General features: G+C 39.3%; 45 protein-coding genes (1 of these 45 running past the window's edge). 26 read left to right on the forward strand and 19 right to left on the reverse strand.

All coding sequences use genetic code 11. From position 1 onward, the window contains the following. The first annotated feature begins 434 nt into the window (after nt 1-434). The 5 genes from DC53_RS15160 (at nt 435) to DC53_RS15140 (ending at nt 7,626) form a co-directional block, all read left to right on the forward strand. Nucleotides 435-1,229 (forward strand): VOC family protein, encoded by a 795-nt coding sequence (locus DC53_RS15160; protein WP_033028809.1) that lies wholly within the window; start codon nt 435-437, stop codon nt 1,227-1,229. Between the two features lie 86 nt (nt 1,230-1,315). After that, on the forward strand, nt 1,316-1,681 hold the full coding sequence (locus DC53_RS15155) for a hypothetical protein (protein ID WP_002959878.1): 366 nt from the start codon (nt 1,316-1,318) through the stop codon (nt 1,679-1,681). After that, nucleotides 1,678-4,011, forward strand: coding sequence for a fatty acid cis/trans isomerase (locus DC53_RS15150; protein WP_033028810.1), 2,334 nt, complete (start codon nt 1,678-1,680; stop codon nt 4,009-4,011). Before DC53_RS15155 ends, DC53_RS15150 begins: the two co-directional genes overlap by 4 nt. A 132-nt stretch (nt 4,012-4,143) precedes the next feature. Then, nucleotides 4,144-5,871, forward strand: a complete 1,728-nt coding sequence (locus tag DC53_RS15145; protein WP_033028811.1) for a response regulator — start codon at nt 4,144-4,146, stop codon at nt 5,869-5,871. Nucleotides 5,872-6,216: 345 nt separating this feature from the next. Continuing rightward, nucleotides 6,217-7,626: an ATP-binding cassette domain-containing protein gene (locus tag DC53_RS15140; protein WP_033028812.1), complete on the forward strand. Its 1,410-nt coding sequence runs from the start codon at nt 6,217-6,219 to the stop codon at nt 7,624-7,626. Between the two features lie 47 nt (nt 7,627-7,673). On the opposite strand, the gene DC53_RS15135 is transcribed toward DC53_RS15140, so the two are convergent. The 6 genes from DC53_RS15135 to DC53_RS15110 form a co-directional block, all read right to left on the reverse strand. Next, on the reverse strand, nt 7,674-8,552 hold the full coding sequence (locus tag DC53_RS15135; protein ID WP_033028813.1) for a TraB/GumN family protein: 879 nt from the start codon (nt 8,550-8,552) through the stop codon (nt 7,674-7,676). Nucleotides 8,553-8,602: 50 nt separating this feature from the next. Next, entirely contained in the window at nt 8,603-10,039 is a 1,437-nt protein-coding gene (locus DC53_RS15130) for a sensor histidine kinase (RefSeq protein WP_033028814.1), read from the reverse strand. Continuing rightward, nucleotides 10,020-10,694, reverse strand: coding sequence for a response regulator transcription factor (locus tag DC53_RS15125; protein ID WP_033028815.1), 675 nt, complete (start codon nt 10,692-10,694; stop codon nt 10,020-10,022). Before DC53_RS15125 ends, DC53_RS15130 begins: the two co-directional genes overlap by 20 nt. 73 nt (nt 10,695-10,767) lie before the next feature. Then, a complete protein-coding gene (locus DC53_RS15120; protein WP_033028816.1) occupies nt 10,768-12,714 on the reverse strand; it encodes an LTA synthase family protein in 1,947 nt (648 codons plus the stop codon). Then, nucleotides 12,705-13,076 carry a diacylglycerol kinase gene (locus DC53_RS15115; protein ID WP_007377290.1) on the reverse strand — a complete coding sequence of 124 codons (372 nt, stop codon included), beginning with the start codon at nt 13,074-13,076 and terminating at the stop codon, nt 12,705-12,707. Before DC53_RS15115 ends, DC53_RS15120 begins: the two co-directional genes overlap by 10 nt. Then, the gene (locus tag DC53_RS15110) at nt 13,073-14,743 is read right to left on the reverse strand and encodes a phosphoethanolamine transferase (RefSeq protein WP_033028817.1); all 1,671 of its coding nucleotides are present in this window, start codon (nt 14,741-14,743) and stop codon (nt 13,073-13,075) included. Before DC53_RS15110 ends, DC53_RS15115 begins: the two co-directional genes overlap by 4 nt. Nucleotides 14,744-15,283: 540 nt before the next feature. Here DC53_RS15110 and ilvG point away from each other — a divergent pair. From ilvG to DC53_RS15070, 8 genes are all read left to right on the forward strand, one after another. Next, nucleotides 15,284-16,933, forward strand: coding sequence for an acetolactate synthase 2 catalytic subunit (ilvG, locus tag DC53_RS15105; RefSeq protein ID WP_002959891.1), 1,650 nt, complete (start codon nt 15,284-15,286; stop codon nt 16,931-16,933). Next, nucleotides 16,930-17,175: an acetolactate synthase 2 small subunit gene (gene ilvM, locus DC53_RS15100; protein WP_033028818.1), complete on the forward strand. Its 246-nt coding sequence runs from the start codon at nt 16,930-16,932 to the stop codon at nt 17,173-17,175. Before ilvG ends, ilvM begins: the two co-directional genes overlap by 4 nt. Nucleotides 17,176-17,278: 103 nt before the next feature. After that, entirely contained in the window at nt 17,279-19,135 is a 1,857-nt protein-coding gene (gene ilvD / locus DC53_RS15095; protein WP_033028857.1) for a dihydroxy-acid dehydratase, read from the forward strand. Nucleotides 19,136-19,137: 2 nt separating this feature from the next. Next, nucleotides 19,138-20,691, forward strand: coding sequence for a threonine ammonia-lyase, biosynthetic (gene ilvA, locus DC53_RS15090; protein ID WP_033028819.1), 1,554 nt, complete (start codon nt 19,138-19,140; stop codon nt 20,689-20,691). Nucleotides 20,692-20,788: 97 nt separating this feature from the next. Next, entirely contained in the window at nt 20,789-21,823 is a 1,035-nt protein-coding gene (locus tag DC53_RS15085; protein ID WP_008137706.1) for an ABC transporter substrate-binding protein, read from the forward strand. A 62-nt stretch (nt 21,824-21,885) separates the two neighbouring features. After that, nucleotides 21,886-23,061, forward strand: a complete 1,176-nt coding sequence (locus DC53_RS15080; RefSeq protein ID WP_008137704.1) for a methyltransferase — start codon at nt 21,886-21,888, stop codon at nt 23,059-23,061. 30 nt (nt 23,062-23,091) lie between these two features. Further along, the gene (gene can / locus DC53_RS15075) at nt 23,092-23,754 is read left to right on the forward strand and encodes a carbonate dehydratase (protein ID WP_007377282.1); all 663 of its coding nucleotides are present in this window, start codon (nt 23,092-23,094) and stop codon (nt 23,752-23,754) included. A gap of 4 nt (nt 23,755-23,758) precedes the next feature. After that, a complete protein-coding gene (locus DC53_RS15070; protein ID WP_007377281.1) occupies nt 23,759-24,403 on the forward strand; it encodes an NAD(P)H-binding protein in 645 nt (214 codons plus the stop codon). A 41-nt stretch (nt 24,404-24,444) separates the two neighbouring features. On the opposite strand, the gene ubiK is transcribed toward DC53_RS15070, so the two are convergent. After that, the gene (gene ubiK / locus DC53_RS15065) at nt 24,445-24,708 is read right to left on the reverse strand and encodes a ubiquinone biosynthesis accessory factor UbiK (protein ID WP_007377280.1); all 264 of its coding nucleotides are present in this window, start codon (nt 24,706-24,708) and stop codon (nt 24,445-24,447) included. A gap of 161 nt (nt 24,709-24,869) precedes the next feature. On the opposite strand from ubiK, the gene rep reads away from it, so the two are divergent. After that, complete coding sequence (gene rep, locus DC53_RS15060; protein ID WP_033028820.1) at nt 24,870-26,891, forward strand: DNA helicase Rep; 2,022 nt, start codon at nt 24,870-24,872, stop codon at nt 26,889-26,891. A 24-nt stretch (nt 26,892-26,915) separates the two neighbouring features. Here rep and DC53_RS15055 read toward each other — a convergent pair whose 3' ends face one another. From DC53_RS15055 to elbB, 3 genes are all read right to left on the reverse strand, one after another. Then, nucleotides 26,916-29,486, reverse strand: coding sequence for a bifunctional diguanylate cyclase/phosphodiesterase (locus tag DC53_RS15055; protein ID WP_008137697.1), 2,571 nt, complete (start codon nt 29,484-29,486; stop codon nt 26,916-26,918). 161 nt (nt 29,487-29,647) lie between these two features. Next, entirely contained in the window at nt 29,648-30,043 is a 396-nt protein-coding gene (locus DC53_RS15050; RefSeq protein WP_007377277.1) for a c-type cytochrome, read from the reverse strand. Nucleotides 30,044-30,275: 232 nt separating this feature from the next. Further along, complete coding sequence (elbB, locus tag DC53_RS15045; protein WP_033028821.1) at nt 30,276-30,923, reverse strand: isoprenoid biosynthesis glyoxalase ElbB; 648 nt, start codon at nt 30,921-30,923, stop codon at nt 30,276-30,278. A 524-nt stretch (nt 30,924-31,447) separates the two neighbouring features. Here elbB and polA point away from each other — a divergent pair. The 3 genes from polA to DC53_RS15030 all read left to right on the forward strand — a co-directional run bounded on the left by polA (nt 31,448) and on the right by DC53_RS15030 (nt 35,770). Next, the gene (polA, locus tag DC53_RS15040; RefSeq protein WP_033028822.1) at nt 31,448-34,183 is read left to right on the forward strand and encodes a DNA polymerase I; all 2,736 of its coding nucleotides are present in this window, start codon (nt 31,448-31,450) and stop codon (nt 34,181-34,183) included. Between the two features lie 484 nt (nt 34,184-34,667). Further along, a complete protein-coding gene (locus DC53_RS15035) occupies nt 34,668-35,255 on the forward strand; it encodes a YceI family protein (protein ID WP_008137693.1) in 588 nt (195 codons plus the stop codon). After that, nucleotides 35,252-35,770 (forward strand): DUF1285 domain-containing protein, encoded by a 519-nt coding sequence (locus DC53_RS15030; protein WP_033028823.1) that lies wholly within the window; start codon nt 35,252-35,254, stop codon nt 35,768-35,770. The genes DC53_RS15035 and DC53_RS15030 overlap by 4 nt, the downstream gene beginning before the upstream one ends. Before the next feature lie 9 nt (nt 35,771-35,779). Here the strand turns inward: DC53_RS15030 and yihA are convergent, their stop codons facing one another. Next, the gene (gene yihA / locus DC53_RS15025) at nt 35,780-36,448 is read right to left on the reverse strand and encodes a ribosome biogenesis GTP-binding protein YihA/YsxC (protein WP_008137691.1); all 669 of its coding nucleotides are present in this window, start codon (nt 36,446-36,448) and stop codon (nt 35,780-35,782) included. Between the two features lie 281 nt (nt 36,449-36,729). Between yihA and DC53_RS15020 the strand changes: the two genes are divergently transcribed. The 3 genes from DC53_RS15020 (at nt 36,730) to DC53_RS15010 (ending at nt 39,242) form a co-directional block, all read left to right on the forward strand. Then, nucleotides 36,730-37,362 (forward strand): c-type cytochrome, encoded by a 633-nt coding sequence (locus DC53_RS15020; protein WP_007377271.1) that lies wholly within the window; start codon nt 36,730-36,732, stop codon nt 37,360-37,362. 754 nt (nt 37,363-38,116) lie between these two features. Continuing rightward, a complete protein-coding gene (gene yihI / locus DC53_RS15015) occupies nt 38,117-38,710 on the forward strand; it encodes a Der GTPase-activating protein YihI (RefSeq protein ID WP_033028824.1) in 594 nt (197 codons plus the stop codon). 16 nt (nt 38,711-38,726) lie between these two features. Then, complete coding sequence (locus tag DC53_RS15010) at nt 38,727-39,242, forward strand: DUF2489 domain-containing protein (RefSeq protein ID WP_033028825.1); 516 nt, start codon at nt 38,727-38,729, stop codon at nt 39,240-39,242. A 93-nt stretch (nt 39,243-39,335) separates the two neighbouring features. Here the strand turns inward: DC53_RS15010 and hemN are convergent, their stop codons facing one another. Together hemN and yjgA are read right to left on the reverse strand one after the other, a co-directional pair. Continuing rightward, nucleotides 39,336-40,709 carry an oxygen-independent coproporphyrinogen III oxidase gene (gene hemN, locus DC53_RS15005; RefSeq protein WP_008137689.1) on the reverse strand — a complete coding sequence of 458 codons (1,374 nt, stop codon included), beginning with the start codon at nt 40,707-40,709 and terminating at the stop codon, nt 39,336-39,338. Nucleotides 40,710-40,832: 123 nt separating this feature from the next. Continuing rightward, nucleotides 40,833-41,366 (reverse strand): ribosome biogenesis factor YjgA, encoded by a 534-nt coding sequence (yjgA, locus tag DC53_RS15000; protein WP_007582068.1) that lies wholly within the window; start codon nt 41,364-41,366, stop codon nt 40,833-40,835. Between the two features lie 144 nt (nt 41,367-41,510). Here yjgA and pmbA point away from each other — a divergent pair, with 144 nt between their 5' ends. The 3 genes from pmbA (at nt 41,511) to DC53_RS14985 (ending at nt 45,992) form a co-directional block, all read left to right on the forward strand. After that, on the forward strand, nt 41,511-42,860 hold the full coding sequence (pmbA, locus tag DC53_RS14995; protein ID WP_033028826.1) for a metalloprotease PmbA: 1,350 nt from the start codon (nt 41,511-41,513) through the stop codon (nt 42,858-42,860). A 154-nt stretch (nt 42,861-43,014) separates the two neighbouring features. Continuing rightward, nucleotides 43,015-43,500 (forward strand): DUF721 domain-containing protein, encoded by a 486-nt coding sequence (locus DC53_RS14990; protein ID WP_007377265.1) that lies wholly within the window; start codon nt 43,015-43,017, stop codon nt 43,498-43,500. A 416-nt stretch (nt 43,501-43,916) separates the two neighbouring features. Next, nucleotides 43,917-45,992, forward strand: coding sequence for a M13 family metallopeptidase (locus tag DC53_RS14985; protein ID WP_033028827.1), 2,076 nt, complete (start codon nt 43,917-43,919; stop codon nt 45,990-45,992). A gap of 36 nt (nt 45,993-46,028) precedes the next feature. Here the strand turns inward: DC53_RS14985 and DC53_RS14980 are convergent, their stop codons facing one another. From DC53_RS14980 to secA, 3 genes are all read right to left on the reverse strand, one after another. Then, on the reverse strand, nt 46,029-47,129 hold the full coding sequence (locus tag DC53_RS14980) for a phosphotransferase enzyme family protein (protein ID WP_033028828.1): 1,101 nt from the start codon (nt 47,127-47,129) through the stop codon (nt 46,029-46,031). A 22-nt stretch (nt 47,130-47,151) separates the two neighbouring features. Beyond that, nucleotides 47,152-47,550 carry an 8-oxo-dGTP diphosphatase MutT gene (gene mutT / locus DC53_RS14975; protein ID WP_007582062.1) on the reverse strand — a complete coding sequence of 133 codons (399 nt, stop codon included), beginning with the start codon at nt 47,548-47,550 and terminating at the stop codon, nt 47,152-47,154. A 68-nt stretch (nt 47,551-47,618) separates the two neighbouring features. After that, on the reverse strand, nt 47,619-50,327 hold the full coding sequence (secA, locus tag DC53_RS14970; RefSeq protein WP_033028829.1) for a preprotein translocase subunit SecA: 2,709 nt from the start codon (nt 50,325-50,327) through the stop codon (nt 47,619-47,621). A 566-nt stretch (nt 50,328-50,893) separates the two neighbouring features. Here secA and DC53_RS14965 point away from each other — a divergent pair. Then, nucleotides 50,894-51,664, forward strand: a complete 771-nt coding sequence (locus DC53_RS14965) for a Rossmann-fold NAD(P)-binding domain-containing protein (RefSeq protein ID WP_007377260.1) — start codon at nt 50,894-50,896, stop codon at nt 51,662-51,664. Here DC53_RS14965 and hutH read toward each other — a convergent pair. From hutH to hutC, 3 genes are all read right to left on the reverse strand, one after another. Beyond that, nucleotides 51,661-53,196 (reverse strand): histidine ammonia-lyase, encoded by a 1,536-nt coding sequence (gene hutH, locus DC53_RS14960; RefSeq protein WP_007377259.1) that lies wholly within the window; start codon nt 53,194-53,196, stop codon nt 51,661-51,663. The two genes, DC53_RS14965 and hutH, sit on opposite strands and share 4 nt — an antisense overlap. A gap of 2 nt (nt 53,197-53,198) precedes the next feature. After that, entirely contained in the window at nt 53,199-54,872 is a 1,674-nt protein-coding gene (hutU, locus tag DC53_RS14955) for a urocanate hydratase (protein WP_007377258.1), read from the reverse strand. Nucleotides 54,873-54,938: 66 nt separating this feature from the next. Continuing rightward, nucleotides 54,939-55,646 carry a histidine utilization transcriptional repressor HutC gene (gene hutC, locus DC53_RS14950; protein ID WP_007377257.1) on the reverse strand — a complete coding sequence of 236 codons (708 nt, stop codon included), beginning with the start codon at nt 55,644-55,646 and terminating at the stop codon, nt 54,939-54,941. A 119-nt stretch (nt 55,647-55,765) separates the two neighbouring features. Here hutC and hutI point away from each other — a divergent pair, with 119 nt between their 5' ends. Both hutI and DC53_RS14940 read left to right on the forward strand, forming a co-directional pair. Further along, on the forward strand, nt 55,766-57,013 hold the full coding sequence (gene hutI / locus DC53_RS14945) for an imidazolonepropionase (RefSeq protein ID WP_007377256.1): 1,248 nt from the start codon (nt 55,766-55,768) through the stop codon (nt 57,011-57,013). A 119-nt stretch (nt 57,014-57,132) separates the two neighbouring features. Next, a protein-coding gene (locus DC53_RS14940; RefSeq protein WP_204247260.1) for an EAL domain-containing protein crosses the window boundary here: on the forward strand, nt 57,133-57,671 show its beginning. 1,144 nt of this gene lie beyond the right edge of the window; 539 of the gene's 1,683 nt are visible here — the first part of the coding sequence; its start codon is at nt 57,133-57,135; the stop codon falls past the right edge of the window.

The following is a 57,671-nucleotide window of genomic DNA, read 5'->3' on the forward strand; positions in this document are numbered from 1 at the left end:
GCCAAGAGCTCATGCCGAACTCAGTAGTGAAACAAAACAGCTCGAAGGCGAGCCCCGGCCAACGATAGTGTAGCATTTGCTATGTGAAAGTAGGACATTACCAGGCTTCAAATTGTAGAGAGCCCGACTAGAAATAGTCGGGCTTTTTTACGTCTGCAGAAAAGTGATTCAGGGATTCCTCTAGAGCGAAGGACTTCTTAGTAAATCATTTATATCAATCAGCAATAATATTTAATCCATTTTAGAGGTTAAATCTGACCCTAACTGCGTTAAAAACCTCAAATATGAAACAACTGAATAACGAATTGTTGCCCTTCTTTTATCGACTCTGCTTAGTTATTGCTCTAATCTCAATTTATAGTCTGTTCCATTGTCTCGTTTATAAAATGTGACAGAGTTCGTTTAGGTGAAATTAGAATAATAAGGGCTTAATCATGAGTAAAGTTGAAAACCATCCGCATGGTATTTTTTGTTGGTCAGAACTTTGTACGCACAATTGGAAAGACGGTAAGGCGTTTTATACATCATTATTTGATTGGGGACATGAGGATCAACCTATTGGAGAGAACATATACTACACCATGCTACAAAAGCAAGGTGATGATATCGCTGCAATGTACGAAATGCCTAAAGAGCAAATTAGTGCAGAGATACCAAGTTATTGGTTGGCATATATTGCAGTCGATAATGTTGATGATTGTGCGCTAAAAGCGAAAGAGCTAGGTGCTGAAATTATTGCCGGTCCTCATGATGTTATGAATGCAGGTCGCATGCTTATGCTAAAAGATCCAGTAGGCGCAACTGTTGCACTATGGCAGGGGAATGATCATAAAGGTTGTAAGCGCTTAGGTGAATTAAATACGCCTTATTGGCATGAGTTAGCAACAAGAGATAGTAGAGTAAGTAGAGACTTTTACTGTGCTTTACTAGGCTGGGAAAGCGAAATAAAGCCTATGGAAGGGATGGACTACATTTTATTTTTAGTCGATGGACAACCAATTGCCGGTATGCTTGAAATGACAAGTGAATGGCCTGATGATACCCCTGTTCATTGGATGATTTATTTTGCAGTAGAGAGTTGCGATGTAATTGTTAGTAAAGCCGCTAACTTAGGCGGGCAAGTATGTGTTCCTGCAACAGACATCCCCGATGTTGGTCGCTTTAGTGTTATATGCGACCCTCAAGGTGCTGTATTTTCTGTGATCGAATCTGTTATGGATGACGTTTAAATAGTTACATTAGCTTTAGCGTTAATTTACTCGCTAGTTTGATATAATACTCGTCAATTAAATCGTCAGAAAGTGAAGAGAACGCAATGGAATTTGAACAAGATAGTAATTTAACCCTCCCTTTATTTCTATTAGATGAATCATTAAGTAATAGAGACTTAGAGCAGCCTGATTTTGAAATATCAATTGGACTTGATGATGAGTTACTTGCTCAAATTTGCCAGAACCCAAGTGAAGATAGCAGTGTCGCTATTACTGTTAGCGGTTATGAGTTGCTTATAACTAATCCTCTGTACTTAGCTATATTAGATCAAGAGCACGATGCGCAGATAACATTAACGCATGGCCCTCTTTTAAGTATTGTTTTGAATACTGAAGGTCAGAATACATTCGTTTCTCCTCAAATGGATATGATGCCCACCTTTGATTTAGGTGATGAGGACGACGAATGAGAAAAGTACTAATAAGTACGATAGTACTCATTATTTTAAGTGGTTGTGCATATTTGGGAAATGCTCACTACGATGATATTTTTGGACCTGAACAAACACAAGAGAGAATTGTGCCTCATACAACAGGTGCTGGTGCTGATTTTTTACAAAATGTAAAACCTGTACTCGATACCCGCTGCGTAGTTTGTCATGGTTGTTACGATGCACCTTGCCAGCTTAAGCTCTCATCACCTGAAGGTATTGACCGAGGTTTGAGTAAAGAGCTCGTTTACGATGGAACTCGTTTATTGGCAACGACCCCAAGCCGTTTATTATTTGATGCAACTAATACTCAGCAATGGCGAGAAAAAAACTTTACGCCAGTGCTAAATGAGCGCGTGCAAAGTGAAGAAGCTAACTTAGCGGGCAGTGTGTTATTTAATAGCTTAGTGTTAAAGCAAAGCCATGAATTGCCAGTAAATGAAGCGTTAGGTGATGAGTTTGACTTTTCGTTAGCGCGTTCGCAAACCTGCGCAACAATGGGGGAGTTCGATCGATTGGCAAGTGATCAACCTCATGGCGGCATGCCTTATGGTTTACCTGGTGTTTCGCGTGAAGAGTTTAATCATTTACAGAACTGGCTTAAAGGTGGTGGTAAAATGTCACATATTCAGCCACCAAGTAAGTATGATCAGAATAAAATAGCAGGCTGGGAAGCATTTTTAAATCAAGATAGCTTAAAGTATCAGTTATCAGCACGGTATATTTATGAGCATTGGTTTTTAGCACATATTTATTTTACTTCAGAAAACCCACAAAGCTTTTTCAAATTAGTTCGCTCAAGTACGCCTCCTGGTGAGGAAATAAAGTTAATTAACACGCGCCGCCCATACGATGACCCTAAAGTTAGCCGTGTTTATTATCGTTTTATGCAAGAGCGTACAACCATACTTTCTAAAACACATTTACCTCTTGAGCTTAATGAAGCTAAATTACTGCGTTTATATGAGCAGTTTATTGCGCCAGATTATACTGTTACGAAAATGCCTAGTTATGAGGCTAAGGCAGCATCTAACCCTTTTAAAACTTTCGAAGTTATTCCAATTAATTCTAAGTATCAATTTATGCTTGATGAGGCAGAGTTAATTATTATGGGCTTTATAAAAGGGCCTGTTTGTCGTGGTCAGATTGCTTTAAATGTTATAAACGATCATTTTTGGGTGGCTTTTGCTGATCCTAATAAAGTAGCGACTCCGGCTGTAGGGGAAATGCTAATGCAACATGAAGAGGCATTAGAACTTCCTGCCGCTGAGGAAAGTAATGCCTTACCCATTTCTAGCTGGGTTAAATATTCAGTTCGCGAGAAAAAGTATTTACAGGCGAAAGTTGAGCTGGCTAACAAAATGTTCAAAGGTGGTGAGCACCTTACAACAGACTTACTTTGGAAAGGTGATGGGCATAATAAAAATGCGGCACTAACTATTTTCCGCCATTTTGATAGTGCAACTGTAGTTAAAGGTTTTATTGGTCAAGAGCCTAAAACCACCTGGATATTAGATTATGCTTTGTTTGAGCGTATTCATTACTTACTGGTCGCTGGTTTTGATGTGTACGGTAATATAGGCCATCAATTAGTGACGCGTTTGTATATGGACTTTTTACGTTTAGAGGGAGAGCAAAACTTTTTAGCTTTATTACCTGAAAATAAACGCAATCAAATTAAAAAATACTGGTACCGAAAATCGCCGCCAAGCTTAGCTAAGTTTTTTAAAAATAATCGCGAATTTAGTCAACCTAGTGGTATTGAGTATAAAACGGATGATCCTCAACACGAGCTTTATGAGTTAATGAAAGAAGCATTAGCACCTGTGTTAAATGAGCAATATGATTATACTCAAGTTCCTAAAGATCTAAGTGTAATTAATTCTATGCCAGCAAAAGCTGTTAACTTATTACCGCAATTATCTTTTGTATTAGTTAAGCAAACTGATGGTAGCCATAAGGCGTACACGATTATCCATCATAATGCGCACTACAATATATCTAGTTTATTAAACGAAGATGGGCAGCGTGCTTATGATGAAGATACCGCGACTATTGTTCCTGGCTTTATCGGTGATTACCCAGCAGCTATTTGGTATTTAAATAACGGGCAGCAAGTAAATGCTTTTGCCGAGCAATTGCCTATGATGCAAATAGAAGCCGATTATGGTGCTTTGAAATCTAAGTTTGGTATTCGACGTACTCATCCACAGTTTTGGCAATACAGCGATATATTGCACGATACAGCTAAAAAGTATCGTGGGATAGAATATGGAATGTTCGATTATAATCGATTAGAGAATCGCTAATATAATTTTACTACTATGGCCCAGCTTGATGCTGGGCTTTTTTATTGGGTATTAATAATTCGCTTAATTATTTTGACTGATTCTTCGTTTTAAAAAATTAGTCTACACTTATATAAAAAAACTGGTTTATACATGTTCAATATTATTAAAAGCGTGAGAACACGTTACCGATGGGCACTAATTGCAATAGCGCTATTAATAAGTGGCTCTGCTTTATTAATGCAGCATAGTTTTTCTGTTCAAAAGTTTGATGCAAAAATTATTAACATCGCTGGTAGCCAGCGTATGCTCTCACAGAAAATTGCTTGGCACAGTAATGCTATGCTTAATATCAGTAATTACTCGCCCGCTCATACTGAGTCACTTGAAAAGTCCCTTAATACATTTAAAAAGTCCCATCAAATATTATTAACTAAAAACTCTGATGACGAATACATTTACTTAAATCCAGCGTTAGTAGACTTATATTTTGGTGAAACGATTGGGCTAGATAAAGCGGTATTTGACTATATAGAACAAACAGAGCGGCTTTTGTATCAGCAAGGAGAGATAAACCACTCAGTATTTTCTATAAAGCATGTTGAAACGTTATTAACAAAGCTTGATAAGGCAGTGAGCTTATTTGAATCTCAAGCTGTTAAAAAAGTAAATTGGGTCGCCAACCTAGAGATACTATGCTGGTTATTGGCAATGACATTATTACTTATTGAGTTAAGATTTGTTTTTATGCCAATGGAAAAAGAGGTTTCAGACACGCTTTTAGAGCTACAAAAACAAAAAGATTTTGTTTATCAAACAAGTCAAAATAAAGAACATTTTATTGCCAGAGCTAGTCACGAATTTAGAACACCTTTGCAGGGACTTATTACGTCTATTGAGGAGCTAGACGTTTCTGATAAACAGCAAAGCGTTAAAACCCAAGCTAACTATTGCGCGCTTAGGTTAATAGCCATATTAGATGAATTACAAGACTTGCAGGCTTTAAGTGCAGGTAAATGGGTACCGCATTTAAATGATGAAAACCTTCTAGAGTCGTGTAATAAAGTAATAATAGCTTACAAGCATGCGTGTAAGAAAAAAGGCCTAAAACTAGTTAGCTCTTTAGATGAATCGTTAAATTGTGTATGTAAATTGGATCATCAACGTTTGCAGCACACACTTACAGAATTAATTAGTAATGCAATTAAGTTTACACAAAAAGGTGAAATTACTGTTTCAGCTAAGCTTTTAAATGATGAATTTCATTTAACAGTGAGTGACACTGGCAGTGGCTTTTCGAAGAAGATTACCAGTCTTGAATTTGACTCATTTAAACAAACCAATCACTTTCAAGGGTTAAGAACAGGCCTAACCCGGGTTCAATACGTTGTAAAAGCACTGCATGGTGAAATTACTTTTACAAATAATAAAACTCATGGTGCTTTGGTGTCTTTGTATTTACCAGTGACAATAAGTAAAGCCCTCCCAACACCTCTTAAAGTAAACGACAAGCTAACGTGTTTAGTCGTTGAAGATAACCCATTAAACATTATGTTATTAACCCGCATACTTAGCTTTTTAGGTTTAAGCTATGATTGCGCAGAAAATGGTAAAGTCGCGTGTGATATGGTGAGTGAAAATCAGTACGATATTGTTTTTATGGACCTAAACATGCCAGTAATGGATGGGTTTGAGGCGATTAAAAAAATACGTTCCGATCTTAATAAAGTAATGCCAATTATTGTTATAACAGCAAATACCTCACAAAATGATATAGAGCGAGTTTATGAATACGGAGCTAACCTCCATATTCATAAGCCAATAAGCCAGCAAGCAATTAAAGACGCATTAAATAGTATTAGCGTTGTTAGGGCGTGTTGATCTTTGGTAGTTGAATTTGCAGCAGTATGTTTGGTTTTTAGGCAAGGCAGAGCCTATGTAGTGTGGTTATTCCCCATAAATAGGCGATAACGTAGCATAAATACCAAACATGCGCTGCCCATTGGGTTCTTTCTAGGGACGATTAACTCTTTGTTACTCGGTTTTGACTTAGCCCACTAGGTTACAAACCTCGCGCCGCGATTTAATCGTCCCTAGATTGAACAAATTTCAATCCACAAAGGTCAATACGCCCTAGTGAAATAAATTAATTTTGCAGATAACAAGCTTGCTAAGCACTTTTAATATACGTTAACTTGCTGTTTTAAGGTTTATTAGGAAAAGTTAGTGCAGTCAATTACGCTTGAGCAATTTAATGGTTACTTACAAGGGCAAGGTAAAAGCCGTTACGATATATGCAACCTAGATTGGCAAGTAAACCTAGGAGAACATTGGTTACTTTTAGGTGCTAATGGAGCTGGTAAATCTGCTCTGACAGCTGCGTTAATCGGTGAGGCTAAGTGCGAAAGTGGTAAGCGTATAAGTAGTATTAATAAGCTTATGCTCGTGTCTTCAGATTCGCATAAACAGTTACTAGCTCAAGAATTAGAGCATGAAAAGCACACCCTCGTTAAAGACCTTATTTTTACAGGGCATAGTAATAATGATGAATTATTAGCGCAGCTAATAGAATTATTTAAATTTAGCTCATTACTAAATAGGCATTTTAGAGACCTTTCAACGGGTGAAACTCGTAAACTCCTACTTATAAAAGCACTCAGCTCCCATAGTAAGTTAGTCGTGCTTGACGAGCCTTTTGATGGGCTCGACGTACAATCGTGCCAGCAACTTAATAAAATACTCATAGAGCTTAGCCAAACAATTACTTTTGTTTTTGTACTAAACCGCCTAGACGAAATCCCTTCATTCATTACTCATTATGGCTATGTAAACCAAGGTTGCTTGTTACATACTTTGGCAAAGCCAGACAAGGAGCAATTGAGTGATTTACTAAAACTACTTCATTTAGAACATACCTTATTGGATGTGCCATCTCCTGATACCGAGCAAGAGCAAAAGACATTCACTGGTAATACCTTAGTTAAATTGAGTAATGCTAAAGTTAGTTATAGTGACGTAAGCATATTCAAAAATCTCAATTGGACTATAAAAAAGCATCAGCATTGGCAGCTTACTGGAGCGAACGGTTCAGGTAAAACATGCCTATTAAATTTAATAACAGGTGATAACCCACAGTGTTATAACAATGACATTGAAGTGTTCGGTTTTAAACGCGGAACCGGGGAGAGTATTTGGGATATAAAACAGCATATTGGTTTTATATCTAACGCGCTACATATGGATTACCGCGTAAGTATATCGGCTTTAAATACTGTTATCTCAGGATTTTACGACAGCATAGGTTTATATCAAAAGCCGAGCGACGCACAAATTAATATTGCTAAGCAGTGGCTGGCATTTATTGGTTTAAGTGACAAGCAAAACACCTCATTCACCCAGCTTTCGTACGGCGATCAACGTATGCTTTTAATTGTGCGAGCTATGGTAAAGCATCCAACGTTACTTATTTTAGATGAACCTTGCTTAGGCTTAGATGAAGCAAACAGGCAGCGTGTACTGCTACTAATAGAGAAAATTTGTGCTGCCAATACAAGTACTGTGATTTATGTAAATCATCATGCGGCAGACAAAATTAAAGGAATAGAGAATTACTTAAAAATGGAAGACTTTCATTAAAAGCTCACAGAAAGGTTGAGCGAGAATTCACTCAACCCATTTTTATTTTAAAGACGAGTAACGCTAAAGCCTTTATCTCGAAGCTGTTTAAGTAACCCGTGTTTTTCAGGTAAATGCAGAGCGCCTACAGCAATAAATAGCTGCTCGTTTGCTAAACGCGGTGTGAGTTGTTTAACCCAATTATTATTGCGGTTAGTTAGCATTACTTGCTCGCTAATTTCACCGTAATTACTGTCATCAAAACTCATGTTGTAGTAATCGGTTAGTGTGTCCATGTCACCGCTTTTCCATGCATTAACTAACTTGATAAAGTAAGTATTAATATCGGCTAGTTGTTCAAAGGTTTCTTCAATCATTTCATTGCTTAATAGCGCCATACCATCAAACATTTGTAGTTGTTGCTCTAGAGTTTCAAGCTCACCAATTTTTATTTTATGTTCTTTAGCGTAAGCAAGTACTTGCTTGTCTATGCCGGTTTTATCTGAATATCCTGCATTTTGAAATTCAATTTGCATCATAGTCACCATAACAGCCCAAGGCTTTAAGCCATTAAACATAGCAATATCAATCGACTTTTTAGCAAAGTAATCTTTTAGCTTGGTATAATTTTGCTTTGAAAGCTCAGTTTGTAATGTTTTACCGTCACTTAGCATCATAAATGGCATTGAACGCTGCTGCATTTCAAGTGGAGTAAGTTTGCTTATATCAACTTCAACAACCACTTCTTTGCTTGCACTAATTGCATCGGTTACATTTTTAGGTAAGCCTTTCATGCTGGTATCACCAACGTGTACAGTGCCAAATAGGTAAGAGCTGACGCCATTTTTTTCTATTTTATATAAGGCAGGAGCTGCATAACTGTTAAAGCTAAATGTTATAAGTAATGCCACAATAAAAAAGTGGCTAACACGGGTAAGAGCATTCATGGTTTGTCCTTAAAATCTCGAAGGTTAGTAGTGTAAATACTAACCTAAATTTACTTCAGAGGTAACGTTAATATAAACGTTAGCGTATTGTTTTCGGTATTACTGGCCGTAATAGTAAAGCCATTTAAGTTACATAAGCTCTGTACAATTGATAATCCTAAACCATGGCGCTGGTTATTAGTTCTAGATGAATCTAGCTGATAGAGCGGGTCAAAAATAGCAGTGAGCTGTTCACTACTTAGTGGTTTATTTACTTTGTTACTAACAGAGATGCTCATGTTTGTGCTGTTATTTACGGCAGTTAATTTAATTGGCGCCTCAGGGAGTCCATAAAATAGTCCGTTATCGATTAAGTTACATAAAATGGTATTTAAACTAAATTCGTCAACATTAAGTGTAATCTCGTCACTTATTTCGTTATTTAAACGCGTTTTGATACTTGGATGCTTAAAGGTCAGCTCATCAATAATTTGATTTACTAAGTTATTTAGAATGATATTTTGCGCATTTAATTGCATTGTACTGCTACTTGAGCGCTGCAACAGTAATAGGTTGCTAGCAATTGTTTTCATGCGCTGTGAAATATTAAGTACATCACTGGTATAGGTGTCGCTAATACGTTTATCGTCAGGGTAGCGAATAGCCACCTCTGAGAGGCTTATGAGTTCAGCTATTGGGGTTTTTAGCTCGTGTGCAATGTCGCTTGTTAGGCGTTTTTCATTACTATAGAGTTGCTGATTAACGGTAATAAACTTATTTAGCTCGTTACGTATGGGTTCTATTTCTTCTACTTTAAAGTCGCTTTCTATTGTTTGCGCAACACCGGTAATATCGAGTAACTTAATTTGATCATTTAAATTATGTAGCGGGTGCAGGCCTTTATTTACAATACGTGTCACTAAATAGCGCACACCAAACACACCAAGCACACAGGTTAAAATAAAGACTACATCAATAATAATCAGTACTTTATTAAGTTCGGCTGTCGGCGCTGCAATCGCAAGAGTCATGGTATTAAAAACAGCAGAGTGAGTGGGGTTTCTATCGTCTTTTTGGGCTACAAAGTGACTTATAAGTGCGCGGCCATCACGCCCGTTAGGGAGCTCGTAATCTATAATTTTAGATTCGTTTATCGGCATTTCTAAAAAAGGCAGGTTAGCATTTTTATAAAGCGCTAATGAGTCCGAGCGCTCAAACACATCACGGCCATGCCATAACTGGTAAAACTCCGTGGCATCGGCTGCTTCATACTCCGACATAAATTCACCAGCAAAATCAAATTCAACCACGTTGTTGTCATCTTCAACTAAGGTTTTTAAGTAGTTAGCTTTGTTAGTTAAAGACTGATTGAACTGATCTTCCACCCAAGTATCAACGCTTAAATCAACGGTTAAAAATATGGTGAATAAAATAACTGAGATCACAGCGCTAATATTATTAACGAGTTTACGTTTTATTGAGTGACTTTTATTTTGTTGTTGCGACATAACCAAATCCACGTTTATTTTTTATCGGGAGCTCGCCGTCAAACTGTCTTACTTTTTTACGTATGGTTGAGATGTGTGCTTCAAGCGCATTTTTAGAGAGCATATCAAACTGACCTACCACCGCTTCACTTATAAGCTCGAGTCCTAATACTCGCTCTGGGGCATTAAATAAGCATTCTATTATTTTGTATTCATTGCGAGTGAGCTCAATGACATGTTGCTTGTAGTGAAGAGTTTTAAGCGAGAGATCTAATACGCAATCACCTACGGTAAGGGTATTTTGTTGGTTTTGCAGTGAACCACGACGAAGTAATGCAAGGACACGAGCATGGAGTTCTTCAAACGAAAATGGCTTAGTTAAATAATCGTCAGCGCCTTTCATAAGACCGTTAATTTTATCTTGAGGCTCACTTCGTGCAGATAAAATTAGCACACGGCTTTGGCTATTACTGCTGCGCAGTGCTTGTAAAATACTCATGCCATCAACACTGGGTAGCATTAAATCAAGTACAAGGAGGTCGTAGTTTCCACTCAGTGCCATACTCAACCCTTCTGAGCCATCACCTGTTTCATCTACGGTAAAACCAAGGTTGCTAAGGCCAACTTGCAAGCTGCGTCTTAGTGCTTCAGAGTCTTCAATAACGAGGATTTTCATGTTTACTCGGTTTATAAAAATAGCCTTGTTACTTTAACAAGGCTTTATTATCAAGTCACTGCAAGAATAATAACTAATGGTACCAACCATTTGTATAAGCTAGATTACCTAAGTTCGCGTGGGCTAGGGCTTTTTTAACTAGTTGCTCATCGTTTTCATATGGCACAAGCTGGTTATTGCTATACGTATAGGTGGTTGCTGGTTTTTGTGGTTGTAACACCACCACTTTATTATCGTGCATGTAGGCAAAGTTTTTGTCGTATTGCATCATTGCGCGTTGTTTGTTGTCGCTAATTGGCTTTGATAAATCATGACCTATCATAGGGTGCTTACCACTTGCGCCAATTAAAGACAGTAGAGTAACAGGAATATCGAGCTGGCTGGCTAGTTGGCTATCTCGTTTATGGGTAATACCTTTACCAAAAATAACGGCCGGAATTTTAAAGTGATCAACCGGTACTAAACTCGCCCCAGATACGCGCGAGTCGTGATCGGCAATAACTATAAATACAGTGTCGTCCCAGTAGCTCGATTTTTTAGCTTTTTCGATAAAGGTGCCTAGTGCGTAATCGGCATACTTGGCAGCATTATTACGAGTTTGTTTTTGTTTATCGTACAGCGTTATTTTATCGTCAGGAAAGTCATACGGACTATGGTTAGAACTTGAGAATATAAGACTAAAAAAGGGTTTGTTTTGATTTTTAAGCTTAGTAAGTTCTATGTTGGCTTGGTCGTACAAGTCTTCGTCTGATGCGCCCCACGAGCCATTAAAGTCTATTTTTTTAAAATTATTTGTATCTACGATACTTTTAAAACCGTTGCCTAAAAAGAAGCTGCGCATGTTATCAAAATGGCTTTCGCCCCCATAAATAAACTGCGTGTTGTAATTTTTCTTCGCTAAAAAATCAGCAATGGTAAAAAAGTCACGCTGTGATTTATCAAGCTTAACAACCGCACGCGAAGGCGTTGGTGTAAATCCTGTAATTACCGCCTCAATACCACGCACTGAACGTGTACCCGTGGCGTATAAATTATCAAACCCCCAGCCTTGTTTATAAAGGGCGTCTATATTAGGTGTAAGTGGTAAACCGCCAAGCGTGCCTACATAACGAGCACCTAAACTTTCTTGTAAAATAATGACTAGATTTTTTGGTTTACCTATATTACTTGCTTCATGAAACGTTTTTGTAGGGGCGGTTACATCACTAAATGTGCCTTGCGTATTTTGCATGTTACTACGCACAATACTAAGTAATTCATCGGTGGGCATTTTACCGTAATAGTCTTGACTCGATTGCTCATTAGAAAGTTGCTTAACTGCAAACGCGACGCTATAAAGTGAGTTAAGGGTTAAGTCGTTAAGTAAGTGATCGGTAGAAAACGAGACCATGGCGGGGTTAAGTGGTCTGTGCCCTAATGAGTTGCGGGCGCCAAAAATAGTTAAGCATACTAAAACAAGCGCTAAAATTGATTGATTTAAGCCTGTTAGTGATGACTGGCTTTGCCATTGATTGCTAAATACTTTACTTGCAAATTTACAGCTTAAAACAAGTGCTATAACAGCAATAAATACTTCTAACTTATAGCCTGAAAAAATCATTTTTGAGACTTCTTTAGGGTAAATTAAATATTCTATAAATAAGCGGTTTGGGCGTAAATCGTACTCGTTTATAAACGTAGGCGTAATCACTTCAAAAAAAACAAGTAAAGCAGACATCGTCACTAAATAAATTTTAATGAGGCCGCGTACTTTATTTTGCCAACCTACGCTTTGCATCAGTAAAGTAAGTAGTAATGCGGGCATAATAATGTAGCTTAGAGTGGCTATATCTACTCTTAACCCACCTATAAATATAGATAACCACGCATGCAATCCAAATACACGCTCCCCTTGCCATACACTTAGTCCAAAGCGAGCAAGTGTTAAAAAGCTAAGTGCCAAAACAGTAAATACAACAAAAATCCATATAGGGCCAAGTGCATTTTGTATTTTAGGTATAAAAGTTAGCTTTATGCCCATAACACAGCCCACCAAATAAGAGCGGCAATTAGCATAGCTATAAACACGCTTGCAGAGGCTATATCTTTAGCTAGCCCCGAAAGCTCATGGTATTCACTGCCAATTCTATCAACTACAACCTCAACTGCTGTATTTACCAGCTCAGCAAACAATACAAAAAGCAGGCTGGCTATAAGCAGTAATTTATCCTTTAGTGCAATTTCTTGTAGCCACACAAACACACCGAGTAACGAAAACAGTGCTAGCTCTTGTTGGAACGCCGCTTCAAATCGACTCATCCATTTTAAGCCGTTAAAAGAATGGCTTAAGGTAAAAATAAGGCGCATTAAGCCTTGGCGTTTTATAACGGTTTTATTACTCATAGTTTTATTTCGCTTGGTGTTGTTTGGCAGCTAGCAAGTAAATCAAGTGATGCCTGATACGTTTTGCTTTTAATGCCAATTAAATTTAAAAGGGTGTGAAAAATATTGTTGTGTGAGCGTGCAGCAGTGCTGTCTAAATTAGCCAAGCAGGTATTGGTAATGCGCTGATTATGCTCATCAGCCCACATATAAAGAGGAACATGCGTTTGTGTGCTAGGTGCAAAGCTATACGGAAAACCATGTAAATAAGCCCCACCTTCGCCAAGTGATTCGCCATGATCGGAGACATATAAAAACTGTTTATCTATGTTGTTTGGCAGTGCTTTTAATTGCTCAATTACCTGGGCGTTAACAAAGTCGCTGTACGCAATTGTGTTGTCGTAGGTATTAACTAATTCATCGAGTGAGCAGTTTTGAATGTCGCTTCTGTCGCACGTGGGCGTAAATTGCTTAAATTTTTCTGGGTAGCGTTTAAAGTAGGTTGGCCCGTGTGAGCCCATCATATGTAGGACAATAACGGTGTTAGCTTGGCTTAAATTAGCGAGTTTGCGTTTAAGTGGAGCAAGGAGTGCTTCATCAAAACAATATTTCCCATCGCAAAGCGCTGATGGGGTGGTTGGGATATCAATATTAACAACACGGGTGCATACGTTTTTACAGCCACTGTTGTTATCAACCCACAGTACGTCGCTGCCAGCTTGTTGTGCTAAGTCAACCAGATTTTGTTGGTTGTCGGCTGCTAATCGATCAAAGTTGTTTTGTGTTTGCAGTGAAAACATACACGGCACAGACACTGCAGTAGCGGTGCCACAAGACGCCACATTATTAAAATACGTCACATTATGCTTTTGTGTATAAGGGTTGGTGTTGCGCTTATAACCTTGATAAGCAAAGTTTTCTGCTCGTGCGGTTTCGCCAACAACCATAACTGTTACGCTGGTGGTGTTAGGCGCAATAAGAGAGGGTGCTGCATCTATATTTTTAAATTCCATATTGGTATACAGCAGCTGATCGCGCACATATTTATAACCGCTAGAGAGATACTGAAATGGGATGAGTTCTTTTTTCAAAATGCGGTTATTGCGGCCAGTGGCTGCGTAGTCGGCGTAAAAGTTTACGACCACTAAAGCAATTAGCGTTAAGCAGGCAACAATAAGTTTTATACGACTAATTGCTTCTTGGTGAGGGCGGGTAAAGTGTATTTTTACTTTGCTTAATATAAAAACAGGTAGCGCACAAAACAGTAGTAGAAAGCCTATGAGCTGCGGATTTAAATAGCTCAACGCTTCACTTGAGTCTGTTTCAAACGTGTTTTGAATCATCGAATAGTCAAACACGACGCCGTAATTTAATGAGCCGTAAAGTACGGCACTCGAAATTATCAGTAAAAGGTAGTTAATTGGTTTTAGTAACCACCTGACCGACACTATTGAAAAGAAAATAATTAAAAGGCATAACAAAAGCAGTGGCACTGAAAGTAAAAATAGCCATGAAAAAGATGCAAGGGAGGTGATGGCGCTAAACGAACCTTGAATAAAAGGAATGTTTATAACTAAACAGTAATAACAGGCAATTATCACTACAAAGGCATTTGCACTACAGTGAATGTAAAACCGCTTACTACGATTTGGCTTTTTTTGTGCTGGTGTTTGACTAATTACGTTCATATTTAGGCTCGTTTAAAATAACAACGCCATGCTATGCAACAACACTTAAGAGTCGCTTAAGAGAACCTACGCATTACCTGAAGGTGATAAATAATTTTATTTATAAAAATATTCTCAAAAATTAATCAAACCTTAAATAAGGGATATAAGAATAGTGAATTTCTGAGAATAAAATTAGAGCATAAAAAAACCACTACCAGCTTATATAGTGAATTTTAAAACCTGATAAATTGCCTTTTAGTCTTTTTGTTAGATTAACTTTGGTGTTGACTTAAAGGGCTTAGCGCGGTACTAATATAAAAAGAAAGCGAAGGAATAACCTTCGCGATAATTGAACAAAATTTGGTATTAATTACATGCTTACAAACGCACTTAACCTAGTCCTGATTATTATCGTGGTGATTATTCCCGCGAGGGCTTCGTAGTGCTTTAAAAACTTAAGCATTAAAAAAGCCCTCCGCACTTAACCGTTCGGAGGGCTTTTTAGTTTTAAGGGTAAAATTTGTAATTGGGTTGTCACTGAGGAATGAGGGTTTATTAATGACAGGCGCAGAACTAACAATCGACTTATTGGCCAAACACGGCGTAAATGAAGTATTTGGCTACCCAGGCGGAGCTATTATGCCAATTTACGATGCGCTGTATGGCGCGCCAGTCAAACACTACCTAACTCGCCATGAGCAAGGTGCAGGGTTTGCAGCAGTTGGTTATGCTCGCAGCACACGTAAATTAGGCGTATGTTTTGCAACATCTGGCCCAGGTGCAACTAATTTAATAACCGCTCTTGCTGATGCGATGATGGACTCAGTACCATTATTGGCGATCACTGGCCAAGTGCCTACTGCAGCTATTGGTTCAGATGCCTTTCAAGAAATAGATGTACTAGGTATGTCGCTTTCGTGTACTAAGCACAGCTACATGGTAGAACGAGCTGAAGACTTAGCAGAGATATTACAAGAAGCGATTCATTTAGCGCAAAGCGGCCGCCCAGGTCCTGTACTTGTCGATATCCCAAAAGATATTCAAATGGCGCAAGTCCCTTTTAAACCTTGGCTAGCAGCTGATGAATACTTACCAGAGTTAGATTTAAAGCAAGTTGCTATTGCTAATCAATTGTTGAGTGAGGCTAAACAGCCTGTAGCGTATGTAGGTGGTGGTGTACAAGCCGCTGATGCGCAAGACGAGCTAATGCAATTTTTAAATAAAACGCAGATGCCAGCTGTATCAACACTTAAAGCGTTGGGTAGTGTGTTACCAGATTACGAACATTACTTAGGTATGTTGGGTATGCATGGTGGTCAAGCTGCTAATATCGCAGTGCAAGAATGTGATGTACTTGTATGTATAGGGGCGCGCTTTGATGACCGCGTAACAGGTAACTTAGCTAAATTTGCAGCTAAAGCTAAAGTAATCCATTTAGATATCGATGCTGCTGAAGTTGGTAAGCGAAAACCTGCTAAAGCTTCATTAATTGCTGATTTAAAAACGTCGTTACCCGCACTTGAGTGCTTTGTAACCCCTAAAGCTTGGTGTGATACAAATAAAGAAATGAATATTAAGCATGCTTGGCGTTACGACTACCCAGGTGAGAAGGTTTTTGCACCGTACTTATTAAACCAACTAAGCCAACGCATGCCAAAAACAGGGGTTGTGTGCTGCGATGTAGGTCAGCACCAAATGTGGGTAGCACAACACATGAAGTTTACTCACCCGAGTAATCATTTAAGCAGTGGTGGTGCAGGCACAATGGGCTTTGGTTTACCGGCTGCTATTGGCGCACAAGTAGCACGCCCTGATGACTTTGTTATCACTGTATCGGGCGATGGCTCAATAATGATGAATATTCAAGAGTTGGCCACGATTCGCCGTAATAATTTACCTGTAAAAATATTAATTTTAGATAACCAACGTTTAGGGATGGTTCGCCAATGGCAGGAACTATTTTTTGAAGGGCGTTATTCTGAAACTAACCTGTCGGATAACCCAGACTTTGTTCAATTAGCCGCTGTATTTGGTATTCCTGGGCAAACAATAACTCACGCTAATCAAGTTGATGATGCGATAACTGCATTAGTTAATAGTAAAGGGCCGTACATAGTACATGCCTGTATTGATGATAAAGAAAATGTTTGGCCACTTGTACCACCTGGGGCTGCTAACGACGAAATGATGACGGAGAAAGCAAAATGAAACATAGCCTAAATATTGCATTAAAAAGCCAAAGTATAGCGGTAGAGCGCTTTTTACGAGTGGTGCGTCATCGTGGTTTTGACCTTACGCATTTTCAGCTCAATATGGATGATGGTTTTTATAATGTAGACATGACGGTAGATAGTGATAAACCAATTTACCTATTAACCAGCCAGTTAAATAAGCTGGTGGATGTCAAAGAAGTCACTTTACAAAATTTACAGCAACAACAGGCTGTGTAATTACGAATTAAAAAATAATTTACGAGTAACTGAGTCTCTCGGTTATTCACCAATTTTAGAATGAGGAATGCCCGCTTATATTGCGGCAAAAACTGAGGTAACTATGGCTAAATTAAGAAGTGCAACAACAACTGAAGGACGTAAACGTGCAGGCGCAAGAGCATTATGGCGCGCAACAGGTATGACAGACTCTGATTTTGGTAAACCGATTATTGCCGTAGTTAACTCGTTTACACAATTTGTACCAGGGCATGTACACCTTAATCAGCTTAGTGAGCTTATGGGTGAGACGATAACCCAAGCGGGTGGCGTTCCTAAAGAATTTAATACCATTGCGATTGATGATGGCATTGCGATGGGACACGGCGGTATGCTTTATTCGCTGCCTTCACGCGATTTAATTGCTGACTCGGTTGAATACATGGTAAATGGTCACTGCGCCGATGCGATGATTTGTATTTCAAACTGCGACAAAATCACTCCTGGGATGATGCTTGCAGCGCTACGTTTAAACATACCGGTAATATTTGTATCGGGCGGCCCAATGGAAGCGGGTAAAACTAAACTTGCTAACATCGACATTAAACTTGATTTAGTCGATGCCATGGTTAAAGGCGCTGATGAATCGGTAAGTGATGCAGATTCAGAACAAGTTGAGCGCTCTGCATGTCCAACATGTGGTTCGTGTTCAGGCATGTTTACTGCAAACTCAATGAACTGTTTGTTAGAGGCAATAGGTTTAGCATTGCCAGGTAACGGCACGACGCTTGCTACTCATAAAGACCGTAAACAACTGTATGTTGAAGCGGGGGCTCGTATTGTTGATTTATGTCGTGAGTATTATCAAAAAGATAATCAAGATGTATTGCCACGTGCTATTGCTAACAAAACAGCCTTTATGAATGCAATGGTTGTTGATATTGCAATGGGTGGCTCGTCAAATACGGTATTGCATTTACTTGCTGCAGCGCAAGAAGCGGGCGTTGATTTTGATATGTCGCACATTGATGCGCTTTCTCGTAAAACACCGTTTTTATGTAAAGTGGCACCAGCAACACCAGAGTATCATATTGAAGATGTACACCGTGCTGGTGGCATGATGGCAGTAGTACGCGAGCTTGGTAAAGCGGGCTTAGTTGATATGTCAGTGAATCATGTAGCTGGGTCAACTATGGCCGAGCTTGTTAAAAAATGGGATGCAACAGATCCTACTAACGAAGCGGCGCGCAAATTTTACCGTGCGGGTCCTGCGGGCATTCGTACAACTAAAGCAATGAGCCAAGAGTGTCGTTGGGACGAGGGCGATAATGACCGCGTGAATGGTTGTATTCGAAGCGTTGAACACGCTTTTCGCCAAGACGGTGGTTTAGCTGTGCTTTCGGGTAATCTAGCGGTTGATGGTTGTGTTGTAAAAAGTGCTGGCGTAGTTGATGAAATGCTACATTTTGAAGGCACCGCCATTGTATACGAATCACAAGATGATTCAGTAGAAGGGATTTTAAATAACGAAGTAAAAGCCGGCGATGTTGTTGTTATTCGTTATGAAGGCCCTAGAGGCGGCCCAGGTATGCAAGAAATGCTATACCCAACAAGCTACTTGAAATCGAAAGGCTTAGCTGAAAAATGCGCACTTATTACTGATGGTCGCTTTTCGGGTGGTACTTCGGGTTTATCAATTGGTCATGTGTCGCCAGAGGCTGCAAGTGGTGGTGCAATTGCTTATGTTGAAAATGGCGACAAAATCATTATTGATATTGCAACACGTGAAATTACGTTAGCGCTAAGCGATGAAGAACTTGAGGCACGTAAACACAAGCAATTAGCACGCGGAAAAATGGCGTACAAGCCAGTTGATCGTGAGCGCTATGTCTCGTCTGCTTTAAAAGCATATGCATTACTTGCAACAAGTGCCGATAAAGGCGCAGTGCGCGACTTAGCTAAATTGGAGGCGCTTAGTTAATTATGGTCTCTCAAGAGCTCGATTATTTTCGCGCTATTATTCAAGCAAACATGGAGCCTTTGGCTAAAGTTACCGAGGTCAGCGAAATGGCTGAGCTTGGTGCTAAATTAGGTAACCATGTTTGGTTAAAGCGTGAAGACCAACAGCCCGTGTATTCATTTAAATTACGCGGTGCGTATAACAAATTAAATAAATTACCTAAAGGCTCAGTGGTTATCACTGCTTCTGCGGGTAATCATGCTCAAGGGGTTGCACTAAGTGCTTCTCACTTAGGGCATCAAGCTACAATTGTAATGCCAGTAACAACGCCTGAAATAAAAGTAAGCGCGGTACGCGCGCTTGGCGGTGAAGTTGTGCTACATGGGCATCATTTTGATGCCGCAAAAGCATATGCGCTTGAGCTTACAGAGCAACGCAATGGTATATTTGTCCCACCATTTGATGATCCGGATGTCATTGTTGGTCAAGGCACTGTAGCACGCGAGCTAATGCAGCAATTAAACGAGCTCGATGCGGTGTTTATTCCTGTTGGCGGCGGCGGTTTACTTGCTGGGATGGCGGTTTATATTAAATCGCTGCGTCCAGATATAAAAGTAATTGGTGTAGAGGCCGACGAAAGTGCGTGTTTACAAGCAGCACTTGAAGCCGGCAAGCCAGTAGAGCTTGATCGCGTTGGCAGTTTTGCCGATGGCGTAGCGGTTAAAATTATTGGCACTGAAACATTTCGCTTAGCGCAAAAGTTTTGTGATGAAGTTATAACCGTTACCAGCGACGAAATATGTGCTGCCATGCAGGATATTTTTGTATCTACCCGTGCAATTGCAGAGCCTTCAGGTGCACTTGCAACGGCAGGGCTTAAAAAGTGGAGCCAACAGTCAGGGTTAAAAGGGTTACATTTAGCGGCTGTGCTTTCGGGTGCTAATTTAAACTTTGATCGCCTGCGTTATGTTGCAGAGCGCACTGCGCTGGGTGAAAAAAACGAAGCGTTATTAGCGGTTACTATTAAAGAAGAAAAAGGCAGTTTTAAACAGTTTTGTGCTTCTTTAGGTGGCCGTGCTATTACTGAGTTTAACTACCGTTATGCAGGACCTGGTGAAGCACAAATATTTGTAGGTATTGCCCTGCGCCAAGGCGAGCAAGAGCTTAATGAGCTAAAGCAAGACTTAACAAATAATGATTACCAATTTTGCGACCTGTCGGATAACGAACTCGCTAAATTACATGTGCGCTATATGGTTGGCGGAAAAGCACCAGAGCAATTACATGAGCGCTTACTTCGCTTTGAATTTCCTGAATATCCAGGTGCGCTTGCACGCTTTTTAGATACTTTAGGTAGTAATTGGAACATTACCTTATTTCATTATCGTAATCACGGTGGTTCTATGGGGAATGTACTGGCAGGTTTTGCTATTGAGCCAAGTCAGTATGAGATGTTTAACGAGCACTTAAACCGTTTAGGTTACAGTGTACAAGATGAAACACAAAATCCGTGCTTTAGCCAATTTTTAACATCAAAGCCGCAAGCAGAAAAAGCCGAAAAACTCGCCTCAGTATAGTCCTTCTTTAAAGGCAGGCACCTAACTAGGGTGCTTGCTTTATCGCAAATTTTACATATAGTTACAGGTAATCGTCATACTTTTTGAGGGCACTTGGTTGCTATTAAAAGGATTAATTTTTGTATTGTGTTTTTTTTGTAGTCACATAGTGGCGCAAGAATCAGTTACATTACAGCTAAAATGGACGCATCAGTTTCAGTTTGCCGGTTATTATATGGCAGAGCAAAAAGGCTTTTATAATGAAGCAGGCCTTGATGTAACTATAAAACCAGCTAATCCAATGATGCCTGATACTTTTGGTCCTGTTGCCAATGGAGAAGCACAGTTTGGTGTCGGACATTCAGGCATTTTACAGCAACGTATTAATGGACAACCTCTTGTTGCTATGGCTGCCTTATTACAGTTTTCACCTTACTGCTGGATGGTTAAAGACACGTCTGATATTTTTCATCCACGTGACTTTGTTAATAAACGTATCACTGCGGTGAGCAAAAATGATGGCACCGAACTACTTATTATGCTTAAACGCAGTGGCGTTGATGTCGGTAAACTCAAACTTTACGATGGCGAAAATCCAGATCAGGCTTGGATTGAAAACAAGCTAGATGCTATGCAAGTATATGTTACTAACCAGCCGTACTACATGACTCAGCAAGGCGTATCTCACCGGCTTATATGCCCACAGCGTTATGGTATGGATGTATATGGAGATATTTTATTTACCAGCGAAAGTATGCTTAAAAAAAATCCGCAAACGGTGGAAAAGTTTTATCAAGCAAGCCTAAAAGGCTGGCGCTATGCAATGATGAATATGGATGAAGCTATTGCGGTAACCCAGCAAAGATATGCACCGAGTAAAAGTTTTCATCAGCTCGCTTTTGAGGCCGAAGTACTAAGGGATTATATAACGCCACCCACGACCAGTTTAGGGCATATGTCGATAGCAAAATGGCGTTTAATTGCTGATCTATATGCAATTGAGCAAAATGAATTTGATGAGGTGAAAGCGAATTTTATATATAAATATCAAGAACCCGAAAAAGTGCAGTTATCGTGGATGTTAATTGCTGCGATGATTATTAGTATTGTTTCTATTCCTCTGTATTTACGTTTAATATTCAGCAAAAAATAACCACTTAATGAGAGTTCATCGAGCTGGTATAATTAATTGTCTTTTTTATACTTTAAGCAGTTATGACTTTAGCGGAACAATTTTTTGCACTTGATTCATTACTCATGCGTAATCGTCATTATTGGCAGTGCACTGCGTTTGATTTTGACGCGATTCCTTGGGGAGATCTGCAAGACACACTCAATAATCTAACGGATGATCAAGTAATCGCACTTGATAATGATCAAGATAAACTATATCAATTTTTTAGCAATCATATAAACCAACTTGATGAGCTCGCTAATTTATGCGAATTACCTAGCACCGCACACGCGAAAGTTGATTATCCTTTTTGGCTGAGTAACGGCATTAAAGGCCGTAAATTTGAGCAGTTAAAAGATTTTGTATCTGCACTACCTAATACTAAGCAACCAGTTTTAGAATGGTGCGCCGGTAAAGGGCACTTAGGGCGAATGCTTGCGTTTAATGGCGCAAGTAATGTGCATAGTATTGAACTGCAACAAAGCTTATGCGAGCAAGGACAAAAAAGTGTACAGCAACAAGGCTTGGTAATGCACTTTAGCCAAGCAAATGTATTAAAAGACGATATCACTCAATTTTTTAATACAGATATGCATGCTGTAGCACTTCACGCATGTGGAGGTTTACACCAAACATTTATGCGCCAAGCAAGTTTAGCAAAAGTACAACAAATTAGTTTTTCACCTTGTTGTTATCATTTATTTACGGCTAATGAATACCTTGCAATGAGTGAGGTTGCAAAACAAAGTGGACTAAACCTAACACACCGCGATTTAAAGCTCGCTTTACAAGAAACTGTTACTGCGCCTTCTCGTTTAGAAAAAGTGCGCAAAACAGAACTAGAATGGCGACTCGGTTTTGATGCACTAAGAAAGTCGATTACTGGCGAACAACACTACGTAAGTGTTCCTTCGGTTAATAAAGCTATATTCTCAGATTCGTTTAAATCATTTTGCGGATGGGCAGCAGAAAAAAAGACACTAAACATACCTCAAGATACTGATTACAATAAATATTTATCTATTGGGCAGGCTCGAAAAAAAATAACTGATCGCGTTGAACTGGTTCGACATGTGTTCAGAAGGGCAATTGAGGTTTGGCTTGTGCTCGATCGTGCTTTATATTTGCAACAGCAAGGCTATCAAGTAAGCGTTAAAACGTTTTGTGAAAAGCAGTTAACGCCTCGCAATATTTTGATTCTTGCTAATATCCACTAAATTTCCGCCCTCGACTTAATAAGAGATGCAATGAGAAAGTTAAAAAATTTATTCGATAACAATAAACGTTGGGCTGCTCGTACAAGTGAAGCAGATCCTGAGTTTTTTAAAATTTTATCTATGCAACAAAATCCTGAATATTTATGGATTGGTTGCTCAGACTCTCGTGTACCTGCTAATCAAATAGTTGATTTACTACCAGGCGAATTATTTGTACATCGTAACGTTGCTAACGTGGTTGTACATACCGATCATAACTGTTTATCGGTTATGCAGTACGCTGTAGAGGTTTTAAAAGTAAAACATATCATGGTTGTGGGGCATTACGGTTGTGGTGGCGTACAAGCCGTTTTAAGCAATGCAAAGTTTGGCTTTATTGACAACTGGCTACGCCATGTAGGGGATGTAAAAGAAAAGCACCTTGAACAACTTGACGCAATGCCAGAAAGCGAACGATTAAGCCGCCTTATTGAGCTAAATGTAATAGAGCAAGTACGTAATGTATGCCGTACTAATATAGTGCAAGATGCTTGGGAGCGTGGCCAAGAGCTAAGCGTTCATGGTTGGGTGTATGGTTTAGAAAACGGGCATCTTCATGATCTAGAATCTGTAGTGACGTGCGCGAGCGAAGAAACGCAAAGCTATAAAAGAGCAGTACAACACGTACTTAATAAAGTGGGTGAGAGTAAATAAATTCATGACTAAAACGGCGGTATTAATTGGTGCTACAGGTTTGGTCGGTAATGAGTTGCTCCATAAGCTACTTAATAGCGAGCATTATACCAAAGTGGTTACGTTGAGCCGTCGGGCTTTGCCTATTTTACACGCAAAGCTAGTTAATCATGTTATTGATTTTGAAAAATTAACTCAATACGTTGAGCTGTTTAAAGGTGACGTATTGTTTTCGTGTTTGGGCACCACCCGTAAGCAAGCTGGATCGATACAAGCTCAGCGTAAAGTTGATTTTGATTATCAGTTTATAGCGGCGCAGTTAGCGGCATGTAATGGCGTTACGCATTATTGTTTAGTGTCATCAAGCGGGGCGAACACGCACAGCAATAGCCCTTATTTAAAAATGAAGGGTGAGCTTGAGCAGCATATAAAAGCACTCGCTTTTGATAAAGTAAGCATTTTTCAACCGTCTTTATTGTTAGGTGATCGTGAGCAATTTAGAGTGGCAGAAAAAATAGGCAGTATTATTTTTCCTGTTATTACACGACTTCCATTTTTAAAGCGTTACAAACCAATAACTGGCGAGCAAGTTGCGCAAAAAATGCTGAGTGTGAGTTTAGCGCAACAGACTAAGTTATTTTATTACGTACTTGATGAGCTATTTGAATAAACTTAGTAAAACGCAAAAGGCAGCCTAAGCTGCCTTTGTAATTATTCAGTATCAGTCTCAGTGCTAAGTTGTTGCTCAAGCAATGCAACTTTAGCTTCAAGTTCGGTTAACTTTTCGCGAGTACGAATAAGTACTTGGCTTTGCACATCAAATTCTTCACGGCTCACAAAGTCCATCTCAGCAAGCTTGTTTTGTAAAACTTGCTTTGTTTTACCTTCGAGTGTGTCTGCTAGGTTTTTTACACCTTGTGGCATATTGCTAGTAATTTGCTTAGCAATTTCTTCAAGTTTTGCTGGGTTGATCATATTTGTCCCTTCGGCATTGCCTAAATGATAATAACTAATATTACCTTATACCCACGGTATTTAACACATGATCATCTTTACCTTAATTAATTAAGGCAATTGCTATGCTCGCAGTAATGGTTACGTTAAAATTGCGCGTCTTTTAAATTTCTTTGGTCGTTATGAAACTCAATCCTAAACAAGATGAAGCCGTAAAATATATTAGTGGTCCATGCTTAGTACTCGCAGGCGCAGGCTCTGGTAAAACCCGTGTTATTACGAATAAAATCGCTTATTTAGTGAAAAAATGTGAGTACAAAGCGCGAAATATAGCCGCCGTTACTTTTACCAATAAAGCAGCGAAAGAAATGCGTGAGCGAGTACTGCAAACGCTCGGTAAGCAAGACGCTAAAGGTTTATGGGTATCAACGTTTCATACACTCGGTTTAGAAATAATAAAAAAAGAATTAAGCACATTGGGGTTTAAACCTGGCTTTTCGTTATTTGATGATCAAGATACTAATCAGCTTCTTAGTGAGCTCACCGAAGACGAACTAAAAAAAGACAAAGACCTACTCAAACTACTTAAAATGGAAATTGGTAGTTGGAAAAACGAATTAGTACTGCCAGAGCAAGCAATACGTGAAGCGCGCGATGCGCAAAAAGCCTTGTTTGCACAGCTTTATGCTCGCTATCAAAATCAGCTACGTGCATATAACGCACTGGATTTTGATGATTTAATTATGATCCCTACTTTGTTACTCACTAATAATGCCACTTCGCGTGAGCGTTGGCAGCAACGCTTTAAATATTTGTTGGTGGATGAGTATCAAGATACCAACACGAGCCAATATCAACTTGTTAAATTGCTAGTAGGCGAGCGTGCCCGTTTTACCGTGGTAGGTGATGACGACCAATCAATTTATTCTTGGCGTGGTGCACGTCCGCAAAACTTAGTGTTATTAGGTAAAGACTACCCAGGGCTTAGGCTAATAAAGCTTGAGCAAAATTATCGAAGTGCAGGGCGAATACTAAAAGCGGCTAACATTTTAATTGCCAATAACCCTCACGATATAGAGAAAAAGCTATTTAGTGAGCTAGGTTACGGTGAACCGATAAAAGTAATAGGGTGTCGCGATGAAGAGCATGAATCTGAGCGCGTAGTTGCTGAAATAATCTCGCATAAGTTTATGAAGCGCACAAGCTATAAAGACTACGCTATTTTGTATCGTGGTAATCATCAAGCGCGTGGCTTTGAAAAATCACTAATGAGTAACCGTATCCCTTATAAAATTAGTGGCGGTATGTCGTTTTTTGCTCGCTCAGAAATTAAAGATATTATGGCGTATTTACGTTTGCTAGTTAATCAAGATGATGACAATGCATTTTTACGTATCGTAAATACACCACGACGTGAAATAGGTACGGTTACCCTTGAAAAGCTTGGCACATTAGCTAACGAAAAACATGCGAGCTTGTTTGCTACTTGCTTTGATAACGATTTAGGCTACAGACTAAAAGGGCGTGGCTTTAATGCGCTTGCTGGATTTGCTCGTTGGGTTGTTGAGCTATCTGATAACGCGGTACGAAGCGACACGCTTGAAGCAGTTAAAGACTTGGTGCGTAATATTAACTACGAGGCGTATTTGTACGAGTCGTCCCCTAGCGCAAAAGCCGCTGAAATGCGCATGAAAAACGTATCCGAGCTATATCGTTGGATCACCGATATGTTGACCGGTGATGCCGATAACGAACCAATGACATTGGCTGAGGTTGTTAGTAAGCTAACCCTTCGCGATATGCTTGAGCGTAACGAAGAAGAAGATGAAACTGATGCAGTGCACTTATCAACACTACATGCATCAAAGGGCTTAGAGTACCCATACGTATTTATGGTGGGTATGGAAGAGGGCTTACTTCCGCATCAGGTCAGTATTGATGAGGACAACGTAGATGAAGAGCGCCGCTTAGCTTATGTTGGTATTACTCGCGCACAGCAGGAGTTAACACTTACTTATGCAAAAATTCGTCGTCAATTTGGTGAAACCTCACAAACTGAGTTAAGCCGATTTGTACAAGAGTTACCGCAGGACGATCTCGCGTTCGAAAACAAAAAGGCGCCAAATACGCAAGCAGAGCGCATGGAAAAAGGCCAAGCAAGAGTCGCTAATTTACGGGCTATGTTTAATAAAAAACCTGAGTAATTAACTACTATAAAGGGTAATTTCTTAGCTGAGCTGTGATTGCGTTGTGCTTGTTGGAGATTGCTCAGCGCAAACAAGAGAATGTTGTTTACCGACAAAAAAAGCTAAACCGTGTTTATCTAATAATGTTCTAAAGTTGAGTATTGATGGGCCCTTGGCTATTACCTTTATTGTTTTAAGTTTAGTTATTGCTAATACGCCTTGTAACTGAAAATCATAGCTTTCCTGCTGTAGAATACGCTTGCTAAATGTTGAACTTAGTAATAAATAGTCGAAGTTAACGTCGGTTAATAAATTAAGTTCACATCTATCTCTAGCAAAATTGTTTAATCCAATGGAGTAGCCAAGCTGGGGAAGTTTTTTTAGATTTTCGAGTTGTGTAGCACATGCATGGCGAATTTCTTGCTCATCAAATAATAGACAAAGCTGGCTTTGGCCAATTTGTTTGCTCAGTACTTCGGTGAATAAAGTAAATTCATGAGGCTCTAATAACAGGCAAGAGCAGGGCACAAGTGCCATACTTACATTAGCTTCAAGCGCTTGTGCATAAGCTCGTTGTAGTAGCTGTAATTCTACCTCAAGATGCTGTTCTTTGTCGGATGCAAACTTTTTCAAAATATCAAAGCTAGTAAAACCAAGTATTGGGTGTTCACCAAATGCTTCAAATAATGATTCAGATTGATGTTGCTCATCTAAGGTAATAATTTCTGAGCTTCTAAAGCTCATTGGTAATGCATCTAAATGATGCAATATATGTAATTCTTGCTGTGATACTGATTGTGACAAGAGTGGATGAAATAACTCGTAGCGATTTCGGCCCGAATTTTTTGCATAATACATAGCTGCATCAGCATCGCGAATAATTTCGTCTGTGTGTGTATAGTCGTGCTTTGAGTAGGTTATTCCTATACTCGCGCCGCTTTGAAGAGAGGTACCTTTTAAACTAAATGGTTTCTTCATTAAATCAATAATACGATTTGCAACGTCTTCCGCTTGCTGTGGCTCGGTTAAATGCGTTAATAAAATAACAAATTCATCCCCGCCTAAGCGAGCAAGTAAATCGTGCTCGCGTATGCACTGAGAAAATAGCTCTGCGACACTAATTAAAAATTGATCACCGGCATGATGTCCTAACTGGTCGTTTATATCTTTAAATTTGTCTAAATCTATAAATAACACAGCAAAATGATGTTCAGGAAAGCGTTGAAAATGTTGTAGCGTTTTTTCTAGTTGTGTTAAAAATAAACTACGATTAGGCAAACTAGTGAGAGAGTCATGATGTGCATCATGATAAAGCTGCTGTTCTATTTTTTTTCGCTCTTCCATTTGCATTTGTAAATGTAAATTAGTTTGACGTAACTCTTTCGTTTTTTCGCTCACCCGAAACTCTAGCTCTTGGTGGCTTTTTTTTATTGCTTGGTTAGCTAGTTTGGTTTGCAATACAGCTGCAATTTGATGCGATACAAAGGTGATAAGTTCGCAATCATCTTGGTTAAAAATATGTTTGTTGTAATAGGCTTGGCAAACAATTAAACCCATAACTCCTTGCGAGGTCTTTAGTGGAGCACCCAACCAACTGGTGGCCATTTGCTCTTTTTTTACTGGTTTAGCTCGTTGTACTACGCCTTTCTCTATTAATTTTTTTGCTCTGCACGGATGTATAAGTTGTGTTTCTTCGGTGCTTATAACTAGCTCACTATAGCCTTTAGCAAAGCGTCTTGGTTGCGTATTATCTTTAAATTCATCAACACAATAAGGAAAGCTGATCCAGCCAGATTCTTTATCATAAAGTGCAATATATAAATTTTCTGCATAGGTAATTGTTTTTATTATTTCATGTATTTTAACGTAAGCATCGTTAAGGTTTTTAGCTTGAGTCGCTAATTCTGAAATTTTAAATAGAATTTGTTGACGTTGAAGTGCGCGTTTTCGTTGCTCTATTTCTAGGTTTAATGCGTCATTACTCTGAGTGAGTGCACGGGTACGAATTTTAACTTCTGATTCTAATAGCTCTCGTTTTTTAACACGCTCTATTGCTGTTGCTAAGTAAAGTGACATAACCTCAAGCAATTGTATTTGCTGGTCACTGTAACCTTTTCGAGTATCGTAACTTTGTGCAGCGAGCACACCAATGATATTTCTTTCCTGATAAACAGGTACGCCAACCCAATGCTCGGCGGGGGTGCCTAATGCTTTAAATAAACCTTTTGCAGCTGCGTCTTGCATTTGCTGCTTAGTAAAACAGGTTGTTTTGCCTTGTTTAAATACATAGCCAGTCGCGCCTTCATCAAAGCTGTTTGTTTGGTTGAGTGCAACTGCAATTCCATCTTTTTCATCTGAAAAGTAAGAAAGCTCTAATGATTGTGTGTCTTGGTTCGATAAAACGACATAAAAACTTTTACTAGGCACATATTTTTGTAAAATGTCATGGATAGCGGGATATAACAGAGTTAACTCAGCAACAGTACTAGCTTGCTCTGATAGTTGGATCAGCGCATTTTGTAGGTGATGGGATTGTTTGTACTTTTCGAGTAGCACTTTAAGGCGCTTGTTTTGATACGCTAACTTACTCGATGCTGAGAGTTTATCTTCCAATGACGTTAACCGACTATTATTATTGTATAGTTATTAGCCTTATAATTTCATTTTTAGCGGCGATCGTCAAGTGGATATTACCCTAATTAAGGCGCTAAAAGCGTTAAAAAGGTATTAAAAAAGGCTTACCCATAGGTAAACCTTTTTTATTTTACAAATACTTATTTAGATGTCATAAAATCGATTGCAGCGCTTATCTCATCATCAGAACAATCCATACAAGTGCCTTTTGGCGGCATTGCATTAAAACCATTAATTGCATGCCCAAGTAAAGTGTCTTTACCTTTAGCTATGCGTGGAGCCCAATCGTCAGCTGACTTTGGCGCGCCTAGTGCACCAGTGCCATGACATGCAAAACATGCACCCTGATATACTTGCTCACCAGAACGTGGGCCTGTAGGTACTGCAGCAACAGCTGCTTTATCACCTTCAAGATACACAGCACCAACCGGCGCGAGACGTTTTTTAATTGCATCTTCAGTCATAGAGTTATCATATGGCTGTGCGTATGCGGTGGTTGCTAGCAATAATAATGCAGCAGCTGTTAATTTTTTCATTTTGCCTTGCTCACTTCGATTTGAACGTGATCAATCACGATATAGATGACGGAAATTAAACCGATTATAACTCTCTGAGCCAATTTATAAAATGCTAAGAGACGTTTTTATTAATAAAACTGACTACTTTTTGCGTTAACGCAATAAAATTTAATTATTTATTGTTTTTTGTTGAGCAATTTAATAAGCGTAATCAGTCATATAATTAACTTCTTAGATCTTAAGATCAAAATTAATTCATTGTTAATACGCTAGTAACTAGTTTTGCGATCCCCGCATCCGCATCAAGAATCGATTGTGCCAACATGTAAGCAGGAGTGGTAACTAGCTTATTTGCTTCATCGATCACTACATCATCCACTGCGCAGTTAATATGTTTGGCGCCTAATGTGCTTAGTGCTTGTGCTGTATCTACATCGTTACCAATAGTGAGTTGGGCATTATCGTAAATAAATGGGATCAAAGCGGGTGCGATACACATATAACCTGCAGGCTTATTCGCTTTTGCAAATGATTTACAAGCATTAAGGACGTCCTGATTGATATTTGCTTTTGCGCCTTTAATTGCAAAATCGCATAAGTTTTTTGCAGCACCGAAACCGCCAGGTACAATTAATGCGTCAAACTGAGTCACGTCTAGTTCAATCAGTGATTTAATGTCACCTCGTGCAATGCGAGCAGCTTCTGTTAATACATTGCGTTTATCAGGCATTACTTCACCTGTTAAATGGTTAATGGTATGAAGTTGCTCAATATCTGGTGCAAAACACTGATACGTTGCGCCATTTTTGGCTATATGTAATAAAGTTAAAATTGCTTCATTAATTTCACTACCATCGTACACACCAGACCCTGCTAATATTACTGCTACGTTTTTCATGCTTTTGTGCCCCTAAAGTCTTTTTTATAAGTCGATCGGATGAAGTTTAACATGCTCAAAATTTCTCGCGAAAATAAATTTTTAGTACAAAAATCATTCGCAGTACAAGTCGTTTTGCGGTTTATGCCATTTGCGATCACTTTGCCTTTAAAAAAATTATAAAGGATCGCTATGATCTTCGATCCATTGTGCTAGAATACTCGTCCGGTTATTGGGTTGGATGACTATAATCGAAGTGAGTAACAGCGGATGTAGTCGTTAAAAAACCTTTTTCCACATTGGTCTAAAAGAATAAAAAAAGAACCTCGTATTATCTTTTTTAAATAAAAACATGTAGTTAAAGTATTTTCTAGGCATTGTATTATGCTTTGGAAGAATTTTTTGTGGCTGTTATCTACATACTTATCCACAGCTTGCTCAAGTTGAAATGAGACAATGATTGATAATTCACAGTCGTTTTATTTCCTACCTTATGGCATGCTTACAATCACCTTAATTTTTTGCATTTAGGATCCAAATTCACCATGGCTCAGATCCCCGAAAACCCACTTATTTTAGTTGATGGCTCGTCATATTTATTTCGTGCTTATCATTCTCCGCCGCATTTAACTAATTCTAAAGGTGAGGCTACGGGCGCTATTTACGGCGTGATCAACATGCTTAAAAGCTTGATCAGACAATATGATCCCTCACACATGGTGGTTATATTTGATGCAAAAGGCAAAACGTTCCGTAACGACATGTATAGCGAGTATAAGGCAAATCGTCCGCCTATGCCGGATGACTTACGCACACAAATAGCACCAATACACAGTATTATCAAAGCGATGGGTTTTCCGCTAATTAGCATCGAAGGTGTTGAAGCCGATGATGTTATTGGCACATTTGCACGTATAGCGTCAGAGCAAAAACGACATGTACTCGTCTCCACTGGTGATAAAGATATGGCGCAACTTGTAAATGAACACGTTACGCTCATAAACACGATGACCGACAGTATTTCAGATCCCCTTACTGTGGTTGAAAAGTTTGGTGTAGGTCCTGAACTTATTATTGATTACTTAGCATTAATGGGCGATAAGGTCGATAACATCCCTGGTGTTGAAGGTTGTGGGCCTAAAACGGCGGTTAAGTGGTTAGAAAAATATGGCTCGCTTCAAGGTGTAATGGATCACGCAAGTGAGATTAAGGGTAAAATAGGTGAAAAGTTAGCAATTGCTCTTGATCATCTGCCTTTGAGCTACGAACTTGCGACAATCAAGTGTGATGTTGAAGTCGAATCTGATCTTGATACATTCAAACTTCAAGAACCTAACAAAGACGAATTAATTGCACTATATGGTGAGTGCGAATTCCGTCGTTGGTTAGCTGAGTTGCTAGATAACCCTAAAGATGCAGAAACACACTTAGCTGTACCTACCGAAGCCACTGAATTACCAAAAGTAGAAGATGCTCATTACGAAACTATTTTAACGCAAGCGCAATTTGATACGTTAATAGAGCAATTAAATAGTGCCGAGTTATTTGCATTTGATACAGAAACTACCAGCCTTGATTACATGAAAGCGCAATTAGTGGGTATGAGTTTTGCCGTAAAAGCGGGTGAAGCTGTGTATTTACCTCTAGCGCATGACTACCCAGGTGCGCCTGATCAACTAAGCCTTGAATTTGTAATGCAAAAGCTAGGTCCAATTTTGGCCGATGAAAACAAAGCTAAAGTAGGGCAAAACCTTAAATACGACAAAAGTGTATTAGCGAATGCAGGTTTTGCGCTAAATGGTATTAAGTTTGACACCATGCTTGAGTCATACGTATTTAATAGTGTGGGTACACGCCATGATATGCACTCGCTAGCACTTAAATATCTAGGCCATAAAAATATTAGCTTTGAAGATATTGCTGGCAAAGGTAAAAAGCAACTTACCTTCAACCAAATTGAACTTGAAAAAGCTGCGCCTTACGCTGCAGAAGATGCCGATATTACTTTGCGCCTACATGAAGTGCTTTGGCCAAAAATAGCGGCTGATGAAAAGCTAAAATCTGTATTCGAAGATATAGAAATGCCACTTGTTAGTGTGATTTCTGATATTGAACGCACAGGTGTAGCAATAGATAGCAATATGCTTGCAGCGCACAGCCAACGATTAGGCGAGCGTTTAATTGAACTTGAAAAAGAAGCATTTGAAATAGCAGGCGAACCATTTAATTTAAGCTCTCCTAAGCAACTACAAGTATTGTTGTTTGAAAAGCTTGGCCTGCCTATCATCAAAAAAACACCTAAAGGTGCACCTTCTACCGCAGAAGAAGTATTGCAAGAGCTTGCTCATGATTATCCACTACCTAAAGTAATTATAGAGCATCGTGGTTTATCAAAGCTTAAATCAACTTACACCGATAAATTACCATTAATGGTGAATGAGAAAACCCAGCGTGTACATACGTCTTATCATCAGGCAATTACTGCAACGGGGCGCTTGAGTTCAACAGATCCTAATTTACAAAATATTCCTATTCGTTCGGAAGAAGGGCGTCGAATTCGTGAAGCGTTTATAGCTGCAGATGGTTATAAAATTGTCGCTGCCGATTATAGTCAAATTGAGCTGCGCATTATGGCGCACCTTTCACAAGACAAAGGTTTATTAAATGCATTTGCTAACGGCTTAGATGTACACAGTGCAACTGCCGCTGAAGTATTTGGTGTAGAGCTTGATGATGTAACTACCGATATGCGCCGCAAGGCGAAAGCAGTAAACTTTGGCTTAATTTATGGTATGTCGGCATTTGGTTTAGCACGTCAACTAGATGTGCCACGCCATGAAGCGCAGCATTACATAGATAAATACTTTGAGCGTTTTCCTGGTGTATTAGAGTACATGGAAACAACACGCGAAAAAGCAGCTGAAAATGGCTATGTTGAAACAATATTTGGTCGCCGCCTACATTTACCAGAAATAAACGCACGTAATGGCGCGCGCAGGAAAGGAGCCGAACGTGCTGCTATAAACGCACCAATGCAAGGTACTGCCGCCGATATTATTAAAAAAGCAATGCTGAGTGTTAACCGTTGGGTACACGAACAGGCGCCAAATACGATTAAGCTACTAATGCAAGTACATGATGAATTAGTATTTGAAATTAAAACAGACTGCGCACCAGAATATACAAAACATATTTGTGAACTGATGTCGCAAGCTGCAGCGCTTGATGTGCCACTTATTGTTGAAGCCGACGAGGGTGACAACTGGGAACAAGCCCATTAATGCAATTTGAGCATTTTAATTAAAGCGCCTTTTGGCGCTTTTTTTATGTTTAAGTAAAAGGGCGAATAACAGCGATTCAATTAGCTATGTGCAAGCTTTAGTTAAAATAAGGTTAATTTAAGCAACTATTTGTATTAAATCGTTATATGTTCGTCAATTCGAGCTGTTTTACAGGAATATGATTGTATTTTAATGCGTGCTTTTGTTAAAGTCCCGCCTGTCCTATCCTGTAGGACATCCTGTTGATGATGCATCTGAAAGGGTGCAACAAATTGATAGCTTCTCCCCAGTTTGCTATACCGGCCTACCAACTTGTTTGGTGGGCCGTTTTTTGTTTTACACCTGAAAATCCTATCTAAAAAATTATTTATTGCGCTATACCTATTGTATTATTCATTCGTCATTTCGAGGTGGTTTGGGTACATCGCAGGTGATACCATCAAAGTAATATTATTATTTTCATTTTATTACTAAGGAGTGCGTTATGTTTAAAGCATTAGCTATTGCAGGTTTTTCTTTATCAAGTTTAGTTATTTCTAATGTTGCTCAGGCCGATTGGCAGCTAGTGAATGATAAAAGCCAACTAAGCTTTGTTTCAATTAAAAAAGATTCGATTGCTGAAGCTCACCATTTTACTAACCTTGAAGGTATGCTTTCTGATAAAGGTGAGTTTAGCGTTAATGTTGATTTAACATCAGCCGAAACTCTAATTCCTATTCGTAATGAGCGTTTAACAGCAATATTATTTGAAGCAGCTAAATTCCCCAATGCTGTTTTAACTGCAAATTTAACTAAAGAGCTGAGTAATCTTAAAAAATCTGGTCAATATGTATTGAAAGGTATTGAAGCGGAACTTGATTTTCATGGTAATAAAAAATCATTGGCTATTGATGTACTCGTTAATAGCACGCAAAGTGGCGATTTAACCGTATCATCATTAACACCTATTATTATTAATAGTAGTGATTTTGGTGTAACTGAAGGCGTTAAACAACTGCAAAAATTAGCGGGTTTACCTTCAATTGCAACAGCAGTACCTGTTACGTTTGCAATTACACTTAAAAAACAGTGATTTCTTTAAGTGAGCTTAGCAAGCAATTAAGCGAGCCAAGCAAACCTTTTAATAGTTGGCAGCCTAACCATTGTGGGGAGCAGCCAATTGTTATTAATCATGAGGGGAAATGGTTTTACGATGGCAGCGAAATAACACGCCCAGCCATGGTGAAGTTGTTTGCTTCTGTTCTATGTAAAGAAGGTGAGCAATTTTATTTAAAAACACCTGTCGAAAAAATAACAATAACGGTTGATGATGCGCCGTTTATTATTGTTGATTGGCGTTTTGAAAATACAGCGCAAGGACAGGTGTTGTGTTGTATTGATAATCTAGCTAGGCAGTGGCTGGTGAGCGCTCAGCAGCCTTTGCATATAAAAGACTACAAAGGTTCAAAGGTGCCTTATTTAAGGCTACCGTATGGTTGTAGTGCGCGAGTTTCACGCAGTGTATTTTATCAGTGGGCTGAAAAAGCCGAGTCTGATAAGCTCGGCTATTTTATTAAATCTGCCAAAGAGCAGTTTTATTTATCCTAACACCAGATCTTAAGCCTCTGGGTTAGTTTCGTCAGTGACTACTTCATCAGTAGGTGGTATAGCAATCACAGGTCCTAAAAACCATTCATCTAGCTTTTTAGCTACTTCTGGTAAACCCGTGCCTTTTAATGATGAAAATGCATGAACTGTAATATCCCCATCAAGCGTGCTTAATTCACGGCGAACTTGCAGTACTTGTGATTTACGAGGGCCTTGCTTTAGTTTGTCGGCTTTAGTTAATAGTGCTAATACTGGAATTTCACTACCAATTGCCCAATTAATTAAATCACGGTCTAAGTCTTTTAATGGATGACGAATATCCATTAAAATAACAATACCTTTTAAGCTTTGACGCTTTTGTAGGTATTCGCCTAACGACTTTTGCCATTTCTTTTTCATTTCGATTGGTACTTTAGCAAAGCCATAGCCTGGCAAATCGATAAGGCGCATATCGTCAACATCCGCTAAATCGAATGTATTGATTAGCTGGGTACGCCCAGGTGTTTTACTTGTACGTGCTAGCTTTTGATCGGTTAATGCATTTAATGCACTCGACTTACCTGCATTGGAACGACCGGCAAACGCAACTTCAATTCCCGTATCAGCAGGTAATTTAGTAATGTCGGGAGCGCTTGTTACGAAAGACGCAGTATTATATTTGATACGAGATTTGAGCACAGGCTCTCCTAAAACTTAAAAAAATAACGTTGAGTAAACCAAATTCACTCAGGGCACGTATTTTATACTATAAAGGATGTATTAAAAAGCGTATTTAAGCACCTAAAAACAGTACCTATGGTACATTTAAAACATGTTAAAGCTTAATCTAAGTCAAAACCCTGTAAATTATAAGCTTAATATGTGTAGAAAACGTGCCAGAGAATTTATTATCGTGTAGAATATATGTATTACAGCATCACGATTGTAGATGATACAGGGTCGGAAACAGAGAATTCACCATGAAAAAAATAGCACTATCTTTAACAATATTGCTTGGTGCGTTGTCAGCAAGCAACGCAACAGCATTTGATGGCGATGTAAACGCAGGTAAAGAAAAATCAGCAACGTGTGCGGCTTGTCACGGCCCAGACGGTAATGCGCCGGTTAATATTTACCCTAAAATTGCAGGTCAACATCCAGATTATATCCTTAAGCAACTTCAGGATTTAAAATTAGGTATGACGTCAGGCGGCAAAGAAGGGCGTATGGATCCAGTAATGAGCGCTATGGCTATGCCACTTAGCGAGCAAGACATGAAAGATCTAGCAGCTTATTTTTCTTCAATGAACATGACCGAAGGTGCTACACCTAAAGATGTCGTTGATGTTGGCGAAATGCTTTTTAAAGCAGGCGATGCAGAGCGTGGAATTCCATCATGTGCAGCATGTCATGGTCCACGTGGTAACGGTTCGTCACTTGCTAAGTTTCCAAAAATTTCTTTTCAGCATCCAGGATACATCAAGTCTCAACTTGAAAAATTCCGTGATGGTACTCGTCATAATGACCTAAATGGCATGATGGGCGATATTGCAAAAAAATTAACAGATAAAGACATTGAAGTACTTTCTCAGTACTTAGGTGGTTTACACTAAAGTCGTATTTATTTATTTTTAATTAATGAATAGACTACAATATGTATAAAAAAGCAGCTTAAGCTGCTTTTTTTGTGTCCGAAATTAGCGATATTACCGTTATGCTTTGTAAGACATTGACCATGCGGTGGTGTGAGAAAAGTCTTATTTTAAATATTTTTTTTTCATTAACTCATTGTAATTTAAAATAAGTTAAATTTGTTAATGTATGTAGTGTAAGAAAAAAGATATAAATTAGTTGTAACAAAATTATTAACGAGTAGATTAACCCCTGTCGCAAAAAAACAATAAAAAAACGGAAATAGCTATAAGGAAAGTAGCGCGGCACGACTACATAGCACAAGATTGGTGCTACTAAAGGAAATAATAAAAAAGAGTCAGGAAGACCGATAATAATAAAAACTCATGGAAGTTTAATAATAAAAACAAAATGGAATGCTACAAGGAACGTAAAAATAATAACAATACGGACTGATAATAATAAAAATAATAAAGACTAAAAAAAGTCGAAGGGAGAAGTGTCCAGATAATGGCGCTCAGATTAGCAGGCGGTAGAGATGTTTTCTCTACCGCCTTTTTATTTGTCCTGTTACAATACCCACCGTTTAATAACTAGCAGTAAGCTAGTTTAGGCGCTATAACACAGAGAAGCCCAACCTCTGAAGCGCAAACTGAATTCTTCTGGCTATGCCAGCATTGCGATGCCCATTAATTTGCGCCTCGCTCAAAACCTCTTAAGTGAGACGATCAAGATATGAGTAGAACGAAAAAGTCACGCAAAAGCCCAGCAAATGGACCTGTACGTTTAAGCCAAGATAAGCTTAAAGAGATGCGTGCGTTAAAAGAGCAACGAGTTAAAAAAACCAAAGGCGCTAAGCCTGGTTCGCGTAATGCACCGGATGTATTAAATGGTGATAGCCAAAATTCACAATCAGGTTCTAGAGATAAGCGTATTGGTAGTAAAAAACCAGTGCCATTGGTTGCAACTGCTGTTGAACCAAAAGTAGAAATGAAACGTAACTTGAAGCCAACTATTGAGCTTAAAAAAGTTGTACAGCCAGAGTTTACACCAGAGCAAGAGCTTGAAGCGCTTGAGAACGATGTGCGTTTACTTAAATTAGTTGAGCGCCATGAAGGTGGTGAATTACTAACAGGCAAAGATGCTAAATATTTTAATAGCCGCATTGCTCGTCATCAAGTTTTATGTGAATTGTTAGGTCTTGAAGACGAAGATGAACTAGAGCTTGAAGATGACTTTAGTGATGAAGACAAGTCAAATTCTGACTTTGATCAGTATTTATCAAATGATCTAGCAAATGAATGGCTAGATGATGAAGAAGACAAGTAATTAATAAGGGTTATTAATGAGTACCGCGGTAATTTTAGCCTTACTTTTAGGCGCTGCTATTATAGCTGGCTTGGCATTTTATGCAGGTCAGTTATTGTATAAGTTAAATGCGCAAAAAAAGTTAATTGCGAAGGCGCAGACTGAGAAAAAGCAAAAGCTTGAAAAGTCTCGCTTAGAGCGAAATGCAAAACTAGCCGATAGTATTCATTTAATTGCGCGTGCAATGAATGAAGAGCAGTGTGAGTTTTCTGAAGGCTGTTTACGTATTTGGGTACTTATGTCTCAATATGGCTTTGAGAGCGAGCGTGATTTAACGGCGCTGTATCCTGGCATTCATCAAATGTACCAGGTAGTTAAAGAGATGCCGACGCACGATGCACGTAAAAAATACTCTAAAAAAGAGATTTTTAAGTTAGATAAGGCTCGCTGGCACGCAGAAGAAACACTTAAAGATGAAGTTAAAGCCGATTGCGCTAAAATTATCATTGAATTTAAAGCCGCTCCTGGCAGCGATAAAGTAGTTTTTAACTAGCTTTAGTTTTTCGAGTACTCAAAAAAAGCAGACCTTGGTCTGCTTTTTTTATGCGTAAAAATTTTCATACTAATTGCATTAAATTAGTATCAGTTAAATCACTCGTGAAAAACGCGTCGCATTTATTTGTTTTTGTAAGTGAGCATCGAAGCACATACAAATAATACGAATGAATAAGTTTCCGCGTGGTGTTACGCTAATCTTATTATCAATTATAGTGACTAGTTCATCTTTTATAAGTGGCGCAAGCGCTACTAATGCACTCTCAAAGTAGTCATTAAATATAAGCGCGTGTTTTTCACTAAAGTCTTGTATATTTAATTCAAATTGGCAAATGAGCTGTTTAATTGCATCAGCACGAATTACATCATCATGTGTTAAGTGCATTCCTTTATTAAGAGCACTGCCGCTTTGTGTTTCGATGCTGTGGTAATAATGTTTTAATTCTTTTTGATTTTGTAAAATGGCAGTGCCAATTTGCGAAATTGATGACACGCCTAAACCTAATAAATCACAATTTCCATGGGTTGTATAACCTTGAAAGTTACGATGTAACTTGCCTTCATTTTGCGCAACAGCTAGTTCATTATCAGTTTTTGCAAAATGGTCCATACCAATAAATTGATAGCCTGCCTGCGTCATTTGCTCCAAGGTATTTTTAAACATGGTGAGCTTGTTATGTGCACTGGGTAAATCGGTATCTTTAATCTTACGCTGTGCGGCAAAGCGCTCTGGTAAATGCGCATAGTTAAACACTGATACTCTATCAGGGCTTAGCTCAATAAGTTGCTCTATAGTTTGCCTAAAGCTCTCTGGTGTTTGCAGAGGAAGCCCGTAAATCATATCTGCATTAATAGATTGAAACCCCAGCTCGCGAGCTTGTGTAATTAATTGCTTAACGATATTTGCATTTTGCGGGCGATTAACAGCAAGTTGTACGTCATCGTTAAAGTCTTGTATACCAAACGAGACGCGGTTAAAGCCAAGTATTCTTAAATCAACAAGCATATTATCGGCAAGTGAGCGTGGGTCTATTTCAATGCCGCGCTCTGTTGTGCTTGTAAAATTAAAGTGTTGCTCTAAAAGCTTAATTAAACGGGTCATTTGTTTTGCGGTTAAAAAGGTGGGAGTACCACCCCCCAAATGTAATTGCTCAACCGTGTAGCTTTTAAATAAAGGCGCTTGGGCAGTAATTTCTTTTGCTAAAAAGTCGAGATACGTATCTGCCTTAGATTGATGGCGGGTAATTATTTTATTACAACCACAGTAGTAGCACAGCTGACTACAAAACGGGATGTGAATATATAAAGAAAGAGAGCGACTTGTTGATGATTCTATAGCGCTTAGTAGGTCTTGTTGCTGGTACCCGTCACGCAGTGATAAAGCCGTGGGATAAGAGGTATAACGCGGACCAGACACATTATATTTGTTTATTAGGGTTTCATCCCATTGTGGAAGTTTAATCATCACGCGCACCTAAGTATTTATTTAGGGGGGATTATAAAAAAGTACGCAGTGAGGCGGTTTGATCTATAACAAAAAAGGCGCCGAAGCACCTTTTTTAATAAAATATCAATTAATGCGGTCTAATTAATACGTAACAGTATGGGCATCTTTGAGATATTGAAATAACTCTTTATAACCTTTACCCGGCTTTTCAGCTTTCGCTTCTTTTGCCGCATTACGAACCAATTGACGCATTTGCTGACGATCAAGAGACGGGAACTGCTCAATAGTCTCATTGATAAGGTCATCACCTTGTTCAATTAGGTCTGAACGTAGTTGCTCAATTTTTTTGACCAATACTTCAGCTTGGTTATTTTTATTAAGCATTACATCGATAATCGCTCTAATCGCGTCAATGTTTTCAACAGTACGCAGTGTTTTAGCTATGTAGTTTAAGTGGCGGCGGTACGCGTCGCTTTTGTTACTTATTTTATCAGCAACAACCATTGCTGCTTTTAAATCGTCATTTAATGGCAGGCGTTCGCGCTGTTTTTTACCCATTTTGGCAATTTCAGTACCTAACTGATGAAACTCTTGCGCTTCGCGTTTAAGCTCCGTTCTTGATACATATTCAATTTCTTCTTCAATTTCAGCAGGCTTGCCTTTTTTCTTTGCCATGGGGTGCTCTTAAATAAAAATAACTTTTACCATTATACATGAATATGATACTTAGGAATATTAGCTGATGTGATGCATTGAGTGTGTTAGCATTTAAATATAAGAAATGCGTGCATTATGCCTCTAAGGCTCAGGACTTAATTTATGAAAAGCCAACAAAACGATCCAATTTATTCTCAAATATCGCAAGTTAAAGATGCGGTATCAGAAGTACTCGAACATGCTAAAAAATTAGGTGCTACAGCTGCAGAAGCTGCTATGTCTAGCACGTCTGGTTTATCGGTTAGCACACGAATGGGTGAAGTAGAAACCATTGAGTTTAACCAAGATGGCGGCTTAGGCATTAGTGTATATGTTGGTAACAATAAAGGTTCGGCGTCGACGGCTGATTTAAATCCAAAAACATTGCGCACGGTAGTCGAAAAAGCGATTGATATAGCCAAATTTACATCGGATGATCCATTCAACGGCGTTGCTGATAAAGAGTTACTTGAATTTAATCCTAAAGATTTAGATTTATACCATCCTTGGGATGTAAGTCCTGAGGAAGGTATTGAGCTTTGTCATGCTGCTGAGCAAGCTGCATTAAATGCAGACGAGCGCATTGTTAACTCTGATGGTGCGAGTTTTTCATCGCATCAGGGATTACGTGTTTATGGTAACAGCCACGGTTTAATTGCAGGCTTTCCACGTACTCGTCACAGTATTAGTACTATGGTAATAGGTCAAGATGGCGAGCATATGCAGCGCGACTCTGCTTATACGGTTGCACGCGATCAGGCTGGTTTAAATGATGCGGCGGCAGTGGGTCTTGAAGCGGCAGCTGAAACTTTGGCTAAATTAAACAGCCAAAAGTTAGGCACAATGAAAGTGCCTGTTATTTTTAGAGCCGATATTGCAAATTCATTGTTTGGTCACTTGGTGTCGGCAATTGGTGGTGGCGCACTTTATCGTAAATCAAGTTTTTTACTTGATAGCTTAGGCACTCAGGTATTTAGTAATTGTGTGAATATTGCTGAGCGCCCACATATTTTAAAAGGGTTGGCATCGTCACCGTTTGATAGCGAAGGTGTTAAAACATTCGATAGAGAAATTATTCAAGGCGGCGAGTTACAAACGTATTTACTAGCAAGTTATGCCGCGCGTAAAATGAACATGATGCCAACAGGACATGCTGGCGGTATACATAACTGGCTTGTTGAGCAAACTCATAACGATTTAACTGCACTATTAAAAACCATGGACACTGGCTTATTAGTTACAGAGCTAATGGGGCAGGGCGTAAATACCGTAACGGGTGACTACTCTCGTGGTGCTGCTGGTTTTTGGGTTGAAAATGGTGAAATTCAATATCCGGTAAGCGAAATTACCATTGCTGGTAATTTAAAAGACATGTTTAAAGGTATTTCCGCCATTGGTGGTGATATAGAACGCCGTGGTGGTATTCAAACAGGCTCAGTACTAATAGAGCAAATGCAAATAGCCGGCGCGTAGTATTAATACGAGGTGTATACTTAAACTCAGGGTGTTTTCTTTGGGTTTAAGTATACCAATTGCATTAAATTAGTGAGTTATTTAATCGGCTAGAATGCTTATGTTTTTAATAAAATTGGTATCAATGTAATGTGTAAGTTTTACGAGGTGTAAAATGGCTAAAGATAGATATGCACCAAAACCGCTAACCGATATTATGGCGGGGTTAAATAATCGTTTATCGGCTTATGCAGGCAAAAGCCAAGCACTTGATACACAGCAAACACTACTTAAAGATTTTTTAGGTCCTAAATTGGGTGATAAATGCCGAGTCAGTAATTACCGAGACGGCACGCTAATGATAGAGGCGGTATCTGCACCTATCGCGCTTAGGCTTAATTATTTAAAAATGGATATGCTTTCACATTTTAGAGCTGCCGGAATGGCAGAACTCGGGCAAATAAAAATAACTGCAAATCCTCAAGCAACTCAAAGATTAAGTACAGCGAATAAGTCGGGCAGTCCTGCAGTTACCAACTCACGTAAAATGAGTGAGCAAACAGCGGATTACTTAAACGCGATAGCATCTTCTGCACCCCCTTCTTTAAAAGAAAAACTAGAGCGTTTAGCGCTTCACGGAAAAAATAAAAGCAAGCCTTAACTACCCACCATCTTGTTATTGGTGGGGCTAATTTTGCAGCTCACCGCATTCAAAATACTTTGTTACATATTCCATTTTATTGTTGGCCTAATGAGGTTTATGATACTGCGTGGTGTGCTTTATTATTTAAAGCTCCCTTGATACCCATTCCATTAAGTAAAAGCGTACAGGCAGTGCTATTTTTACTCCTGCTATATTCAAGAATTTAATGGAGTTGGTATGTGATACCAACCTGCATAAACCTTTGATCAATTTAACGAATTAAATTGCACTATAACGTCGTTAAAAATTTTTTATTTAGAACAACTAGATACAAAAACTTTTGCCTAGTTATAGCGTAATTTTCTTAACGTTAAATAGACCCCATACATAAGCAGATTGGTATGATTTAATTCTAACTAACAAACGGAATCATTATGAATAAAGTAACAATGGCTGCTGCAAGTATCGCACTTGCGCTTGGCTTGGTAGGTTGTGGTGAAAAACAACAAGAAACTAAAGTAACCGACACTCCAGTAGTAACAGCACCCGCTGAAAAACCACTAGAGCTTGGTATTGAATTAGCTAATATGGATAGTTCAGTACGCGCACAAGACGATTTTTACTACCATGTAAATGGTCAGTGGTTAGCTAAAACTGAAATACCAGGTGATAAATCTAACTACGGTTCTTTTTCGCAATTATATGATGAGTCGCAAAAAGCGATGAAAATAGCCCTTGAAAGTGCAGCCGCAAACAAAGCCGCTAAAAAAGGCAGTGATGAGTACAAAATTGGTGCATTTTATAAAAGCTATATGAATAAAAATGCGCGTAATGAGCTAGGTATTACGCCATTACAACCTTCATTAGATACAATTGATAGCGTTAAATCTAAAGCTGATTTAGTGGGTTTAATGGCTAAAATTCAAAAACAAGGCGGTACTTTACCGTTTGGTTGGTTTGTAAATAACGATGCTAAAAACTCAAGCGAGTATGCATTGTATTTATCTCAGTCGGGTCTTGGTTTACCAGATCGTGACTATTACTTAAAAGATGACGAAAAATTCACTAAAATTCGCGCTTCTTACGAGCAATACATCACTGATGTTTTAGCAAAATCAGGCGTTAAAAATGCAGCAGAAGCTGCTAAGAGCGTACTTGCATTTGAAAAAACACTAGCTGATGCTCAGTGGAGCCGTGTGCAAAGCCGTGATGCAACTAAATCTTATAACAAGATGACAGTAGCAGTTGCAAGCAAGTTGATGGGTGACCTTGATTTAGCTGCATTCTTTAAAGATGCGGGCGTGAGTACAAGTGATATTATTGTACGTCAACCAAGCTATTTAGAAGCACTTGCTACTATTTACAAAGACACTGATTTAGCAACGTGGAAAAACTACTTAAAATTTCATTTTGTAAGTGGTTATGCAGAGCTACTTAGCGAAGATTTAGTTAACCTTAACTTTGACTTTTACAGTACAACACTTCGTGGCGTAAAAGAACAAGCACCTCTTTGGAAGCAAGCGGTTGATGCATCTAACAGTGTACTTGGTGAAATTTTAGGTAAGGTATACGTTAAAGATAACTTCCCGCCAGAAGCTAAAGCACGCATGGAAGAGTTAGTTGATAACGTAATTAAAGGTTATGGCGTTGCTATCGAAAATCTTGAGTGGATGAGCCCTGAAACAAAGCTTGCAGCGAAAGAAAAATTAGACAAATTTACGCCTAAGATTGGTTACCCAGACACGTGGAAAGATTACTCTGAGCTAGAGATTAACTCAGACGAGCTAGTAGGCAATTACATCCGTTATAGCGAATGGGCATACGCAGATATGATTGCTAAATTGGGTAAACCAGTTGATCGCTCTGAATGGCACATGACTCCGCAAACAGTCAATGCGTATTACAATCCAGTAAACAACGAAATTGTATTTCCAGCAGCTATTTTACAACCGCCATTCTTTAATTTAGAAGCGGATGATGCTGTAAACTACGGCGCAATTGGCGCGGTAATTGGGCATGAGCTTGGTCATGGTTTTGACGACCAAGGTGCTAAATACGACGGTGACGGTAACTTACGTAACTGGTGGAGTGAGACTGACCTTAAGCAATTTGAAGAGCGTACAGCGGCTTTAGTTGCACAGTATAACGAATATAAACCATTTGAAGATGCAAGTGTTAATGGCGAGCTAACGCTTGGCGAAAACATTGGTGACTTAGGTGGGTTAACCGTTGCGCATAAAGCGTATATGCTCTCTTTAGGTGATAAAAAAGCACCCGTGATAGATGGTTACACAGGCGATCAACGCTTCTTTATGGGTTGGTCACAAATCTGGCGTCGTAACTACCGCGATGAAGAGTTACGTAATCGTTTATTAACAGACCCTCATTCACCAAGCCACTACCGTGTAATCGGTATCTTGTCGAACATGCCTGAGTTTTACGAAGCGTTTGACGTAAAAGAAGGTGATAAAATGTATATCAAACCAGAAGATCGCGTAAAAATCTGGTAATTGCATTGCTATAAATAACAAAAAACCAGTAAGTTTTTAGCTTACTGGTTTTTTTGTATCTTGAATTTGTTCATCGACTAAGCACGCGTGCATCCATTCTTCGTTACTCAGTATGTTTTTATAAAGCGCGAGTTGGTTTTGTGCTCGCTCTAAATTATGCTCTGCATGAGATACTTTAAAGTACACATCGTTATTTAAGTAATCAGTTAAAAAACGCACACTCAACATAAGCGGCATTATTTTAGCGCCTAATAATAAGCTTTCTTGCTCTAGTATACTCATGCTGCTTTTTAATGGCGTTACATAGCCTTTAACAATGGCTGAAAATATATCTTTTCGAATAACAACGTTGTGTAAGTTTGTTGAATCCTCGGCTTCGGGGGAGCAAAATGTACGTACCATGTCACCAAAGTCATAAAGCCAAAATCCTGCCATGCAGGTGTCTAAATCAATAACTGCTTTTGCATTGTGAGTTGTATTACAAAACAGCATATTATTTATTTTTGTATCGTTATGACACACTCTAAGCGGTATTTGCTTAGCTACCTGACTAAGCTCAGTAATTAAATGCTGCTGCGTTAAGCAATATTCTATTTCGTCAGCGCAGTGCTTTACTCTATTTACAGAGTTATTTGTGATTGCGGTATTTAATTGCTCAAAGCGCATCGCTAAGTTATGAAAATCAGGAATTACAGTGTGTAGTTGTTGTGCATTAAAATCTTGTAATGCATGAGCGAATACGCCAAAGGCGTAAGCCGCTTGCTCGCTCTGCTGGGTATTTTTAACAACGTCTTCGCTGTAGCTATCGCTAATATAGTTAAGGACGCGATAATACGCATTATCAATTTTTATTAAGTGTTCGTCGTTTTGTGTAGTTATATGTTTGATTATTTCAAGAGGGTAATTATTTTGCAGTTGTTTAGCATTTAAATGCTGCTCAATCAGTTTTGCATTACTTACTAACTGAGCAGGGTTTTTAAATACCTCGGTATTAAGTTTTTGCACAATAAATTGTTTATCAATACTTGTAAGTAGCCATGTACTATTTATATGACCGCTACCAATCGCACTAACTTGAGTTAGCTCAGGGGGCAGCGTTAACAGTTCGCTTAGCTTATTTTGTATTGAGATATTCATTGTGCTCACCTATGCCCTTTTTTTATGCGTATCGGGCAACTATTTTTTCGATAATTTCAGCATTCGCTTCAGGGAAATCATAATTTTCTAATTCACTAATTGCTACCCATTCGCTAGGTTGCCCTTCAGCGCCATGTGCCTCACCGCTAAAGTTACTTACTACGTGCACATCTAATTTAACGCATTTATCGCCGTAGTCATGTTCAATCACCATCAATTGGCTAGAGCTGTGAATGGTTAGTCCAACTTCTTCAATAAGCTCGCGTTTAAGTGCAACAAACACACTTTCTCCAGCTTCAACTTTACCACCAGGAAATTCCCATAAACCGCCTTGATGTTGTTCATCTGCACGTTTACAAATGAATATAGCGTTATTTTTCTTAATAACACCAACAGCTACATGTACAATTTCTATAGTCATTACTTTAAAACTCCATAAAAAAAAGCGACGCTAGCGCCGCTTTTTAATAAGCTACTGACAATATTGGGTTATTTTAATTTACCGCAACACTGTTTGAATTTTTGACCTGATTTACAAGGACAAGGGTCATTACGACCTACTTTTGGTTCTGTACGAGCCATTACTGTCGCTGTTTCTGGCGCTTCACCACCTACGTGCTCAGCTTCTTCATGTTGGTATTCGCGAGGAGCACTTTCACTTTTACGGTGTTGCTCTTCTACTTTTTCAACATCTTCTTCTGCGCGTACTTGTACTTTACTTAGAATGCTTACAACATCTACTTTCAAGTTTTCAAGCATTTCAGAGAACAGCTCAAACGATTCACGCTTGTACTCTTGCTTAGGATTCTTTTGCGCGTAACCACGTAAATGAATACCTTGGCGTAAATGATCCATTGCAGCAAGATGATCTTTCCAATGCTGATCAAGGCTCTGTAGCATAATCGCTTTTTCGAATTGACGTAAAACAGAATCGCCAACTTGCTCTTCTTTTTGCTTGTATGACTGCTCAACCGCCTGCTCAATACGCTCACGAAGTTTTTCTTCGTATAGTTTATTGTCATCTGCTAACCACTGAGTAATAGGTAACTCAATTAAGAAGTCTTGTTTTAAACGCTCTTCAAGGCCAGGAATATCCCACATTTCAGCAAGGCTTTGTGGTGCAATGTACTGATCAATTGTATTGCTAAGTACGTCACCACGAATTGCAGTAATAGTTTCTGAAATATCACCTTCTTCAAGTAGTTCGTTACGCTGAGAGTAAACAACACGACGTTGGTCGTTTGCTACATCATCGTACTCAAGTAGTTGCTTACGAACGTCGAAGTTACGTGCCTCTACTTTACGCTGTGCATTTTCAATCGCACGGTTTACCCATGGATGTTCAATTGCTTCACCGCGTTGCATACCGAGTTTACGCATCATGTTAGTCATGCGCTCACCGGCAAATATACGCATTAGCGCATCGTCCATCGATAAGTAAAAACGGCTTGAACCAGCATCACCTTGACGACCAGAACGACCACGTAATTGGTTGTCTATACGACGAGATTCGTGACGTTCAGTACCTATGATATGTAAACCGCCGGCATCAATTACTGCATCATGGCGAATTTTCCACGCTGCTTTAATTTCAGCAATTTGCTCATCAGTTGGGTTTTCAAGTTTTTCAACTTCACTGTTCCAGTTACCACCTAACACGATATCGGTACCACGACCGGCCATGTTTGTTGCAATTGTTACTGTCCCTGGTAGGCCAGCATCTGAAACGATGTCAGCTTCTTGCGCATGAAATTTAGCATTAAGTACGTTGTGCTTAATTTTTTCTTTGCGTAAAAACTGCGATAGATACTCAGAGCTTTCAATTGAAATAGTACCAACTAGCACAGGTTGTCCGCGCTCTTGGCAATCTTTAATATCAATTAAAATAGCTTCGTATTTTTCTTCTTGCGTTAGGTAAACTAAATCGGCGCGATCGTCACGAACCATCGGCTTATTAGTTGGCATAACAACAGTGTCTAGGCCGTAGATTGACTGAAATTCAAATGCTTCAGTATCGGCAGTACCTGTCATACCTGCTAATGTTTCGTATAAACGGAAGTAGTTTTGGAACGTAATAGAGGCAAGCGTTTGGTTTTCATTTTGAATTTTCACACCTTCTTTAGCTTCAACAGCTTGGTGTAAACCTTCTGACCAACGTCGACCTTCCATTGAACGACCCGTATGCTCATCGATAATGATTACTTCGTTTTCTTTTACAACGTAATCAACATCTTTTTGGTATAGCTTATGAGCACGAAGGGCGGCATAAACATGGCTTAGTAGCGTAATGCTTGCTGCTGAATAAAGCGAATCGCCTTCTTCAATTAAGCCGCGCTCAGTAAGTAGCTCTTCTACTTTAATTTGACCGCGTTCTGTTAAATGAACTTGCTTAGACTTTTCATCAATCGTGTAATCGCCGTCGCCTTCAATACCTTCTTCGTCTTCTTTTTCTTGAAGTTCAAGTAAAGGCACGATGGTGTTTATTTCAGTGTATAGCTCAGAGCTATCCTCAGCTGGGCCTGAAATAATAAGGGGGGTACGTGCTTCATCAATTAAGATTGAATCCACTTCATCGACTACAGCATAGAATAATGGACGTTGAACTCGTTCATCAATGCTAAAAGCCATGTTGTCACGAAGATAGTCAAAACCAAATTCGTTATTTGTACCGTAAGTAATATCAGCAGTGTACGCTAACTTTTTCTGCTGTGGCATCATACCAGGTACGTTACAGCCTACAGTAAGGCCTAAAAATTCAAACAACGCACGGTTTGTTTCGGCATCACGCTTAGCAAGATAGTCATTCACGGTAATTACGTGAACGCCTTTACCGGTTAAACCATTTAAATAAGCAGGTAAAGTCGCTGTAAGTGTTTTACCTTCACCAGTACGCATCTCTGCGATGCGGCCTTCATGTAAAACCATGCCGCCTAATAGCTGTACGTCAAAGTGGCGCATGCCATTAACGCGTTTTGACGCTTCACGCACCACGCCAAAGGCTTCAGGTAAAATATCGTCTAGACTTTGCCCGTTATCGTAACGTTCTCTAAACTCGGCTGTTTTAGCTTTTAAATCTTCATCAGAAAGCGCTTCAAGTTGCGTTTCTAGCGCATTAATTAGCGCGACCGTCTTTCTAAAGTTTTTAATAGTGCGGTCATTGCGACTACCAAAAAGCTTGGTAAATAAATTAGATATCATGATAAAACCGTTACAATGTATTCTTTGTCAGCCGAGTATCGGCTAACCCATTTTTAATAATTGGTAATTAATATATGCTTTTAAGTAACACTTAGAACATATTAATTAGCAATTTTGTATTAAACCGCTAAAAAGCACTGTTTATTACGTGCGCTACTATACCAGACTCTGCCAAACAACAAACTATCTCAATAAAAAGATCTGTATATAAAATCGAAAAATTTGATCTGGTTCGTAAAAATAACTTTGTATTACCCAATTACAGTAAAAATAGTAGCGAACTGTAAAGATATGGTGCTAAATAAATTAAAAACAAGGGAGGCATTCATGCTTAAATTTAACGCATGGATATGAATTCTAAACGCGCTATTTTTGCACCTAATCTATTTGATTAACCAACAACAATACTTCAAAAATGATTGATTGGTTTTTGTAAAATAATTTTTTACATCAGTGCACATACGCTTTTGATTTAGTAGAGTGGTTATAATTATATCTAGTTTTAATTTGAATTAAAGTTAGGTTTTTACACTTGTTTTCCTTATAAAATAAAGGTTTAGGTGAAAATGAAAAATAAAAGCAATAAATTGGTAGTATTAGGTGCAGGTTGGTTAGGACATGCTTTATGCGTAAGTGCGCAAAAAGCTGATTGGCAAGTACAAGGAACGCATAGAACAGATATACACGAGTTTGATTTTGAACGTCAGTTTGCACTTGAAGATGGGCAACTAACACATCAAATTGATTTACAAGATGCTTATTGGGTATGTGCTATTCCACCACGTAGCAGGCACAGTAAAAGTAATTATCCTGAAACACTCACCGCAGCGCTTAAGCTTTCAAAGGAGTTAAACGCAAAGGGCTTTTTATTGTGCTCATCAACCGGGGTATACGATCAAGAGCCTGGTGTGTATAGCGAAAGTAGCGATATTTCATGCACAAACGAGCGCCAAATAAAGCTCTATGAAGCTGAAGAGCAAGTGCTTGAACAAGATGGCAAAGTACTTCGTTTAGCTGGCTTACTAGGGCCTAATAGAGAGCCGGGGCGTTTTGTGGCAGGCAAAGAGCTCAATACATCAAGTGAGCAAGTAGTAAATATGGTGCATCAACAAGATGTAATTAATGCTATTTTTGCGGTGATAGAGCACTGGCAAGTAGGGCAAAATATTTATAATGTGGTTAATCCTGCGCACCCCACAAAAGCTGAATATTACGCGATGAAGTGTCAGCAACATGGTGGTGAAATGCCAACGTTTACAGGAACTGATTCGGCTGAGCGCAAAGTATTAGGCTCAGCCATTGAAGCCTTAGGGTTTAGCTATCAGCACGGTATTTAATATGCTGAAGGCAGGGGACTGCTCTCTATGAAGTCGCATAGCTTACCTTCACTTAGTAATGTATTAGCAGCTTCGATATCGGGAGCAAAGTAGCGGTCTTTATCATAATAACTCACATGTTCGCGTAACAACGCTTTAGCGCTTTGCACTTTATTTGATGGTTCAAGCGGCTTTCTAAATTCTAGCCCTTGAACCGATGCTAACCATTCTATTGCCAAAACACCTTGGGTATTATTGGCCATTTCATCTAAGCGCCTTGCTGCAAAGGTTGCCATAGAAACATGATCTTCTTGATTTGCAGATGTAGGCAAGCTATCGACCGAAGCCGGATGCGCTAATGATTTGTTTTCTGACGCAAGCGCTGCTGCGGTAACTTGGGCAATCATAAATCCTGAATTTACACCGCCGTTTTCAACTAAAAATGGCGGTAATTTGGATAGGTTTGAATCGATAAGTAATGCAATTCGCCTTTCTGCTAATGCGCCAATTTCGGCAATTGCGATAGCTAAGTTATCGGCGGCCATTGCAACGGGCTCTGCATGAAAGTTACCTCCCGATATTATGTCGCCTACATCGGCAAAAACTAGCGGATTGTCGGTTACACCGTTCGACTCGCATAGCAACACTTCTGCAGCTTGGCGTATCTGAGTTAGGCAAGCACCTAGCACTTGAGGTTGGCAGCGAAGGCAGTATGGATCTTGTACTTTTTCACAATTGACGTGGGAATCACTAATTTGAGAGTGCGTATCGAGTAGGTCTCTAAATACTTGAGCGGTGTCTATTTGTCCGCGCTGACCACGAATATCATGAATACGTGCATCAAATGGCGCGCGACTGCCCATTGCAGCTTCTATGCTTATTGAGCCGATAACGCAGCTTTGTGCATATAAGTTCTCGCTTCTAAATAGCCCCTGAAGTGCAAACGCAGTCGACGCTTGTGTACCATTTAATAATGCTAAGCCTTCTTTGGCTGCAAGTGTTAGGGGTTCAAGTCCCGCTATTTTTAACCCTTGTGCTGCGCTAATTATTTCTCCTTTATGTCGCATTTGACCTTCAGCTAATAGAGGTAGGCACATATGCGCAAGAGGAGCTAAATCTCCCGATGCCCCCACGGAGCCTTTTTTAGGCACGCATGGATATACTTCGCTACTAAGCAGCTGCATAAAAAATTTGATTACTTGCAGACGAATGCCCGAATAGCCGCGCGAAAGCGAATTTACTTTTAAGGTGATCATTAACCTTACTGTGCTGTCATCCATGTATTCGCCAATGCCCGCAGCGTGTGAAAGTACAATGGAGCGCTGTAATAATTCAAGTTCGTCATCGGCAATTTTAGTATTGGCTAATAATCCAAAGCCGGTGTTAATTCCATATACAGTGCGGTGTTCATTAATAACGTTTTGAACGGTTTGCGCGCTGGCTGCTATTTGCGACTCGGCATGCTTTGCAAGGCTTAACTTTACCGGTGAATTATTAATTTTTCTTAGTGTGTTTAAATCAAGTGATCCGGGTGTGAGAGTAAGTTCGAACATGATCATTCCTCGTTTAACATAGGTAGGTCTAAATTTTGCTCTTTAGCGCAGTTTTTTGCTATGTCGTATCCAGCATCAGCATGGCGCATTACACCCGTTGCAGGGTCATTCCACAGTACGCGAGCAATACGCTCTTTAGCTTCATCAGTACCATCGGCAACAATAACTACACCAGCGTGCTGACTAAATCCCATGCCTACACCGCCACCATGATGAAGTGACACCCAAGTAGCGCCACTTGCGGTATTAAGTAGTGCGTTGAGTAATGGCCAATCTGATACTGCATCTGAGCCATCTTTCATGCTCTCTGTTTCGCGGTTAGGGCTGGCAACTGAACCAGAATCGAGGTGATCGCGACCAATAACGATAGGGGCTTTAAGTTCGCCATTTTTAACCATTTCATTAAAGGCCAGTGCAAGGCGCGCTCTATCTTTAAGTCCAACCCAGCAAATACGTGCAGGTAGCCCTTGAAATTGTATGCGTTCCCGCGCCATATCAAGCCAGTTATGCAAATGTGCATCATTAGGAATAAGCTCTTTTACTTTAGCGTCGGTTTTATATATATCTTCAGGGTCGCCCGATAATGCTACCCATCTAAATGGTCCAATACCTTCACAAAATAAAGGGCGAATATAGGCAGGTACAAATCCAGGAAAATCAAATGCGTTGGTAACACCCTCATCAAACGCCATTTGACGAATATTATTACCGTAATCAGTAGTGGCGGCACCGGCTTTTTGTAGTGCCAGCATAGCTTTAACTTGGACTGCCATTGATTGTTTAGCAGCTTTTACTACGGCTTTTGGATCTTGCTCACGCATTTTTGCAGCGTGCTCCATTGTCCAGTTTTGTGGTAAGTAACCATTCAATGGGTCGTGAGCAGATGTTTGATCTGTGACTACATCAGGGGTAATGCCTGTTTTAACCAGTGTACTAAAAATATCGGCAGCGTTACCTAGTAAACCCACTGAGAGGGCTTTACCTTTAACACATGCATCGGTTATTAATTGCAGTGCGTGTTCAAGACTTGTTGCTTTTACATCAACGTAGCCTGTTTTTATACGAAAATCGATACGGCTTTCATCACATTCAACAACCAGTGCACTAAAGCCAGCCATTGTAGCTGCAAGTGGTTGCGCACCGCCCATACCACCAAGACCACCTGTTAATACCCACTTACCACTAGCGCTACCTGCAAAGTGTTGCTTTGCCATAGCTACAAAGGTCTCGTAAGTTCCTTGTACTATGCCTTGCGAGCCAATATAAATCCAAGAACCCGCCGTCATTTGCCCGTACATCATCAAGCCTTTTTTATCGAGCTCATTAAAGTGCTCCCAATTTGCCCAGTGTGGAACAAGATTTGAGTTAGCAATAAGCACGCGAGGGGCATTACAGTGGGTTTTAAATACACCAACGGGTTTTCCTGATTGTACAAGCAGGGTTTCGTCGCTTTCGAGTCTATCGAGGGTTTCTATAATTTTGTCATAACTTGGCCAATCACGAGCCGCTCGGCCAATACCACCATATACAACAAGTGCATGAGGATGTTCTGCTACTTCAGGGTCTAAATTATTCATTAGCATGCGCTTAGCTGCTTCAGTTTGCCAGCTTTTAGCACTTATTTTATCGCCATGAGGTGCACGTATTACGCGACTTGTGTCGAGTCGGTTGTTCATGTTTTTCTCCTGTTGTATATACAAGGTGATTTGTTATAAAAAAAGCGCAGTAAGCGCTATTGTTTGTTATTTTTTAAATGTTAAGTGACCACCTAAGCGATATTTACTGCCTGGTGATACAAGGCGCGCAAAGCTTACAATGCCGTTAATAGACCATGTGCGTCGAATAACTTGTAAGCATGGCTCTTCGTTATATAAGTTTAACCATTGGCACATTTCGCTGTTTGGCATAATAGCCTCTACGGTATGCCTTGCTTGGGTAAGTGGGGCAACACTAGATAGATATTCATGAGGTGTAAGCATGCTAAAGTCTTGTTGTAAGTAGCCAGTCGCAAGGGCAGGATTTACAAAACGCTCTTCTAGCTGCAAAGGGCTGTCGTTTTCGTTATGCACAAGTACACTTCGATATACAACACTGTCAACCTCAACACCAAGTGCAATGGCAATAGGTGCGACTGCATTTATTGATTCGAGTATGAGTACGCTACAGGTGTAGTTGCCGTTACGCTCTTTTACTTCATCAGCAATATTTTTTATTTCAAGTAACGATGACTGCGATTTAAATGTAGCTACAAATGTACCTAACCCTTGGCTGCGGGTTAAAATACCAGCCTCGGTTAATTCGCTTAGTGCTCTGCGGGCTGTCATCCTGCTTACACTAAATTGACTACTTAGTTCGTTTTCAGAGGGAACACGTTGGTTTTCTTGCCACGTACCGCTGCGAATTTTATCGACAATGAATTGTTTTATTTGCGCAAATTTAGGTGTCGTCATTAAATTTATGGTTACATTAAAAATAAACTATATAAATAAGATGACACAATTATCTTGTATATACAAGATGGATTGTTAGACTATATTTTCATTATTCACGATGTAAAAAGGGCTGCAATATGCAAAGCACAACACAAAATTATGAGTTAGAAGAAATCGACTTACTTTTAACTGATGCCAATATTGCCACTATGGATAGCAATATAAATGCCCCTTATGGCGCAATTGAAAATGCTGCTATAGCCATTAAAAATGGTAAAATTGCGTGGATTGGAGAGCAATCAATATTGCCTAGTTTTGATGTGTTTGCAACGCCGACATTGAGTGTAAAAGGACAATGGTTAACGCCAAGCCTAATAGACTGTCATACGCACTTAGTATTTGCAGGTTCAAGATCGCAAGAGTTTGAACAGCGCTTGCAGGGTGTAAGTTATGAGCAAATCGCAGCACAAGGCGGTGGCATAGCAAGTACGGTTAAAGCCACAAGAGCAGCCGATCGTGAACAGCTATTTGTTGATGCAAAAGATCGCTTAAATACGTTGTTAAAAGAAGGTGTAACAACCGTTGAAATAAAATCAGGCTATGGACTAGATACTGAAAACGAGATAAAAATATTAGAAGTCGCTCGTTTATTAGGTGAACATCACCCTATTGATATTAAAACTACTTTTTTAGGGGCGCATGCTCTACCGCCTGAATACAAAGGCCGTGCTGATGAATATATTGATTTGGTATGTACTGACATGCTTGATCAGGTAGTGGCTAATAATCTTGCTGATGCAGTCGATGTATTTTGTGAAAATGTAGGCTTTAGTTATTCGCAAACCAAGCGTGTTTTCCAGGCAGCTAAAAAGCATAACCTCCCAGTAAAATGCCATGCTGAACAGTTATCTAATCAACATGGTGCTGAGCTGGTGGCGCAGTTCAAAGGCCTTTCGGCGGATCATATAGAGCATCTAGGTGAAGAGGGTGTAAAAGCTATGGCAGACGCTGGGACGGTAGCGGTGTTATTGCCAGGCGCATTTTATTTTTTAAGAGAAACTAAATTCCCACCTATTGAATTACTTAATCAATATAAAGTACCGATAGCTATTGCGAGTGATTTTAACCCAGGTACATCTCCCCTATGTTCAGTGCACTTAATGATGAACATGGCGTGCACATTATTTAGATTAACACCTGAGCAAGCATTAGCTGGTGTTACTCGAAATGCAGCTAAGGCTCTAGGGTTAGATGAGCGTGGTGTTTTAAAGGTTGGCGCAAGAGCTGACATTGCGCATTGGCAAATAAATCATCCGTCACAATTAAGTTACCAATTTGGCGTAAATAGACTGTTAAACTTATGGATTTTGGGTAAACTTAGTTAGTATTAATTTCGTCCATAATAAACATGCTTTTATTGAATTTTTTAGCGAGTACAAGTGGTGCTAATTTGAGTTTTTTAACCGACAGTAACTTCCCGATATTTTTTAGTGGTGCCTTGTTAATGGCGATGATCGCGTCCTTATTTACTATAAAAAATAGCGGTATGAAGTTTAGCTACCTATGCATTGCTGCTGTTGGTTTAGCAATTTTAAGTCTGGGTAATGCTTGGTTAGCTATTTTACTTGCCTTTGGGTTTTGTTTTCATTTGTGGCAGACGTTTGAGCGTAGTAATTGGACTCTGATCATCATCAGCTCGTTTGCTAGTTTGTTATTTGTTGTACTTTTTTCTGCACATTTATTATTAGCAATCCCTTTATTTTGGATTGTTATCGCTATTTTATTCTTAGCTGTTGTCGGTTTTATCAGTGAAGATGAATTGGCTGAGGAAGTGATTGTCGAAGATAAAGCGCAAGAAATATTTATTGAAAATTCACCTCTTTCTAGCTTTGCAGACAGAAAAAAGTTACGAGAAGGCTATTATGCCTGGTGTGATGATACACCCATAAAGGCAGCACTAGTCATTATTCGCCTAGAGGGCTTTGAACAAGTTAACCAGCAAATAGGGCGAGATTTCGGTGACTTATTACTGACTCAATCAGC

It is taken from the genome of Pseudoalteromonas fuliginea (assembly GCF_000690055.1).
Classification (GTDB): Bacteria; Pseudomonadota; Gammaproteobacteria; order Enterobacterales; family Alteromonadaceae; genus Pseudoalteromonas; species Pseudoalteromonas fuliginea.

Excerpts from the sequence above, each read along its gene's own strand:
- DC53_RS15160 (WP_033028809.1), top strand. The coding sequence starts at position 435 with ATGAGTAAAGTTGAAAACCATCCGCATGGTATTTTTTGTTGGTCAGAA.
- DC53_RS15155 (WP_002959878.1), top strand. The coding sequence starts at position 1,316 with ATGGAATTTGAACAAGATAGTAATTTAACCCTCCCTTTATTTCTATTA.
- DC53_RS15150 (WP_033028810.1), top strand. The coding sequence starts at position 1,678 with ATGAGAAAAGTACTAATAAGTACGATAGTACTCATTATTTTAAGTGGT.
- DC53_RS15145 (WP_033028811.1), top strand. The coding sequence starts at position 4,144 with ATGTTCAATATTATTAAAAGCGTGAGAACACGTTACCGATGGGCACTA.
- DC53_RS15135 (WP_033028813.1), bottom strand. The coding sequence starts at position 8,552 with ATGAATGCTCTTACCCGTGTTAGCCACTTTTTTATTGTGGCATTACTT.
- DC53_RS15130 (WP_033028814.1), bottom strand. The coding sequence starts at position 10,039 with ATGTCGCAACAACAAAATAAAAGTCACTCAATAAAACGTAAACTCGTT.
- DC53_RS15125 (WP_033028815.1), bottom strand. The coding sequence starts at position 10,694 with ATGAAAATCCTCGTTATTGAAGACTCTGAAGCACTAAGACGCAGCTTG.
- DC53_RS15120 (WP_033028816.1), bottom strand. The coding sequence starts at position 12,714 with ATGGGCATAAAGCTAACTTTTATACCTAAAATACAAAATGCACTTGGC.
- DC53_RS15115 (WP_007377290.1), bottom strand. The coding sequence starts at position 13,076 with ATGAGTAATAAAACCGTTATAAAACGCCAAGGCTTAATGCGCCTTATT.
- DC53_RS15110 (WP_033028817.1), bottom strand. The coding sequence starts at position 14,743 with ATGAACGTAATTAGTCAAACACCAGCACAAAAAAAGCCAAATCGTAGT.
- ilvG (WP_002959891.1), top strand. The coding sequence starts at position 15,284 with ATGACAGGCGCAGAACTAACAATCGACTTATTGGCCAAACACGGCGTA.
- ilvM (WP_033028818.1), top strand. The coding sequence starts at position 16,930 with ATGAAACATAGCCTAAATATTGCATTAAAAAGCCAAAGTATAGCGGTA.
- ilvD (WP_033028857.1), top strand. The coding sequence starts at position 17,279 with ATGGCTAAATTAAGAAGTGCAACAACAACTGAAGGACGTAAACGTGCA.
- ilvA (WP_033028819.1), top strand. The coding sequence starts at position 19,138 with ATGGTCTCTCAAGAGCTCGATTATTTTCGCGCTATTATTCAAGCAAAC.
- DC53_RS15080 (WP_008137704.1), top strand. The coding sequence starts at position 21,886 with ATGACTTTAGCGGAACAATTTTTTGCACTTGATTCATTACTCATGCGT.
- can (WP_007377282.1), top strand. The coding sequence starts at position 23,092 with ATGAGAAAGTTAAAAAATTTATTCGATAACAATAAACGTTGGGCTGCT.
- DC53_RS15070 (WP_007377281.1), top strand. The coding sequence starts at position 23,759 with ATGACTAAAACGGCGGTATTAATTGGTGCTACAGGTTTGGTCGGTAAT.
- ubiK (WP_007377280.1), bottom strand. The coding sequence starts at position 24,708 with ATGATCAACCCAGCAAAACTTGAAGAAATTGCTAAGCAAATTACTAGC.
- rep (WP_033028820.1), top strand. The coding sequence starts at position 24,870 with ATGAAACTCAATCCTAAACAAGATGAAGCCGTAAAATATATTAGTGGT.
- DC53_RS15050 (WP_007377277.1), bottom strand. The coding sequence starts at position 30,043 with ATGAAAAAATTAACAGCTGCTGCATTATTATTGCTAGCAACCACCGCA.
- elbB (WP_033028821.1), bottom strand. The coding sequence starts at position 30,923 with ATGAAAAACGTAGCAGTAATATTAGCAGGGTCTGGTGTGTACGATGGT.
- polA (WP_033028822.1), top strand. The coding sequence starts at position 31,448 with ATGGCTCAGATCCCCGAAAACCCACTTATTTTAGTTGATGGCTCGTCA.
- DC53_RS15035 (WP_008137693.1), top strand. The coding sequence starts at position 34,668 with ATGTTTAAAGCATTAGCTATTGCAGGTTTTTCTTTATCAAGTTTAGTT.
- DC53_RS15020 (WP_007377271.1), top strand. The coding sequence starts at position 36,730 with ATGAAAAAAATAGCACTATCTTTAACAATATTGCTTGGTGCGTTGTCA.
- yihI (WP_033028824.1), top strand. The coding sequence starts at position 38,117 with ATGAGTAGAACGAAAAAGTCACGCAAAAGCCCAGCAAATGGACCTGTA.
- DC53_RS15010 (WP_033028825.1), top strand. The coding sequence starts at position 38,727 with ATGAGTACCGCGGTAATTTTAGCCTTACTTTTAGGCGCTGCTATTATA.
- hemN (WP_008137689.1), bottom strand. The coding sequence starts at position 40,709 with ATGATTAAACTTCCACAATGGGATGAAACCCTAATAAACAAATATAAT.
- yjgA (WP_007582068.1), bottom strand. The coding sequence starts at position 41,366 with ATGGCAAAGAAAAAAGGCAAGCCTGCTGAAATTGAAGAAGAAATTGAA.
- pmbA (WP_033028826.1), top strand. The coding sequence starts at position 41,511 with ATGAAAAGCCAACAAAACGATCCAATTTATTCTCAAATATCGCAAGTT.
- DC53_RS14990 (WP_007377265.1), top strand. The coding sequence starts at position 43,015 with ATGGCTAAAGATAGATATGCACCAAAACCGCTAACCGATATTATGGCG.
- DC53_RS14985 (WP_033028827.1), top strand. The coding sequence starts at position 43,917 with ATGAATAAAGTAACAATGGCTGCTGCAAGTATCGCACTTGCGCTTGGC.
- DC53_RS14980 (WP_033028828.1), bottom strand. The coding sequence starts at position 47,129 with ATGAATATCTCAATACAAAATAAGCTAAGCGAACTGTTAACGCTGCCC.
- mutT (WP_007582062.1), bottom strand. The coding sequence starts at position 47,550 with ATGACTATAGAAATTGTACATGTAGCTGTTGGTGTTATTAAGAAAAAT.
- secA (WP_033028829.1), bottom strand. The coding sequence starts at position 50,327 with ATGATATCTAATTTATTTACCAAGCTTTTTGGTAGTCGCAATGACCGC.
- DC53_RS14965 (WP_007377260.1), top strand. The coding sequence starts at position 50,894 with ATGAAAAATAAAAGCAATAAATTGGTAGTATTAGGTGCAGGTTGGTTA.
- hutH (WP_007377259.1), bottom strand. The coding sequence starts at position 53,196 with ATGTTCGAACTTACTCTCACACCCGGATCACTTGATTTAAACACACTA.
- hutU (WP_007377258.1), bottom strand. The coding sequence starts at position 54,872 with ATGAACAACCGACTCGACACAAGTCGCGTAATACGTGCACCTCATGGC.
- hutC (WP_007377257.1), bottom strand. The coding sequence starts at position 55,646 with ATGACGACACCTAAATTTGCGCAAATAAAACAATTCATTGTCGATAAA.
- hutI (WP_007377256.1), top strand. The coding sequence starts at position 55,766 with ATGCAAAGCACAACACAAAATTATGAGTTAGAAGAAATCGACTTACTT.